Genomic DNA, 55308 nt, shown 5'->3' on the forward strand with positions numbered 1-55308 from the left:
TTATGACAAGGAACACCGGGAGATCGCGCACTTCATCGAGCGGCCGCAGCTGGCGAACGAGCAGCTGCACCTCGCGCAGCAGGCGCTGGGCGATATTTCGCCGGCGGGGATTGCGAAGCAGCTCGGCCATGAGCCGTCGGAGGAGGAGCTGAAGGCGGCGCGGGCCGCGGCCCGGGAGCGGTATCTCGCCTGGCAGAAGGGCGAAACCTGGGCGAACTGGCGGGTCGCGACCGTCGACGAATGCATCGCGCTGCTGCGTTCGAAGCTGGCCGGCTGAGATCGGGCTCGACCGGGGGCCTCGCCGTCACTTGATCGGCGGGGCTCCCCGGCGTGGAATGCGTCGGTGACCGGGACGGGGCGGGAGATGCGCACGGGCGGGGGACGCGGGCTGCTGGCCATCGTGCTGCTCGTGCTGCTGCTCGCCGGCTACGTGGCGGCGATGCGGGCAACGCTCGGCGTATCTGAGGTGCACTCGGACCGGGATGCGGCGGAGCGGGACACGGTGTACCTCGTGCTCCACGGGGGCCTGCTGGCGATCGGGGCGATTGCCGGGTTCGCGGCGGGGAAATGGATCAACGGGCTCGGGCTCGCGTTCGCGGTGCTGTTCGTGGTGGTGCTGGCGGTGGCGATGGTGGGCATCCAGGTCGCCTCGTTCGAGCTGGCATGCGCGGGCGGGCAGAACGGGCTGATTCGCCACTGGCACTGCTGACGGCGCGAATCCGGGGATTCGCGGCTGCAGGCGCGGGGATTCGCTGCCGACAAGCGAGAAAAAACCTCTTGCCCCGTGTGGTCACGGGAGGTAGGGTTTCGCGCATGCGCCAGGCCTACCGCCCGGTAGACGGCGGGGGTGCAGGGCGCAGAAGGGGGAGGCGATGAGCCAGGCAGCCTACTCCATCGACCCGTTCGCCGAGGATGCGTCGCTCATCCCGGCGGCGACGCCGATCTGGCGCGAGGCGATGTTCCCGCTAGAGTGGCTGGCGCTGCGGGCGTCGCCGGTGTACTGGGGCTTCGGGGTGCCGCACGGGGATGGCGAGCCGGTGGTAGTGGTCCCGGGGTTCCTCGCGAGCGACGTCTCGCTGGTGGAGCTGTACTGGTGGCTGGCGCGAATCGGCTACCGGCCGTACTTCTCGAACATCGGGCGGAACGTCGACTGCCCGGACCACATCACCGGCCGGCTGCTGGAGACGGTCCGCCGCGCGCGGAAGGAGACGGGGCAGCGGGTGCGGCTCGTGGGGCACAGCCTCGGCGGGATGCTGAGCCGGAACCTCGCGCTGGAGCACCCGGACGAGGTGGCGATGGTCATCACGCTCGGGTCGCCGTTCCGGGATGCCGTGCGGGCGCACCCGGTGCTCATCTCGGCGGCGGCGACGCTTCGGGAGCACGGCGGGACGGGCCTCGCGAAGAACGTGCGGCCGGCCTGTTTCAGCGGGCACTGTATGTGCACGTTCGTGAAGAACATGCTCGCGCCGGAGGACTGGGAGGTGCCGCGCTACGCGGTCTACTCCCGCCGGGACGGCGTCGTGGAGTGGGAGAGCTGCATCGAGGAGGACCCGGCGCTGAACGACGAGGTGCACTCGAGCCACCTGGGGATGGTGGTGCACGCCGGGACGTACCGGGTCATCGCGCGGCGGCTGCGGATGGCCTGAGGCCGGGAGGCTTCTGGTATGACGCCAACGGCCCGGGCGATGCCCGGGCCGTTCTCTCGAGTCGCGGCGCAGAGGGTCAGGCGGTGGCCGCCTTCTCCTTCTTCGGCTTCGCGGCGGGGGCCTGGAAGGCCTCGAGGCTCTTCTTCATGACCTCGGCGAAGGGGTTGGCGCCGGCCCACTGGCGGGCGACCTCGACGGCGGCGGCAGCGGTTTCGCGGTTCGCCTCGGCGAGCTTCTGGATGAGTTCGCGGGCGTCGGCGCCGGAGGCGAGGGCTTCCTGGTAGGCGACCTGGGTGAAGGCGAGGGCGCGGCCCTGGGCGGCCGTCGTGGCTTCGAGGAGGGCGGCGTAGAGCTGGCCGAGGTCGCCCGGTTCGGCGGCGAGCTTCTTGCCGAGCTGGAGGGCATCGCGCTGGCCGGCGACGACGTCGGCGGCGAGCTGGCGGGTGACCTTGATGCCGCGCTCGTTGGCCTTTTCGATGGCGTCGACGAGGAGGTCGTAGCCTTCGATGAGGGCGTCGTAGTACTTCTGGACGGTTTCGGAGGTGGCGGTCATGCGGTGGTCCTTTCGTGGGCTGCGGCCCGTTGCTATCTGCAAGGTACAGATAGCTGCGATGCTTGTCAACGACCTGCCGGTATGTGCATACTGCACGTAGCGATGGGAAAGAAGAAGTCACCGACACCGAACGATGCAACGAACGGGGCCGCCGCGGCCGCCGGGGCCAACGGCCGCAACGGCCACGAGGAGGAGCGGGAGGCTCCGCCGCAGCCGCGGCTCCACGGGGAGATGCTTTCGACGACGCTGCTCGCGTTCTTGCGGGGCTGGAACGCGTACGGCTACGAGCTGACGCAGCGGCTGGCGCAGGCCGGGCTGCCGCAATCGGACAGCGGGACGGTCTACCGGACGCTGCGGCAGCTGGAGCGCGCAGGGCTCGTGTCGTCGTTCTGGGACACGTCGGAGAGCGGGCCGGCGCGCCGGATGTACAGTCTGACGGCCGCAGGGGAGGCGTTCCTCAGCGGCTGGATCGACATCCTCGAGCGGTATCAGCGGGTCCTGCGGCAGGCGGCAGAGGGCTTCCGGGCCTTCGCCGGCGGGCCGCAGGACGACGACGGCGACGACAGCCAGGCGCGGGGCTGAGCGCACTTCGAACCACCCGGGGAGGGCAGCAGATGGCCGAGAAGCAGACGATGGACCCGCTGGCGATGTGGCGGGAGTGGGTGGCGCAATCGGAGCGCCAGTGGAACGCCTTCCTGAACCAGGCGATGGCGACGGATGAGTTCAGCAAGGCGATGGGCCGGTTCATGGACTTCTACCTGAACCTGCAGAAGGGCATGAACGAGACGATGGGCCGCTACCTGCAGCTGGTGAACATGCCGAGCCGGCAGGAGGTGCTGGCCCTGGGCGAGCGGCTGAGCGCGATCGAGGAGCGCCTCGGCCGGATCGAGGGGATGCTGGCGAAGCAGGCGCCCGCACCCGCGGCGTCGGCAGCGGCGGAGAACGGCGCGGCAGCCGTGAAGCGTCCGGCCCGGACGAAGAAGCCGCCGACCGCGGAGAAATGACGCCCGGGTGTCTGCGCCGCGTGACGCAGATTTAATTGACGTTTCGCAAAGTTGTCATGGTTCGGCGCAGGCGCGGGGAGTACACTTCGGCGCACGCTGCTGCATGCCCGTGAGGAGGGTGGTTCGATGACTGCTCCGGCAGGCGACGCTTCGCTCGAAGCCCGGGTGCGCATGGAGGTCGAGCGGGCGATCCAGCGGAGCATCAAGGGGCTCGAGTACATCTCGACCGGCGACCCGGCGGTGGGGCTGACACCGAAGGACGTCATCCACGGCCGGGGGACGCTGAAGCTGTACCACTACCGGCCGCAATCGGACGAGGTCTACCGGGTGCCGGTGATGCTCGTGATGTCGCTGGTCAGCAAGCCGTACATCCTGGACCTCGCGCCGGGGCAGAGCCTCGTCGAATTCCTCGTGAAGCGGGGGTTCGACGTGTACATGATCGACTGGGGGGTGCCGCGGCCGGAGGATGCCCGGCTTCGGCTCGAGGATTACGTGCTCGACTTCATCCCGGACTGTGTGGAGCGGGTGCTGGAGGATTCGGGCGAGCGGGAGATTTCACTGGTCGGCTACTGCATGGGCGGCCAGCTTTCGACGATGTACGCGGCGCTCCACACCGGCGGGCCGCTGAAGAACCTCGCCTGCTTCACGACACCGGTCGATTCGGACGGGATGGTGCTCTTCAAGCGGTGGCTCGACCCGCGGTACTTCGACGTCGACCGGGTAGTCGACACGCTGGGGAACGTGCCGCCGGAGCTGATCTACGCGTCGTTCGACATGCTGAAGCCGGCGCAGCGGGTGGCGAAGAACATCCAGCTCTGGGACAACCTGTGGAACGATGATTTCGTGCGGTCGTACCGGCTGTTCGAGCGGTGGGCGGCGGACCAGATCCCGTTCCCGGGGGAGTGCTTCCGGCAATTCACGAAGCAGTTCATGTGGGAAAACCGGATGGTGCGGAACGAGCTGGAGGTCGGCGGACGGCGGGTGGACCTCGGCGCGATCAGGGTGCCGTTCCTGCACGTGGTGGCGGAGCACGACCACATCGTGCCGTACGATTCGGCGCGGCCGCTGGTGCCGCTCATCGGGAGCGAGGACAAGCGGGAAGTGATGCTGAAGGGCGGGCACGTGAGCCTTGTGGCCGGGGGCAACGCCATCTATCGTCTGTGGCCACAGCTCGAATCCTGGCTCGCGGAGCGTTCGGTATGACGGTCGAAACGGTTCGAACCTACCCGGTCCACCATGACATCGGGGGGCAGCGGGTGACGCTCCGGCCGATGGAGCCCGGCGACCGCGAGGCGGTGCTCGCCTTCGCGCGGAAGCTGCCGGAACACGACCTGCTCTTCCTGCGGCGGGACATCACCCAGCCGGAGGCGGTGGACGACTGGATTGCCGAGATCGCGCGGGGCGAGATCCTGACCATCCTGGCGGAAGCCGACGGCGAGGTGGCGGGGTACGCGACGATTCACCGGAATTCGCTGCGGTGGACGGCGCACGTGGCCGAACTGCGGGTGACGGTCGCGGAGGCGTGGCGCGGCAAGGGCCTGGGGCGGCTGCTGACGCAGGAGGCGTTCGCGAATGCGCTCGGCCTCGGCATCGAGAAGATGATCGCGCAGATGACGCTCGACCAGAAGGGCGCGATCGCGACGTTCGAAGGGCTGGGCTTCCGGCCGGAGGCGCTGCTGCGGGACCAGGTGAAGGACCGCGACGGGAACAAGCACGACCTGCTCGTGCTGAGCCACGACGTCGCGCGGTTCGAAGCGGTGCGCTCGGCGTACGGGGTGGCGGAGGCGCTGGGCGGCCGATGACCGGCCCGGGCGGCTTACACCGGGCGCTCCCGGCGGCCGGGTAGGCTGGGGAGGTGGACGCCGACAGCCAGGCCGGGCAGAAGCTGGCGCCCTGGGAGGGCGAGCTGCTGGCGCTCGCGCAGGGGGAGGGCTTCACGCCGGCCCACAGGGACAGGGCCGCGCCAGCAGCCGGGCCGGGGGATTTCGCCTGCTGCGACGCGATCACGAAAGCGCACAGCCGGACGTTCTACGCGGCGACCCGGCTGCTGCCCGCGGCGAAGCGGAGGGCGGTCCGCGCCCTCTACGCCTTTTGCCGGGTGGCGGACGATATCGTCGACGAGCCGGGCGAGGAGCGGGAGGCGCGGCTGCGCGCCTGGGGCGCAGCGGGCACGGGCGAGGGCGGCGCTGACGGCGACCCGGTGCTCCGGGCGTGGGCGGCCACGCGCGAGGCGTACGCCATTCCGCCGCACCTGCCCGCACAGCTGGTCGAGGCCCTCGCGGACGACCTGCGGCATCGCGGGTTCGATGACTTCCCGGCGCTGGCGCGGTACTGCTATGGGGTCGCGTCGACGGTCGGGCTGATGTCGATGCGGATCATCGGGAGCCGGGGCGACCCGGCGCTCTACGCCATCCGGCTCGGCGTGGCGATGCAGCTGACCAACGTGCTGCGCGACGTCGCGGAGGACTGGCAGAACGGGCGGGTCTACCTGCCGCGGGACGAGATGGCGCGGTTCGGAGTGACCGAACGACACCTCGAGGAGGGGCGCGTCGACGAGCAGTGGCGGTCGTTCATGCAGTTCCAGCTCGCGCGGGCGCGGGCGCTGTACGCAGGCGCGCGGCCGGGGGTAGGCCTGCTGAACCGGGACGGCCGGCTGGCCGTCACGGCGGCGCTGGAGCTGTACTCGCGCATCCTCGACGACATCGAGCGGCGGGGCTACGACGTCTTCCGCGGGCGGGCGACCGTGCCCGGCTGGCGCCGCGCGGCGCTCCTGCCGCTGGCGGCATGGCGGGCGTTCCGGGCTCCCGCGGCTGCCGGGGAGGGCGTGTGAGCCGGACCGTCGTCATCGGGAGCGGCTTCGGCGGGCTCGCGGCGGCGGTGCGGATGGCCGCCCGCGGCCACCGGGTGACGCTGGTGGAGAAGCAGCCGCGCGCGGGCGGCCGCGCCGCGCCGGTCGAGGCCGGCGGCTTCCGGTTCGACGGCGGGCCGACCGTCATCACGGCCCCATTCCTGTTCGAAGAGCTGTTCGCGCTCGCAGGGCGAAGATTCGAGGACTACGCCCGGCTCATCCCGGTGGACCCGTTCTACCGGATTTTCGATGCGAAGGGGCGCTGGTTCGAATACAACGGCGACTTCGACGATGTGGCAGCGCAGATTGCGCGGTGGAACCCGCGGGACATCGAGGGGTACCGGGGGTTCCTCGAGGCGAGCCGCGCGATTTTCCAGAAGGGCTTCGTCGAGCTCGCGGATGCGCCGTTCCTCCACGCGGCGGACATGCTGCACGTGGCGCCCGACCTCATTCGGCTGAAGTCGTACCGCTCGGTGTACGGGTTCGTGTCGCAGTACATCGAAGACCCGTTCCTGCGGCGCTGCTTCACGTTCCACCCGCTGCTCATCGGGGGGAACCCGTTCGTAGCGTCGTCGATCTACGCGATGATCCACCACCTCGAGCGGGAGTGGGGGGTGTGGTACGCGGAGGGCGGGACCGGCGCGCTGGTCGATGCGCTGGTGCGGCTGTTCGAGGAGCTGGGGGGCGAGGTGCGGCTCGGCGCCGAGGTGACACGCATCCGGGTGCGCGGCCGGCGGGCGACGGGGGTCGAACTGAAGAGCGGCGAGGTGCTCGAGGCGGACCGCGTCATCTGCAACGGGGACGTGCCGCAGGCGTACCTCTCGCTCATCGACCCGGAGCACCGCGGCTGGCGGAATTCGGACCTGCGCTACCGGAAGCTGACGGCCTACAGCATGTCGCTGTTCGTGGTGTATTTCGGGACCGACCGGCAGTACCGGGATACGCCGCTCGTGCATCACAACATCATCCTGAGCGAGCGGTACAAGGGGCTCATCCGGGACATCTTCCGGGCGAAGGGGCTGCCGCGGGATTTTTCGCTCTACGTGCACGTGCCGACGCTGACGGACCCGAGCGGCGCGCCGCCGGGACACGAGGCGTTCTACGCGCTCTCGCCGGTCCCGCATCTCGGCTCGCCGACAGACTGGGAGCGGATGGCGCCGCGCTACCGGGAGCTTATCCTCGAGTTCCTCGAACGAGAGTACCTGCCGGGGCTGCGCAGCCACATCGTGGTCGAGCGGACGGTCGACCCGCGGCACTTCCGCGACAACCTGAACACCTACCTCGGCACGGGCTTCAGCGTGCAGCCGACGCTGTGGCAGTCGGCGTGGTTCCGGCCGCACAACCGGTCGGAGGACATCGACAACCTCTACTTCGTCGGCGCAGGCACGCACCCGGGGGCGGGGGTGCCGGGTGTGCTCTCGTCGGCGAAGGTGGTCGAGCGGATCATCGCGGAGGAAGAGGACGGGTGACCGCGGACTGGCGGTTCGGCTACCTCTGCGAGAACCGGACGCTCGGCGCGACGACGCTCCGGACGCTCCGGCTGGCGAACCTGACCGCCGAACGGGCGCGGGAGAAGGCGGAGGCGAACCTCGACGACCTCGAGCGGATGGTGCGGTTCAATGCCGCGCACGGCATCGGCATGCTGCGCATCGGCCAGCAGGTCATCCCGTTCGCTTCGCACCCGGCGTTCCCGTACGACTGGGCGGCGGTCCACGGGGAGCGGCTGGCGGCGGTCGGCGCGCTGGCTCGGGCCGCGGGCATCCGGCTCTCGATGCACCCCGGGCAGTTCGTGCAGCCGGGGAGCAGCCGGCCGGAGGTGGTCGAACGATCGCTGGCGGAGCTCCGGTATTCGGCGCGGATCCTCGAGCTGACGGGCGCAGAGGACGGCATCATCGTGCTGCACGGCGGGCCGGCGGGGTCGCTCGAACGGCTGACGGCGGCGCTGGCGGACGAGGAGGCGGTGCTCCGGTATCTCGCGCTCGAAAACGACGAGCGGACGTGGAGCGTCCGCGACTTGCTGCCGGCGGCGCGCCGGCTCGGCGTCCCGGTGGTGGTCGACACGCTGCACCACGGCTGGAACCCGGGCGGGATGACGCTGCGCGAGGCGCTGACCGCGGCGGCAGCGACCTGGCGGACGCGGCAGAAGGTGCACCTTTCCAGCCAGGCGCCGGGAGCGCGGCCCGGGGCGCATGCGGAGATGGTCGATGCGCGGGACTTCGAACGGTTGCGCGAGGCCGGGGCCGGGCTCACGCTGGACGTGATGGTCGAGGCGAAGGCGAAGGAGCTGGCGGTCTTCGCGCTGCTGGGGGCCCGCGCAGGATGAGCGGGGCGAAGGCGCCGCCCCGGACGGACGGGCTGGCCCCGAAGGACGGTCTGCGGGCGCTCCGGACGCTGCGGCACGGCACGGCGGGCCTGTACGAGGCGCTCGAGATCGCGCGGGCGGGGCTCGGGAACGTGTTCGAGCTCGGCTTCGGGCGGTTCCGGCCGGTGGTGGTGGCCTCGCCGCAGGGGCTGCGCGAGGCTCTCGTCGAGCGGCGGGAGGAGTTCAGCTGGCGGCCGGAGGGCGACCCCGCGGCGCGGCTGTTTCGGCGGAGCATCCTCGTGACGGACGGCGAGGAGCACGACCGGGCGCGGCAGGCGATGGCGCCGGCGTTCGAACCGGCCCGGCTGCGGGCTGCCGCGCCGGCGGTGCTGGCGGTGACCGACGAGGAGCTGGACGGATGGCCGGCGGAAGGCCGGATTGATGCGGTCGAAGCGATGCGGCGGGTCGCATGGCGGAGCTTCGAGCGGGTGTTCTTCGGGTATGACCTGCGGGGCGGGGAGCTGGAGCGGACACTGCCGGGGCTGCTGGCCGCGCTGCGGTACATCGGGCCGGGGCTGTGGGTGCTGCGGGGGCGCGCTGGCGGCGTCCCGCGGGGAGTGCGGCCGCTGGAGGAACACGTGCGGGGCGTCATCGCCGGGCGGAGGCGACAGCCGGCCGAGCCGCCGACGATGCTGGACCTGCTGCTGGAGGGGTTCGACGAGGAGCAGGTGCGGGACCACGCGCTGACGATGCTGATCGCGGGGCACGACACGAGCACGGCGCAGCTCTCGTGGGCGCTGCACCTGCTGGCGCGGAGCCCCGAGTGGCTTTCGCGCGCCACCCGCGAAGCACGGCAGGCCCCGGACGGCGAGGAACTGGCCGGGCTGCGGAGCGACGACCTCCCCGTCATCGACGCGGTGCTGAAGGAGACGCTGCGGCTGTGGCCGCCGATCCACGTCGGCGGGCGGCGGGCGCTGCGGGAGACGGAGCTGGACGGGTACGCCATCCCGGAGGGGCAGCGGGTGATGCTGTCGTATTTCCTCGCGCAGCGCGACCCGGCGGCGTGGGCCGCGCCGGAGCGCTTCGACCCGGGCCGGTGGCTCGACGGGGGCGGCGCGCCGGGGCCGTATACCTACCTCCCGTTCGGGCGCGGGCCGCGCAACTGCATCGGTGCAGCGTTCGCGAACCTGGAGGCGCGGCTGGTGCTGACGCGCTTGCTGCAGCGGTTCGACCTCGCGGTGACGCGGCGGCCGCTGCGGGGCGCGATGGGTGCGACGCTGGAGCCGCGCGGCGGCCTGCTGAGGGTGCGGCGGCGATGACCTACGGCGCGTTCCTCGGGCTGTACCTGCTGCCGCCGATCGTGACGCTGCTGGCGGCGGTCTTCCGGTGGCGGCCGGTGCCGCCGCTGCGGGAGCTGGCCGCGGGCATCGGCGTGCTGGCCGTCATCGCGGTGGTTTACACCACGCCATGGGACAACTACCTCGTCGCCTCCGGGACGTGGACCTACCCTGAGGAGCGGACGTGGGGCATCCGGCTCGGGTGGGTGCCGCTCGAGGAGTACACGTTCTTCGTGCTGCAGACGGTGATGACCGGCCTGTGGGTCGGGCTGCTGCTGCGCGGCGGCGGGCCGAAGGCGAGCGGGGCGAACGGACGGACGGCGCGGACCGCTGGGGTCGTCGTCCTGCTCGGCGGGGCGGCGGCCGGGGCGGCGATGCTCGCCGGGCCCGAGTCGCTGCGCTACCTCGTACTCATCCTCGCGTGGGCGCTGCCGCCGCTCGCGCTGCAGGCCGGGTTCGGCGCGGACATCCTGCTTCGGCGGTGGCGGACGGTGCTGCCCGGCTTCGCGGTGCCGACGGCGTACCTGGCGCTCGCCGACACGATCGCGATCGGGGCAGGGACCTGGCACATCACGGAGCGGACGTCGACCGGGGTGTTCCTGCCCGGCGGACTGCCGATCGAGGAGTTCGTGTTCTTTCTCGTCACCAACCTGCTGCTGACGTTCGGGCTGACGCTGTTCCTCGTGCCGGAAGGGCGGGAGCGGGCGCAGGCGATGCTGGCGGCGCTGCGGCCGGCGCGCGCTGTGGGGCGGGGCGCATGAGGGGCGGCTGGGCGCTGGCCGGGTATGCGCTCGGGATGCTGCCGTTCGCAGCCTGGGCCGCCGGGCTTCGCGGGGCGGACATCCGCCGGGTCGGCGACGGCAATCCGGGCGCGGCGAACGCGTGGAAAGGCGCCGGGAAGGCGGCCGGCACGGCGGCAGCCGTCGCGGACTGGGCGAAGGCGGCGCTGCCGGTCGCGCTGGCGCTGCGGCGGGGCGAACGGGGGGCCGGGCTCGTTGCCGCGGCGGCGGCGCCGGTGCTCGGGCACCGGACGAGCCCGCTGCTCGCGGGACGCGGCGGGAAGGGGCTCGCTCCGACGTTCGGCGCATGGACGGCGCTCGGCGGGCCGTGGTCGGCGGTGGCGTTCGGCGGCGCGCTCGGGGCGGCGTACGGGCTGCTGCGGCTGCGTGAAGGGTGGGCCGTGGTCGCCGGGGCGCCGACGCTGCTCGTCGCGCTCTGGAACCGGCCGCAGCGGCGGAGGGAGATCGCCGCGGCGTGGGTGCTCACGACGGCCTCGCTGGCGTGGGCCTACCGGCGGCAGTTCGGCTGGCCGCCGTTCCGGGCGCGATGACCCTGCAGCGAATGGCGCGCGCCGCTGCGCGGGCGTTCCGGGACGACCGGGGGGTGCTCGTCTATCTCGCCGCCGTGGTGGCGAACACCTGCTGGAACCTGTCCCGGGTCATCGACCTCCGGCCCGGGGACCGGCCGGTGCGGTGGCTGCCGCGCATCGCGGTGCTGGTGCCTGCGCGCAACGAGGCGGCGAACATCGAAGCGTGCGCCGCCTCGCTGCTGGCGCAGGACTGGCCGGACCTGCGCGTCATCGTGCTCGACGATGGGTCGACGGACGGGACCGGGGAGATTCTTCGGAAACTGCAGCGGGAGGATGGGCGGCTGGAGGTGCTGAGCGGCGAACCTCCGCCGCCCGGGTGGATGGGGAAGCCGTGGGCGTGTGCGCAGCTGGCGGCGGCCGCCGGCGACGCCGACCTGCTCCTGTTCGCCGACGCCGATACGAGGCACGCGCCGGGCATGGCGGCAGCGGTCGCGGCAGCGATGGAGCGCGGCGGACTCGCGATGCTCTCGGCGGTGCCGGGGCAGGACCTGGGCAGCGCGGCGGAGCGGTGGCTCGTGCCGCTCATCCCGTGGGCGCTGACGACGCACCTTTCGCCGGCCGCGGCGCAGACCTTCGGGTTCGCGCCGGCCGCGGGCGCAGTAGGGCAGGTGCTGGCGTTCCGGGCCGAGGCGTACCGAAAGCTGAGCGGCCACGCGGCCGTGCGGGCCGAGGCCGCGGAGGACATGGCGTTCGCGCGGCTGGCGACGCGGACCGGGCTTCGCTGGCGGGTCGCGGCCGGCTGGCGCGTGAGCCGCTGCCGGATGTACCGGGGCAGCGGCGAGGCCTTCGCGGGGCTCGAAAAGAACCTCTACCCGGCGATGGGCGGGCGCGCGCTGCCGTTCGTGTTCGCGTGGGCGTGGCTCGTGCGGGCGTTCGCGTGGCCGGCTGCCGCCGGGGCGGCGGCGCTGCTCCGGGGGCGGCCGCGGCGGGCGGCGGCGCCGGCCCTGGAGCTGGCGCTGGGAGCGCTCACGTGGCACCTCGTGGCGCGACGGTTCGGGCTGCCGTGGCGGCTGGCCTTCGAAGGCCCGCTCGCGGCGGCGGCGGGCGCGTGGGCCGCGGCCCGGTCGCTGCGGGCCTGGCGGGCGGGCACGGCGGCGTGGAAGGGTCGGCGGCTGGTCAGCTGACGCGCTCGGCGAGGACGACGGTCCGGAGCGGGTAGTTGCCCTCGTCCGGGGGGCCGCTGCACGTCATGAGGACGACGCTTTCGCGGCCTTCGAGCCCGGCAAGGAGGGCGCCCATATCGATCGCCGCGAGCGGGTAGTCGACCACGGAGACGACGCGGTAGGTGTGCATCGACCCGTCGGTGAGCGCGACGGCGACGGATTCGCCCGGCTGGAGGGCTGCGAGGCGGAAGAAGACGCCGGGCCGGCCGCCGTACTCGTAGTGGGCGGCGAAGAAGGTGGAGCGGCCCGAGCCCGGCAGCGAGGTGTAGGCGGGGTTCCAGCCGACGGAGGTGGTGTCCTGGGGGACATCGAGGCGGCCGTAGGCGTCGAGGCCGAGGCGGATGACCGGCGCGTCCTGGACGCCGATGGAAGGGATGGAGATGCCGGCGACGTCGACCGGGCCGGGCGGAGGCGGGGGGACGGGCTCGCCCGCATCGCGGCCGTACCGCTCGATGGCGCGGTCCCAGGCGGCGATGAAGCGGTCGTCGACGCGGGCAGGGAGGCCGGTGAGGGGGTCGCGGCCGATGTAGCGGAGGGCTGCGGCCATCGGCGGCGGGTCGGCGGGGGCCTCCGCTGCGGCGGGCAGGGCGATGCCGGCGACCAGCGCCACGGCCCCGGCGAGAACGATGCGGCGGCACCCTGTGCGCACGCCGCCAGTGTAGCGGCCCGGAGTGGTTCCCGGCATGGAACCGAAATTGGCCCTGCCGGGGTAACCTTTTGGGCGGTACATTCATTCTACGGTTTCGAAGGGCCGAAGTGGCCGTGGAGGTCGACGATGGTACGCATGAGCACGCATCAGCTCCCGTCCCGTGACGGGTTCGCGAAGGAATTCCCGGGGTAGGGGTCGACCTTTCGTAGACGACGGCGTAGCGCCGTACCGCGAAAGGTACGGCGCTTTTCTTTTCCACGTCACTGATTCGCCACACGAGTGACAGCCGAAGCGAACCGTCGGCTGGTCCATCGTTGACGTCACTTTTCCAGGGTTTTTTCCAGGGAGGTATCGACATGATGCACCTGTTGCACGGGCATTCGGTGCAGGAAACCGCGTGGATCACGGGCAAGCCGCTCGGCGCCGAAGTCGAGCGGCGGCCGGGATTCGTCCACCGGGTGGCACTGGCTGCGCTGCGGCGGGAACGCCGCCGGGAGGCAGCCATCGCGGCTGAGGCTGCGGAGGCGCTGGCCGCAGCGCAGGCGGCAAAGCGGGCCGCACCGGGGCGCGCAGCTGCCGCACGCGAGGAGCCCGCGGTGCGCGGTCAGGGCCGCTAAACGCCGGGGCTCCCCGAATTCGGGGAGCCCCGGTTGCTTTCTTGCGGTCGACGGCGGCGTCAGGCCTGGATGGCCTGTTCGAGGCGGCCGTTGATGTGCTTGCGGATGAAGGTCGCCTTCTGGAGGTCGGCGAGGTAGCTATCGACCTGGAGCTTGCGGAGGTCGCGGAGTTTGCGCTTGCCTTCTTCGATGTTGGCGACGCCGCCGCCGAGGAGGATGGCGAGGGGCTCGCTCACCGCGGGATCGGCCCAGTCCTTGCCCATGCGGGACTCGGCTTTGTTGAGGTAGAGGTTCTGCTCGTCGCGGCGGTCGGGCAGCTTGAAGAGCATGTGCTTCATGCGCTCGATGTGGTAGTCCATCATGCGCTTGCGGTCGCGGGCGACGAAGCGGTAGAGGTCGCGCTCGAGCTCGTTCTGGGCGAACTCATCGCCATGGGAGAAGAGCGTGTAGAGCATCGAGTCCTGGACGAAGAGGATGGCCGCGAGTTCGGGGAAGGAGCGGGCTTCCTTCGCGACGCGGGAGTAGTCGGTCGGGGCCTGGAGGCCGAGGCCGCCGCCATTCGAGAGGGCGCGCTTGCGGAAGGCCTCGCTGTGGCGGGCGAGGTCGTAGATGATGGTGGAGAGGAAGAGCTTGAGTTCGAGGAAGCCGTAAGAGATTTCCGGGAGCCAGCCGGACCAGAGCGCACCCGTGAAGTAGGCGCGCTCGGACTGTTCGGTCATGAACTGGCAGACGGCGCGCTCGAGGTCGTGGGGGAGCGGTTCGAGGCTGTTCCAGTTGAGGTCGGTGGCGGAGACCCAGCGGTCGCGGATGGCTTCTTCGTAGAGGGGGACGCAGCAGTCGGCCCAGACGAGGGCTTTTTCGAAGATGGTGTACCCCATGTCTTCGACGATGGGGTTGGGGTAGGAGCCGCGGGCGATTTCCGAGCGGTTGGTCCAGACATCCGGGACGTCGCCGTAGGTGCCGATCATGAGGTCGGCGATGGTGAGGCCCATGGCGGGGTCGCTGGGGCGGGCGCGGATGCCCCATTCGGTGGGGACCTCCATCCAGGAGAGGTCGCGGGGGATGGCGGTCTGGCCGCCCTGGAGGAATTCTTTGGCGCGCTGGCCATCGACGCCGGCGCGGAGGGCCTGCCAGATGACCTGGAGGGAGTGGCCCTTGGCGAGGGCGAGTTCGATGAGGCCGTCTTCCCAGCCGAGTTCGCGGGCTTTATCGCGGGCTTCCTGGGGGATTTCGACCTGGGTGGCCTGGGCGGCGCGGGCGAGGGCCTCTCCGGTGGACATGGGGCAGGACTCCGGGCATGGGGTCTGGGGGCCGCGCGGGCGGCCCGGCGGAACGCGGACGGCCGGCCGGCGTCAGGCCGGGTCGAGGAACTGGGCCATGAGCGGCCCGAGCCGCTCGCGGCGGTCGCCGAGGCCGGCCACGGTGAGGCGGTGGACGTACTCGTTGATCTGGCGCTTGCGGAGGAGGAGGAACTTCTGGAGGCCTTCGTCGAACTTGTCGACGCCGCCGCCGAGGAGGATGCAGAGGGCTTCGAAGACCGGCGGGAAGGTGACGTCGCCGGAGCCGCCGCCGGCCGCATCGCCTTCGGCCTTGTCCAGGTAGTGGTGGATCTCCTCGCGGCGCTCGGGCTCGGTATCGAGGACGTACTTCAGGTGCATGACGCCGAAGGCGAGGTGGCGCGACTCGTCCTGGGCGCTCATGCGGAAGATGCGCTTGTCGGCTTCGGTCTGCCCGATGAGTTCGCCCATGCGGAACATGGACTGGACGAATCCCTCGGCCTGGACGTGCATGAGGACGGACATCTCGGTGAAGTCGCGGGCTTCGATGAGGGTGCGGAGGCCGAGGCCGGCGCCCTGGGCGAGGAGGCCGCCGCCGTTGGCGAGGGCGCGCTTGCGGAAGACGTCGGTGTGGCGGGCCTCGTCCATGATCTGGGTCATGAGGAAGAGGCCGGCTTCGAAGTCCTGGGCGGAGACGAAGGGCATCCACTGGCCGGGGACGTCGCCGGCGATGAATTCGACCTCCGTGAGCATGGTGGCGAGCTGGCACATGGCGCGCTCGAGCTCATCGGGCAGGGGTTCGAGCGTGTCCCAGGGGATGTCGCGGGCGGAGCTCCACTGGCGCTGGGTGGCCTCCTCGTACAGCATGAGGCAGTTTTCGGACCAGACGTCGGCCTTGGACTGGTAGTTCGGGCCGAAGCGCTGGGCGCCGGGGCGCGGGATGGCGCCGCGCATGCGGTAGGTCATGTCGCCGGCACCGCGGGCGGAGTCGGCGTAGCGGCCGAGGTTGATTTCTTTGAGGGTGAGGCCCTTCTTCCCTGGCTCGGCGGAGGCGGCATCCTCGTAAAGGTCGAGCCAGGACAGGTCGAGGCTGGATTCGGTCGCGGGGTTGGCTGCCATGGGGGAACTCCTGGGGCCGGCGTCTATGTCCGCGATAGCCTACATCTTGGCGAAGGGCTTTGGAAGCCAGTTGGCTACCGCGGGGTAAATTTGGGCGGAGCGAAGCTTCGAAACCTGTCGGGCGGCAGGCGGCCGTCACCTCTTTTCTACGGGACTGGCGCGGCCGATACCTGTGGTAGACACCGGGAGGACACGAGCATGACACGGATGGAGAAGGCCTGTCCCTTTACGGCGGCGACGCGCGCGAGCCATTGCGAGCGCTGCTGGACGGCGCACGGCGGGGTGCCGCCCTGCGTCGCAGCGTACCTCGGCGGGAGTCCCGCGGGAGAAGGCGTGGTTCGGCTGGACCTGCTGGAGCGGCGGCCGAGCCGGAAGGCGGCCTGAGGGGCGGCTACGCGGGCGGGGCCGGGAGGCCGGCGCGGGCGCGGAGGATGCGCTCTGCTTCGCCGGCCCAGGCGAGGAACGCTTCGACGAACCCGATGCCCGCGCGGAGGGTGAGGTAGGGCCCGAGGAAGCCGGGCGGGACGGCCGCCGGGTCGGCGCCTTCGAACGCGGCTTCGATGGCGCGGTAGGCGGCAAGCCGCTCTTCCTGCTGGCGGCGGTGAGCGGCGAGCGCCGCGAGGGCGGCGGCCGGTTCGACGAGGCCGTAGCTCCAGACTTTGACGAGGAATTCGTCCTTGGTGAGCGTGAGCGGGGAAGGCGTGACGACCCAGGCGGTCAGCTCCTCGAGGCCGCGAGGAGTGAGGGCGTAAACGCGCTTATCGGGTTTGCCCGTTTGCTGGACGGCGCGGCCGGCGACGAGGCCTTCGGATTCGAGGCGGGCGAGTTCGGGATAGATTTGCTGGGCGCGGGCGTGCCAGAAGTAGCCGACCGACTGTTCGAACCGGCGGGTGATTTCGTAGCCGGAGAGGTCGCCGCCGGTGAGCAGCCCCAGGATGGCGAATCGGAGGGACATGACGCGCAGTTTGGGCGCTGTAGCAGCGATGCGCCAGCGGAATTTCCCGGGAGGGCGGCGCGTGCCATGATCGTGGCGCCATGCCGAAACAGGTCAAGAACGTAGCAAGTGACGACTATTTGACGGCGATCTACCGGATGAGCCACGACGAGGGGCAGGACGTCATCGCGGTGCGGCTCGCGGACCGGCTGGAAATTACGCCGCCGTCGGTAGCGGGGATGCTGAAGCGGCTGACGCGCGACGGGCTCGTGCACATCGATGCGAAGAAGGTCATCCACCTGACGCCGGAGGGGTTCCGGCGGGCGGAGCAGATGGTGCGGCGGCACCGGCTGGCGGAGTGCCTGCTGACGGACGTCCTGAAGGTGGACTGGTGGCGGGCGTACGAGGAGGCGCACCTGCTGGAGCACGGCATCTCGGACATCACGGAGCGGAACCTGTACGAGATGCTGGGGCGGCCGCAGAAGAGCCCCTTCGGCTACCCGATCCCGGGGCCGGGCGCGCCGCGGAAGCTCTCGATGGTGACGCTGGGCGACCTGAAGGAGGGGCAACAGGCCGAGATCGACCGGGTGTACGAAGAAGACGAGCAGCTGCTCCAGTTCTTCGATGAAGAGGGCATCCGGCCGGGCGTGAAGGTCGTGGTGGAGGAGGTCGCGCCCTACCGGGGGACGATCACGGTCCGGGTGGGCGAACGGCGGGTCGTCCTGGGGACGCCGGTGGCGAACAAGATCTGGGTGGTGCCGCCCGGCCGGGGCGCCGCGGCCGAAACACGCAGTTAACGCTTCATCCCGGGGTGGTTTGCGCCGACAACCTCTACGTGGAACCGTTGCATTTGCGCGAAACGCGGGGGCCGATGCGGGTCCTCGTGGTGGAGGACGACCCCGCGCTCGGGCGGCTCATCCAGCTAGTTCTGGCGCAGCACTTCTCGGAAGTGCGGCTGGCGAAGTCGGGCGCTGAGGCGGTGGCCGAGCTGACGGCTGGGCACTTCGACGCCGTCGCGTCGGATATCAGCCTGCCGGACATGTCGGGGCTGGACGTGATCGCGCAGGCCCGGAAGCTGGCGCCGGCGGCCGGGATCGTCGCGATCACCGGGTTCGTGGATGTCGACACGGCGGTGCGGTCGATGAAGGCCGGGGCGGACGACTTCCTCGGGAAGCCGTTCGATGCCGAGATCCTGTGGCACGTGCTGAACAAGGCGGCAGACAACCGGGCGCGGCACATCGCTGCGGAGCAGGCAGCCGTGTACCGGCAGCTCGCGTACACCGATGCGCTGACAGGGTGCCCGAACCGGCGGTTCATCGACGAGTTCCTCGCCGATGCGGTGTTCCAGGCGAGGAAGCTCGAGCGGCCGCTCTCGGTGGCGTACCTCGACATCGACAACTTCAAGCTGCTGAACGACTTCGTCGGGCACGAGGAGGGCGACCGCGTGCTGCAGCGGGTCGTGCGGGCGCTCTCGGCGCACATCGAGCCGCCGGCGCAGTTCGGCCGGTTCGGCGGCGACGAGTTCGTCGTGGTGCTGCCGGGGCTCGGCGAGGAGCGGGCGCGGCGGCTGATGGAGAAGGTGCGGCGCGCAATCGGGCAGATCGAGGTGGTCAACGGGGCGCGGGTCACGCTGCCGACGCGGATTTCGGTCGGCGTGGCCGCGCTGCGGGAGGGGCAATCGCCGCGCGACCTCGTGGCGGAGGCGGAGGACGCGATGTACCTCGACAAGGCGGTGACGCCCGGGATGGTGACCGCCGCCATGGAGCGGGCGCTCACGCGGGACGAGGCGCTGCTGAAGGCCGGGAACGTGAAGGCGCTGCGGAACCTCGTAAAGGCGATCGACCGGCGGGATTCGTACACGCGGTTCCACAGCGACCATGCGACGCAGCTGGCGATCCGGCTGGGCAGCGACCTCGGGCTGGGCGAGGAGATGATGCAGGCGCTGGCCATCGGGGGGCCGATCCACGACCTCGGGAAGATCGTGGTGCCGGACGAAATCCTGCGGAAGCCGGGGCCGCTCACCATCGAGGAGCGGCGGGCGATGGAGGAGCATCCCGTGATGGGGGCGGCGATCACGGCGGCGGTGACGGACCTCGATTCGGTGGTGAACCTCGTGCGGCACCACCACGAGCGGTTCGACGGCGAGGGCTACCCGGGGCGGCTGAAGGGGCCGGAGGTGCCGCTCGCGACCCGGCTGTTCAGCATCGCGGACGCGTACTCGGCGATGACGACGGACCGGCCGTACCGGAAGGGGCTGACGCTGGAGATGGCGGCCGAGGAGATCCTGCGCGGGCGGGGCACGCAGTTCGACCCCGAGCTGGCCGAGGCGTTCGTGCGGATGATCGAGCGGAACGCCGGGGACGCCGCGCAGGGGCAGGCGGCGTGATGCGCGCGGCGCAGGCGGGGGCCTGGCTGATGCTCGGCTGGTGCGTGTTCGAGCTGGGCGCACGGGCGGCGCTGGGGATGCTGGCCGGGGGATGGACGGCCGCCGGTGCCGGCGCGGCAGCGGGCGCGGTCATCGCGGCGGCCCGGCGGCGGAGCTGAAGGCGGCGGCCCGACGGGCTACACTCCCCGCGTGCCGGCGGATGGCCGGCGCGAGGGGGTTCGGACGATGGCGCGACTTCCGTTCATGTCCCGGGACGACCTGCCCGAGGAGCTGCGGTACGTGTGGGACCGGAACGCCGTGGGGCGGGAGGTGCCGAACATCTTCCGGGTGATGGCGAACAACCCGGAGACGTGGCGGGCGTACCTGCGGCTGGGCAACGGGCTCTGGAACCACTGCGGGCTGGACGTCGCAACGCGGGAGCTCGTCATCCTGCGGACGGCGATCCTGCACCACAGCCAGTACGAATGGCACCAGCACGTGCGGATCGGGCGTCAGGCCGGACTGAGCGACGAGAAGATCGTGGCGCTCCACCACTGGAAGACGAGCCCGCTGTTCAACGAGACCGAGCGGGCCATCCTCGAGTACGTGGATGCGGTGAATGCCTCGGGGCATCCCGCGCAGGAGGTGCACGACCGCCTGGCGGCCCTCGTGCCGGCCGGGACGGTCGTCGGGGTCAACCTGCTGACGGGCTTCTACGGGATGACGGCGCGCTTCCTCGCGGCGATGGAGGTCGAGCTGGAAGAGCCGTTCGTGGGCTGGCAGCTGCACGGCTAACCGAATGTTTGCGAAACGGGGAGCACGCTGGAGGCGCGGCTGACTGCGCCGCGGAGGTAGCGCGATGACCATGGTCGACATCGAGACGTCGGTTGGGCCGGAGCGGCCCGGGGGCCAGGGGCTCGACCTTCTCCAGGAGGAATCCGGGAACCTCGCCATCCACAAGCTGCTGACCACGGAGGACGGCCGCGCGTGGACGGACTTCGTGGCGACGGCGCGGCAGGGGCGCGACGGGACCTGGTGGTACGAGGCGTGGGCCCTGCGGGGGATGGTCCGCTGGGTGCGGCGGTATGCCCCGGGCGGCGGGTACGAGTATGAGGTCGTGGAGGTCATCGGCGAGAACCCGCTGGCGCGGCAGGACTACCGGGCGCTGGCGACGTACGAAGAGGAGATGGCGGCGGCCGGCAACCCGGCGGACGTGCAGCAGGCGTACATCGAGCCGGAGCGTCTGACCTACCCGTACGCGTACGAGCGGATTTCGCAGCTGTTCGACAGCCCGAACGCGCCTGACCTCATCGTGAACCCGAAGAGCTACGCCTACGGGCGCCAGCCGGGCCAGCACGGGGCGCTCGACGTCGTGCAGTCGCGGTCGCCGCTGGTGTTTTCGGGGCCGGGCGTGAAGCGCGGAGTGATGATCGATGCGCCGGCGAAGCAGGTGGATATCGCGCCGACGATCGCGCACCTGATGGGCTTCCCGCTCATCGACGGGAAGGACATCACGGGACGGACCTCGAGCGAACGCGGCGCCGGGCCGGATGTCTACCTGAAGCGGCAGGACGGGCGGGTGCTCCACGAAGTGCTGGACGAGAGCACGGGCCGGCCGGAGCGGGTCTACCTCATCCTGCTCGACGGGCAGTCGCACACGGAGCTGCGGTACCGGCTGGAGCAGGAGCCGGGGGCGATCCCGAACCTGCGGCGGCTCATCGAGCGGGGGTGCATGCTGCAGTACGGGAGCATCACGAACTTCCCGAGCATCACGTGGCCGAGCCATAACGCCATCGGCACCGGCACGTGGAGCGGCCACCACGACATCGTGAACCCGACGTACTACCTGCGTGCCGAACGGCGGCAGGTTTCGCCGCAGGGCGAGCAATTCGAGACGGGCAAATACCTGAACGACGACGTCGAGACGCTGTACGAGGCGTTCAAGCGGGTCTACGGGCCGGGCGCGTTCACGGCGTCGATCAACGAGCCGTGCACCCGGGGGGCCGACCATGCCTCACTGGAGCGGCGGCTGGTGGGCGACCGCGGCCGGCTCATCGCGCTGACGAAGGAGACGGAGCACGAGATCAGCCCGCGGTGGTTCGAGGAGCTGGAAGAGGAAGGGCACAAGCTGCAGGGGCAGATCGACAACCGGGCGCTGGCGCAGGCGCGGCTGCTGTTCCTCGACGAGAGCCACCCGGCGCCGGTGTTCGTGTTCCACGAGTTCGCCCAGCCGGACAGCTCGGCGCACGACTACGGGCCGCACCACGAGGGCGCGCGGGCGGCGCTCGACGAGACGGACCGGCGCATCGGCCACATCCTGCGGACGCTCGAGGAACGGGGGCTGTTCGAGACGACGCTGTTCATCGTCACGACGGACCACGGGATGGCAACGCAGAACATCGAGCTGCGGGCGAATCCCTCGCGCATCCCGCAGCGGGACGGGATGGCGGCGGTGACCGCGGAGCCGTGCATCTACCTGCGCGACCTGCGGGTGGAGGTCGAGGTGACGCATGACGGCCGGTCCGCGCGGTTCGCGGTGATGGACAACGACGCCGACGAGCACGGCAAGTACCTGCCAGTCGCCGGGGCGGAGGTCGTCGTGACGGACCGGAAGGACGGCCTCGTGGCGCGGGTGCGGACGGACGAGAACGGGCTGGCGGCGTGCGCGGTGCCGGCCGAGCTGGAGCCGCGGGAGCTGCTCGCGGCGGTCCACGCTGAGGGGTTCAACCCGCGGCACGTCCGGCTGGACGGTTCGAACGTGTGCATCGACCTGCGCGAGGTGCTCTACGGGGCCGGGTGAGGGGCGGGTGGCGGAGATCGAGGCGGCGTGACTGGCCGCTTGCCTCACCTTCACGTGCACGGTAGATAAGACAGTTGCGTTCGCAGCCGGGACCGCGCGGCGGCCCGGACTCTTCGTATCCGGAAAGGCACAGGGTTGCACGACTATTCCAAGGTTCTCCCGCAGGCAACGCCGGAGACCCAGCCCTACTGGGATGGGTTGAAGGAAGGCAAGCTGATGCTCCAGCGCAACAAACAGACGGGCCGGGCGTACTTCCCGCCGCGGCCGTTCGACCCGCGCGACCCGTTCGCGGAGGTGGAGTGGTTCGAGGCGAGCGGCAAGGGCCGGCTCCTCAGCTACGTCATCAGCCACCGGCCGCCGCCGGGCTTCGAAGCGCCGTTCGCGATCGCCGTGGTGGAAACGGACGAGGGCATCAAGATGATGACGAACATCATCGACTGCCCGCAGACGCCGGAGGCGCTGCAGCTGGACATGCGGCTGGAGCTGGCGCCGACGAAGGTGAACGACGAAATCACGCTGCCGACGTGGCGGCCGGCGAAGGAGGCGTAGGATGCCGAAGCCAGGGAGTGTCGCGATCGTCGGGGCGGCGGAGCTCGTGTCGCCGGAGGGGCGGTTCCCGGAGCTGTCGCAGCTGGGGCTGCATGCGAAGGCGGCCATCATGGCGATGAAGGAAGCAGGGCTGAAGCCCTCGGACATCGACGGGGTGGCCTGCGCGGGCGCGAGCCCGACCGAGGTGGCGTTCTACCTCGGCATCACGCCGACGTACGTCGACGGGACGGCGGTGGGCGGCTGCTCGTTCATGATCCACGTCCGGCATGCGGTGGCCGCGATCGAATCGGGGCTGGCGAAGACGGTGCTCATCACGCACGGCGAGAGCGGGCGGTCGGGCATCGGGCGGGGCGGTTTCGGCTTCGCGCGGCAGTCGCTGAATGCCCAGTTCGAAGGCTGGACCGGCCCCATGGGCCCGCCGACGATGTTCACCGTCCCGGTGCTCCGGTACATGAAGACGTACGGGGTGACGGAGGAGCACCTCGCGATGGTGGCCGTGGTGCAGCGCGAGTACGCGGCCCGGAACCCGAACGCGATGATGAAGGACCCGATCACCATCGAGGACGTGCTGAACTCGCGGATGATCGCCTACCCGTTCCGGCTGCTGATGTGCTGCCTCGTGACGGACGGCGGCGGCGCGCTCATCCTGACCTCGGCGGACCGGGCGAAAGATTTCCCGACGAAGCCGGTGTACGTACTCGGCACGGGCGAGAGCGTGGAGACGCCGATGGTGAGCCAGATGGAGGACTTCACCAGCTCGCGGGCGTTCCGGGTGGCGGGGCCGCGGGCCTTCCAGGAGGCCGGCATCACGCACGACGACGTCGACCACCTGATGATTTATGACGCATTCGCCCACCTGCCGCTCTACGGGCTGGAGGACCTCGGGTTCGTCGGGCGCGGCGAGGCGGCGCAGTTCATCTGGGAGGGAAACACCCGGGCGAACGGCAAGCTGCCGCTGAACACGAACGGCGGCGGCCTGAGCTACACGCATTCGGGGATGTACGGGATGTACGCCCTGCAAGAGAGCGTGCGGCAGTGCCGTGGGACGGCGCCGGCGCAGATCCCGGGGGTGAAGGTGAGCGTGGCGCACGGGGTCGGCGGGATGTTCGCCGCCTCGGGCACGGTGGTGCTTTCGAACGAGCGGCCGTAAGGTTCGCTGACGACGACCTGATGCGATGCGAGGCGGGCCGGGCTGGCCCGCCTCCTTCGCGCACGAAGGAGGAGCAGGATGCCGCTCGTCATCGGGCTGGCGGGGACGATCGCCGCCGGGAAATCGACCGTGGCGCAGCTGCTGGTGGAGCGCGGCGCGCAGCACTGCGACGCCGATAAGCTCGTCCACCGGCTGTACGACCCGGGGACGCCGGGCTTCGCGCGGGTGGTGGAGGCGTTCGGCGTGGAGATCGTCGGGCCGGACGGCTATATCGACCGGAAGGTGCTCGGCGCGAAGGTGTTCGGCAAGCCGGCCGAAATGAACAAGCTCACCCGAGCAATTGGGTCGATCACGGAAGCGGTGAAGGGCGTCATCGACGGCTGGCGGGCGGAGCTGGGCGACGATGCGGTCTGCGTGATGGAGGCGGTGAACCTGATGGAGCCGGGGTACGCGCGCTGGTGCGACCAGACGTGGCTCATCGGGGTGGACGACGACATCGCGCGGCGGCGGCTGATCGAGACGCGCGGGATGTCGGAAGAGGAGGCGAACCAGCGGCTGGCGAGCATGGTGCCGCTGGCCGTGCGGGCGCCGGGCGCGGACTGGGTGTATCGGAACAACGGGACGCTGGAGGAGCTGCGGGACGCCGTCTACGGCGAGCTGGACCGGCTGCTGGCGAAGCGGGCGGCGGGCGAACCGCTGGAGTCGAAGTTCCCGGCGTGGTGGGCCGCGTTCCTCGAGCAGAACCGGGAGCGGCTGAAGCAGACGGGAGTGACCATCCCGGAGCGGGCGGACGCGCCGTGATCGCGGGCGCGATAGCGGGCGAGGGAGCGCTCCGGTAGCATCTCGGCGCACACCATTCGCACCGAGGAGAGAAGCACATGGCTGACGAAGGCTTCGAGTTCCCGGTCGACCGCACGCAGGTGATGCTGTTCGCGCGGTCGCTCCTGGACATCCGGCCGGAGTACTGGGACCCGAACGACCCGGCGACGAAGGCGGTCGGCGGGATCACGGTGCCGCCGACGTTCGTGCAGTGCAGCGCGCACTGGCAGCCGGACTATCCGCTGGACCTGACGCGCCCGCGGAAGGAGCCGCGCCAGCCGCGGCCGGAGGGCCAGGGCGGCGGCGGGCTGGGCCGCGGCCTGCACGCGGAGCAGCACTACGAGTACCACCACCCGATTTATGTCGGGGACACGCTGACGGTGACGACGCGGCCGGGCCGGCGCTGGGAGAAGGAGGGCCGCCGCGGCGGCAAGCTCCAGTTCTCCGAGACGATCACGGAGTACCGAAACCAGGACGGCGTGCTCTGCGTGACGGCGATCAGCGTCGGCGTGCAGACCGAAAAGGCTGTGGAGCAGTAGGAGGCGCGGCATGGCACTGCAGGTTGGCGACACGCGCGAGCAGGTGGTGATCGAGAAGGTCAACCGGACGCACATCGTGAAGTACGCGGGCGCGAGCGGCGACTTCAACCCGATCCACCACGATGAAATCTTCGCGAAGGAAGTGGCGGGCTACCCGTCGGTGTTCGCCCACGGGATGCTCTCGATGGGGCTGACCGGGCGGGCGCTCACGGACTGGCTCGGCGTCACGGCGCTGAAGCGGTACGGCGTGCGGTTCACGCGGCAGGTGTGGCCGGGCGATACGCTGACGGCGAAGTTCGAAGTCACGAAGGTCGAAGACGGCCTCGCGACCATCAAAGTGGTGACCGTGAACCAGAACGGCGAGACGGTCATCGAGGGCGAGGCGATCGCGAAGGCGGACGCCGTCTAGCGGTCGCGCGGTTCCCGGACGGAACGCACGAGGGCCGGCGCTGATGGCGCCGGCCCTCGCTTCGTTGCTGGCGCGCGGGCGGTCAGTCGCCGAGGCGGGGCGCCGGCGTCGCCGGGTGGACGCCGGGGCCGAGGACGCGGCCGTCGCGCTCGCTGCGGAGGCGCTCGACCACGGTATCGAGCGGGACGGAGCCGTGGTCGCCCTCGCCGCGGACGCGGAGGGAGACAGCGCGGGCCTCGGCTTCGCGGTCGCCGACGATGAGCATGTAGGGCACCTTCATCAGCTGGGCGTCGCGGATCTTGGCGTTCATCCGCTCGTTCCGGTCGTCCACCTCGACGCGGAGGCGGTGGGCGCGGAGGGCGGCGGCGACGTCCCGGGCGTAGGCGTGGTGGCGGTCGGCGATGGGGATGACGACGGCCTGGGTGGGCGCGAGCCAGAGCGGGAAGTTGCCTTCGTACTCCTCGATGAGGAGGGCGACCATCCGCTCCATCGTGGAGATGATGCCGCGGTGGACGATGATGGGCTGGTGGCGGGAGCCGTCCTCGCCGATGTATTCGAGGCCGAACTGTCGGGGGAAGTGGAAGTCGACCTGAATGGTGGCAAGGGTCTCCTCTTTGCCCTGGGCGGTCATGAACTGGACGTCGATCTTCGGGCCGTAGAAGGCGGCTTCGCCTTTCGCGGGGAAGTAGTCGAGGCCGAGGCGGTCGAGGACGCGGCGGAGGAGGGCCTCGCCCTTTTCCCACATCTCGGGGTTGTCGACGTACTTCTCCTTGTCGTCGGGGTCGCCGAGCGAGAGGCGATAGCGGTAGTTCTGGAGACCGAGGACGCCGTAGGCGTGCTCCATGAGCTGGAGGACGCCTTCGACCTCGGCTTCGACCATCTCCGGGCCGGTGCAGAAGATGTGGGCATCGTTGAGGGTCATGATGCGGACGCGGCTCATGCCGGTGACCTGTCCGCTTTTCTCCCAGCGGTGCATGTTTCCGAACTCGGCGATGCGGATGGGGAACTCGCGGTAGGAGTGGAGTTCGGAGGCGAAGACCATGATGTGGGAGGGGCAGTTCATGGGGCGGAGGACGTACTCCTCGCCTTCGCGCTCCATGATGGGGTACATCGCGTCGTGGAAGTGGTCCCAGTGGCCGGATTTTACGTAGAGCTGGCGCTTGGAGACGTTGGGTGTGACGACATGGCGGTAGCCGCGGTCGAGTTCGAGGTCTTCCATCCAGCGCTGGAGTTCGCGGCGGATGGTGGCGCCGTTGGGGAGCCAGACGACGTGGCCGGGGCCGGTCTCGTCGAAGAGTTCGAAGATTTTGAGCTCTTTGCCGATGCGGCGGTGGTCGCGGCGGCGGGCTTCTTCGAGCTGGCGTTCGTAGGCGGCGAGCTCTTCCTCGGTTTCGAAGAGGGCGCCGTACACGCGCTGGAGCTGGGGGTTCTTTTCGGAGCCGCGCCAGTAGGCGCCGGCGACGGAGGTGAGCTTGAAGGCGCCGATTTCGCCGGTGTGGTTGACGTGCCCGCCTTTGCAGAGGTCGGTGAAGGCGCCGTGGGTGCACTGGGTGATGGCGCCGTCCTCGAGGTCGCGGAGGAGGTCGAGCTTGAACGGCTGGTGCTTCCAGCGCTCGAGGGCCTCTTCGCGGGAGATGCTGGCCATCTGGAAGGGGAGCTTGCGGGCGACGCTCTCGCGCATACGGTTTTCGAGCCAGGCCAGGTCCTCGGGGGTGAGGGAGCGGGGGAGGCGGAAGTCGTAGTAGAAGCCGGTATCGATGGGCGGGCCGATGCCGAGTTCGGCATCGGGGAAGAGTTCGAGCATGGCCTCGGCGAGGACGTGGGCCGCGGAGTGGCGCATGCGGGCGAGGCGCTCCTCTTTGGGGAGGGCGGCGAGGTCGACGTGGGATTCGATGGGGGTAGCCACGGGCTGGGTGAACCTCCGGCGGGGTGTGGCGCGCCGCGTTGCCGGGACGAGCGGCGCGCTCGTGGTTCCACCCGGCTTCTCCGCGCGGAGGCACGGACTCGTTGGGGGCCGATAACGGGGCCTTCCGCGCGGCCTTATCGCCCGGTGCGGGCGCTTCGGCGCGGGCTCGCGGGTGGTGTTCGCCCGCCTGGCGCCGCGCTTTCAGCCGGTGGCGCGGCTCTCTGGTGATGGCGGCGGGCTACTCGTCCCGGTCGACGCCTGTGGCTGGCGGCTGGCCAGCCGCCTTCTGGTTGTCGACGAAAAGTATAGCACCGGGCGGCGCGGGGGCTTGCGGTTGGCCGTTCACTTGCTACAATGGAAAAGGCGTAATCTGCCCTGCGCAAGACCATGGTTCCCGAGAGGGAGAGAGGAAGCGACGAACTGAGCATGTCGGACGATGTCCTGGCCGATTCGACGATGACGAGCGACGACTCGGTGCTCGATGGCGTGCTGAGCCGCCTGTCCTCGTATGAGGAGGGGGAGGCCGCAGACGAGGACCTTGTCGGGCTCGGCCCGGAAGCCGAGGAGGAGAGCCCGCTCGACGAAGAGGAGGACGAGGAGGCGAGCATCGCGCTCCTGACCGAGGAGTCGGAAGGGATCGACGACCCGGTCCGGATGTACCTGCGCGAAATCGGGAAGGTCTATCTGCTCACGGCCGATGACGAGAAGCACCTGGCCCGGCAGATGGAGCACGGCCTGCACATCGAGGAGATCGAGAAGGAGTACGTCCAGAACTACGGGCACCCGCCTTCCGCGGGCCGGATCGCGGTGCGGCTGCTGGAGCAGTGGGCCGCGCTGCTGCCGGTGTACAAGGAGGCGAAGCGGTTCGTCGACGAGTTCGACAAGTTCGTGAAGCCGGGCCCGGACGGCGAGATGACGGTGGTGCGGAAGTGGCGCGACCCGAACGGGCGGAAGCTGAAGAACCTGAGCTATAGCGAGGTCATCGGCGACCCGCAGTTCCGCGGGCTCGTCGACGGGGAGATCGACCCGGACTTCAAACAGCACATCGTCAACAAGCTGAAGATTTCGGACGAGGACGCGCATCAGCGGATCGTGAAGCTGTCGATCGTGACGGCGGTGCTGACGCCGGAGCTCGTCCGGGAGATGGGCGAAGAGGCGGGCGGCGAAGAGCACCTCGTGCCGCCGGCGGATGACCTCATCGAGAAACTGGCGCCGCTGGAGGAGAAGCTCCGGTACCACTTCGACACCATCAAGCGGAACGGGCAGAAGGCGCAGCGGCGGCTGACCGAGGCGAACCTGCGGCTCGTGGTCTCGGTGGCGAAGAAGTACATCGGCCGGGGGATGTCGCTGCTGGACCTGATCCAGGAAGGGAACATCGGCCTCATCCGGGCGGTGGAGAAGTTCGACTACCGGAAGGGCTTCAAGTTCTCGACCTACGCGACGTGGTGGATCCGGCAGGCGATCACGCGGGCGATTGCGGACCAGGCGCGGACGATCCGCATCCCGGTCCACATGGTGGAGACGATCAACAAGCTGGTGCGGGTGAGCCGGCGGCTCGTGCAGGAGTACGGCCGGGAGCCGACGAGCGAGGAGATCGCGCGCGGGATGAGCGAATCGGGGAAGGGCGATGCCGCGCTCTTCACGCCGGAGCGGATCCGCGAAATCCAGAAGGTCTCGCAGGAGCCGGTGTCGCTGGAGACGCCGATCGGCGAGGAGGAAGACAGCCACCTCGGCGACTTCCTCGAGGACCCGAGCGCGCTGGCGCCGGCGGAGGCCGCGAGCCAGCAGCTGCTCCGCGAGCAGGTCGAAGACGTGCTCGCGAGCCTGACGGCGCGGGAGCGCCGGGTGCTGCAGCTGCGGTTCGGGCTGGAGGACGGCCGGAGCCGGACGCTCGAGGAGGTCGGCCGGGAGTTCGGCGTAACGCGTGAACGGATCCGGCAGATCGAGGCGAAGGCGCTGCGGAAGCTGCGCCATCCGAGCCGCTCGAAGAAGCTGCGCGACTACCTCGACTGAGCCGCGGAAGCGCGGAAAGAAGCACCGAACGGCGCCGGCCCCCGGGTTCCCCGGGGGCCGGCGTTTTCGCTAGCAGCCGGTTCGACCGTTCACCGCGAAGGGCGGAGAATCGGCGGCATGGCCGACCCGCGCGTGGTTTCGACGGAGCTGGTGTACCGGGGACGGCTGTTCGACGTCGAGCTGGCGACGCTGGAGATGGACGGCGGGGTCGTCGCGCGGCGCGAGACGATCCGCCACCCGGGGGCGGTGTGCATGGTGCCGGTGCTGGCGGACGGGTCGCTGCTGCTGGTCACCCAGTACCGGCACGCGGCCGGGCGGCGGCTGCTGGAGCTGCCGGCGGGGACGCTCGAGCCGGGCGAGGCGCCGGAGGCGGCGGTGGCGCGGGAGCTGCAGGAGGAGGTGGGGCACATCCCGGGGCGGGTGGTGCCGATGGGCGGGTTCTACGTGGCGCCGGGGTACACGAGCGAGTACATCCATCTGTTCGCCTGCCTCGAGCTGGCGGAATCGCGGCTGGCGGGGGATCAGGATGAGGACATCGAGGTCGAGCGGCGGACGCTCGCCGAGGCGCTGGCGGCGGTGGAGCGGGGCGAGATTTGCGACGCGAAGTCGGTGATCGGCGTGCTGCGCTGGGCGCGAATGGTCGAATCATCGAATCGGTAGGTGCGTGAAGGTTCTATAGCAGGCATGTATGAGCGCTGATTGAACGCGCCGGGGGCCGGTCGTAGGATTCGCGGGGAACTGCGGCAGGCGGCCGGTGCGGAGGCTCGCCGGGTCCGGTCCTGTCCGCCCGGGAGACCAGCCTGAGCCGGGCGGGCGACGTCCAAGGAGGGGGGCATGCTCTCAGGGACACGGGCGCGCGGCGTGCAGCCGTTGCGGCAGCGGCGCGTGAGGCCGCGAATCTGGATCCTGGACTTCTACGGCTCGGCGATTGGCAAGAAGGCGGTGATGGCGATCACCGGCATCGTGCTGCTCGGCTTCGTGCTGGTGCACATGCTGGGGAATCTGCACCTCTACGAAGGCGCCGAAAAGATGAACTGGTACGGAGAGTACCTGCGGGAGATCGGCGAGCCGATCCTGCCGCGCACGGGGCTCCTCTGGGTCGTCCGGAGCGTGCTCATCCTGGCGTTCGCGCTGCACATCCACGCGGCCTATTCGCTGACGGTGATGAACCGGCAATCGCGGAAGACGAAGTACCAGGGCGGGCGGGATTACATCGCGGCGAACTACGCGGCCCGGACGATGCGGTGGAGCGGGGTCATCGTCGGCCTGTTCGTCATCTATCACCTGATGGACCTCACCTGGGGCATGGGCGGGGCGGACTTCACGAAGGGCGAGCCGTACCAGAATGTGGTGGCGAGCCTTTCGCGATGGCCGATCGCGGGCGTCTACATCGTGGCGAACCTGCTGCTGGGGATGCACATCTACCACGGGGCGTGGAGCCTGTTCCAGTCGCTCGGCTGGTCGCACCCGCGGTTCAACCACTGGCGGCGGGCGTTCGCGGTGGCGTTCGCGGCCATCATCGTCATCGGCAACGTGTCGTTCCCGATTGCCGTGCTGACGGGCATCGTGGAGTAGGGGGAAGGCCATGCTGGATGCGAAGATCCCCGCGGGGCACATCTCGGAGAAGTGGAGCAACGCGAAGTTCGAGACGAAGCTCGTTGCGCCGCAGAACCGGCGGAAGTTCGAAATCATCGTGGTCGGGACGGGGCTGGCCGGCTCCTCGGCGGCGGCGACGCTCGGGGAGATGGGCTACAACGTCAAGGTGTTCTGCTTCCAGGACAGCCCGCGGCGGGCCCACTCGATCGCGGCGCAGGGCGGCATCAACGCGGCGAAGAACTACAAGAACGACGGCGACTCCGTCTTCCGGCTGTTCTACGACACGATCAAGGGCGGCGACTACCGGGCGCGGGAGGCGAACGTCTACCGGCTCGCCGAGATCAGCGTGCAGATCATCGACCAGTGCGTCGCGCAGGGCGTGCCGTTCGCGCGCGAGTATGGCGGCCTGCTCGATAACCGGTCGTTCGGCGGCGCCCAGGTGGCGCGGACGTTCTACGCCCGCGGCCAGACGGGCCAGCAGCTGCTGCTCGGGGCGTACCAGGCGCTTTCGCGGCAGATCGAAGCGGGCACGGTGAAGATGTACCCGCGGACGGAGATGCTCGACCTGGTCGTCGAAAACGGCCGGGCGGTCGGCATCATCACGCGGGACCTCGTGACGGGCGAAATCCAGCGGCACGCGGGCCATGCGGTGGTGCTGGCCACGGGCGGCTACGGGAACGTGTTCTACCTTTCGACGAACGCGAAGGGGAGCAACGTGACGGCGGCGTGGCGGGCACACAAGAAGGGCGCCTACTTTGCCAACCCGTGCTTCACCCAGATCCACCCGACGTGCATCCCGGTGAGCGGCGACTACCAGTCGAAGCTGACGCTGATGAGCGAGTCGCTGCGCAACGACGGCCGGATCTGGGTGCCGAAGAACCCGAACGACACGCGGCCTCCGAACCAGATCCCCGAGGAGGAGCGGGACTACTACCTCGAGCGGATGTACCCCTCGTTCGCGAACCTCGTGCCGCGCGACGTGGCCTCGCGGGCGGCGAAGCGCATGGTGGACGCGGGCTACGGGGTCGGGCCGCTGAAGAACGGGGTGTACCTCGACTTCAAGACGGCGATCGAGCGGCTCGGGCGGTCGGTCATCGAGCAGCGGTACGGCAACCTGTTCGACATGTACGAGAACATCGCCGGCGAGAACCCGTACGAAGTGCCGATGCGCATCTACCCGGCGGTGCACTACACGATGGGCGGCCTGTGGGTCGACTACAACCTGATGTCGAACCTGCCGGGGCTGTTCGTGCTGGGTGAGGCGAACTTCAGCGACCACGGCGCGAACCGGCTCGGCGCTTCGGCGCTCATGCAGGGGCTGGCGGACGGCTATTTCATCCTGCCGACGACGATCGCCGGGGACCTGGCGCCGCAGCTGAACACGCCGGTGCCGTCGACGGATTCGCCGGCGTTCCGCGAGGCGGAAGAGGCGGTGCGGGAGCAGATCAACCGGTTCCTCACCATCAAGGGCAGCCGCTCGGTGGATTCGTTCCACCGCGAGCTGGGCAAGCTGATGTGGGATTACTGCGGGATGGCGCGGAACGCCGACGGGCTGAAGCACGCGCGGCAGCGGATCGCGGAGCTCCGCGAGGAGTTCTGGAAGGACGTGAAGGTGCTGGGCGAGGGCGAGAGCCTGAACCAGTCGCTGGAGAAGGCCGGCCGGGTGGCGGACTTCTTCGAGCTGGCGGAGCTGATGTGCCAGGACGCGCTGCACCGGGAGGAATCGTGCGGCGGGCACTTCCGGGAGGAGTACCAGACGCCGGACGGCGAGGCCCAGCGCGATGACGAGCACTTCGCGTACGTGGCAGCGTGGGAGTACTGCGGCCCGGGCAAGGACGCGAAGCTGCACAAGGAAGACCTGGTGTTCGAATACGTGCACCCGACGCAGAGGAGCTACAAATGAGCACGCTGAACCTGACCCTGAAGGTGTGGCGGCAGGCCGGGCCGAACGACCCGGGGCGTTTCGAGGTGTACGAGGCGAAGGGCATCAACGAGGACATGTCGTTCCTCGAGATGCTGGACGTGGTGAACGAGCGGCTCATCGCAGAGAACAAGGAGCCGATCGCCTTCGACCACGACTGCCGCGAAGGCATCTGCGGCTCCTGCGGGATGGTCATCAACGGGGTGCCGCACGGCCCCAAGAAGCTGACGACGACCTGCCAGCTGCACATGCGGAACTTCAAGGACGGCGACACGATCGTGGTGGAGCCCTGGCGGGCGACGGCGTTCCCGGTGATCAAGGACCTGGTGGTCGACCGGTCGGCGTTCGACAAGATCATCCAGGCGGGCGGCTACATCACGGCGCCGACGGGAGCGGCGCGGGATGCGAACAGCATCCTCATCCCGAAGCAGATCGCCGACCAGGCGTTCGACGCGGCGGCGTGCATCGGGTGCGGCGCCTGCGTGGCGGCGTGCCCGAACGGTGCGGCGCAGCTCTTCACGGCGGCGAAAATTTCGCACCTGAACCTGCTGCCGCAGGGCCAGCCGGAGCGCTGGAGCCGGACGGTGGCGATGGTCGACACGATGGAGGAGTACTTCGGCAGCTGCACGAACTACGCGGAGTGCGAGGCGGTCTGCCCGAAAGGGATCAGCATCGAGTTCATCGCGAAGATGAACCGGGACTACCTGAAGGCGAAGTTCAAGGACCGCAGGGCGGTGGTGAAGGTCGACATGACGGAGGCGGCCGGCTGACGTTCGGCCGCAGCATCCCCTAGGGCGGCCGGCGCCGGCGGGTCAGGGAAGCGCCCGATATCGAGGCTGGCAGGGGCTCCCGAGACTGGTGGAGACACCGACTCGGGAGCCTTCGTATGTCCGGAACCGGGAGCCGCGGGCTGCTTTCGCGGGTATCCGTCGCCAACCTGCTGCTGGCGGCGTGCTTCGGCACCGTCGCCCTCATCGCGGTGATGGGCGGGATGGGCTATGTGTTCCTGTCCGACGCGGGCGAGAGCGGGAAGGCGAAGCTGCTCGGGGGCCTCGCCGCGGCTGCGGGGTTCGGCGCGACGGCGGCCGGGCTGTGGCTCTGGCGGCAGATCCGCGCCGGGTCGGAGCCGGTGGTGCGGGCGGCGCGAGACCTCGCGCTGGGCATCCTGCCAGCGGAGCCGCCCTCCGGCGGAGTCGGGGAGTTCGCCGAGCTGGCGGATTCGTTCGGCGAGGCGATCACCCACCTGCGGCGGCTGAGCGAGGTCGCGCAGAAGATCGCCGCGGGCGACCTCACGACACCGGTGCCGAAGGTTTCGGAACAGGACGTGCTCGGCTGTGCCATGCAGGGCATGGTGGACAACCTGCGCGACGTGGTCGGCAAGGTGCTCACCGGGACGCGGGAGGTCGTGTCGGCGGCGGAGGAGGTGGACCGGTCCTCTGAGCTGATGCGGAGCGCAGCGCAGGAGATCGCGAACGCGACGGGCGAGGTGAGCTCGGCGTCGGTGCACCTGGCCGAGCTGGCCGCGACCTCTGACCGGGACGCGGCGGAGCTCTCGGGCGCGCTCGAGGCGATGGTCGAGAGCGCGCAGGAGAGCGCCGAGGCGGCGCGAGCGTCGCGGGAGGAGGCGGAGCGGATCGGCCAGCGGATCGCCGAGGTGACGGTGCACGCCTCGCGGGTGGCGGATGAGGCGGCCCGCAGCCAGGAGGTCGCGACGGAAGGGTACGAGGCGGTGCAGCTGGCGATCCGGGCGATCGACGGGCTGGCGGCCTCGGTCGAAGCGACGGCGCGCACGGTCGACGAACTGGGGACGTTCGGCGAGCAGATCGGCGACATCGTGCGCACGATCGACGAAATCGCGGGGCAGACGAACCTGCTCGCGCTGAACGCGGCGATCGAAGCGGCGCGGGCGGGCGAGCAGGGCCGGGGGTTCGCTGTGGTGGCCGACAGCGTGCGGGCGCTGGCCGAGCGCTCCTCGGCAGCGACGAAGGAGATCGCGGCGCTGGTCGGGCGGGTGCAGGAGGGCACCCAGCAGGCGGTCGCGGCGATGACGGCGGGGGTCGCGCAGGCGGAGGAGGGCCGGACGGTCTCGGCGCGAGCGGGCGATTCGCTGCGGGCGATCATCGAGGCGGTGCGGGGCTCGACCGCGCAGATGCAGGGCATCGCGGCGGAGATCGGCAGCCTGAAGGCCGGCGCCGAGCGCATCGTAGCGGCCGTGACGACGATCGCCGCGGGCGCGGAGCAGTCGGCGGAGCGGGCAGCCGAGACGGCGCGGGCAGCGGCGTCGCTGCGGAGCGCGGTGCTGCAGGTCGCGGCGACGAGCGAGGAGAACTCGGCGGCGGCCGAGCAGGTGGCGGCTTCGACCGAAGAGCTGACGGCCCACGCCGGGCAGCTGGACCAGACGGCGAAGCGGATGCAGGCGCTGGCGCAGGACCTGAAGGCGACCTCGGAGAAGTTCGCCTGGGAGCGGCGGAAGACCGACGTGCCGGTCGCGGTGGACCGGCGGAGGCGGCCGGCTGCCTGAAGGCCGGCAGGGTCCCGCCCGGGCCGTGTGACGGGGCCGGCAGCGCTCCGGTAACGTAGACGGCGTGGGACGGCGCCGAACGAGGAAGGCCGAACGGCGGCTCCAGCAGCGGGGCCGGGCCTGGTGGGAGGACACGGGGCCGGGCCGGGGTGCGGATTTCCCGCCGGCGGCCCCGCTGCCGGCGTTCGACCCGGGCGACGCGTGGGCGGACGACCCGTGGGACGACGGCGATCTGCTGGCGGCGTTCAGCGGCGGGCGCGGCACGGCGGCAACCCGAACCTGCGGGGACTGCCGGGAGTTCGTGGAGGACGGCGAGCTGGGGCGGGGGACGTGCCTGCACCCGGGGAGCGGAGTGCTGCACCCGTGGACGGACACGGCGGGGTGCGATTTCTGGAGCCGCGGCGGGCGGCGGTGAGCATCGCGCTGATGACGCGCCTACAAGATCTTGTGGTTCCCGGCGGATCGCACCCCAGATCTAGTTGACAGGGCCGCGCCGGGTGCTGCAGTATTCGCCCTGCGCCGCGCGGGCCCACAGGAACTGCGAAGGCGCCTACACACCTCAGGAGTTTATGTCGCGGTGCGGTGTCCCTACTGCCACTACCGGGATTCGCGGGTGACGGACAGCCGGTCGACGGACGACGGCATCCGGCGGCGGCGGCAGTGCATCCGCTGCGGCGAGCGGTTCACCACGGTGGAGCTCGTGCAGCTGGCGACCGTGCAGGTGGTGAAGCGGGACGGCCGGCGGGAGGAGTTTTCGCGCGAGAAGCTGCTGCGGGGTCTCCGGGCCGCGTGCGCGAAGCGGAACATCTCCGTCGGGCAGCTCGAGGGCATCGTGGCGGAGATCGAGGCGAAGGTGCTGGCGGATGGACGGGCAGAGGTGCCATCGCAGGTCGTGGGAGAACTTGCGATGGATGCGCTGCGGAAGCTCGACCACATCGCCTATATCCGGTTCGCCTCGGTCTACCGCTCGTTCGCGGACATCGAATCGCTGAAGGAGGCGGTGGAGCAGCTCGAACAGGGCCGGGTGCCGACGTTCGAGGAGCGCACGCTGCAGCTTTCGCTGCCGGAACCGGAGCCGACCGACCTGCGCGCGGCGCGGGTCCAGCGCGAGGCGCCCGGGGCGCTGGCGGAATCGGCACGGTAGCGCCGTGAAGATCTGGGAAGTCCACGCGAGCCTGGGGCACGCGCCCATCCGGACGACGCCGGACGGCGACGCCGACGTCGGCGGGCTGCTCCTTTCGGAGAAGGCGTACCTGCTCGTGATGCGGGTGATGCGCCCGCAGGAGCTCGCGCGGCTGGTCGAAGCCGAAGGCCCGGCCAGCGCGGCCGAGCGGCTGATCGCGCTGCTCGCCGGCGAGGGTGTGGATGGGACGGGGCGGACACTGGTGATGGGCCGCACGCGGCTCGGCGAGCCGATTTTGCGGAGAAGCGACGAGCCGGCGCCGGCGGAGGCCGGTCGCTGGCAGCCCTAGACAGAAAGAACAAACGTTCGTAATCTACGGCCCCACCCCGACGGGGCCGCCAACAAGGGAGGAAGGCCATGGTCACCACGACGCACGATTTGCCCGGGCTTGGGGGCGACTTTCGCCCCGCGGAGCTTTCGCACAACGCGAAGGTGGTGATCGAACGCCGGATTGCGAAGCGGAACGAGCAGGGCGACGCGGTCGAGACGCCGGATGAGGTGTTCCGCCGGGTGGCGCGGAACCTGGCGGAAGCCGAGCTGCGGTTCGGCGGCACCGAACAGGACCGGGCCGCAGCCGAGGAGTCGTTCTACCGGCTGATGGCCTCGCTGGACTTCCTGCCGAACTCGCCGACGCTGGTGAACGCGGGCCGTGAGCTGCAGCAGCTCTCGGCGTGCTTCGTCCTGCCGGTGCCGGATTCGATCGAAGGGATCTTCGAGGCGATCAAGCAGACGGCGATCATCCACAAGTCGGGCGGCGGCACCGGCTTCGCGTTTTCGCGCCTGCGGCCGGCGAACGCGAAGGTGAAGACGACGATGGGCGTGGCGAGCGGGCCGGTGTCGTTCATGAAGGTGTTCGATGCGGCGACGGAGGCGATCAAGCAGGGCGGCACCCGCCGCGGCGCGAACATGGGCATCCTCCGCGTCGACCACCCGGACATCGATGAGTTCATCGAGATGAAGGCGGACATGACGACGCTGACGAACTTCAACATCAGCGTGGCCGTGACCGAGGCCTTCATGGAGGCGCTGGAGCGCGGGACGACGTACGACATCATCGACCCGCAGACGGGCGAGCCGATGGGCAAGCGCGACGCCCGCGAAGTGTGGGAGAAGATGGTGCGGAACGCCTGGAAGAACGGCGACCCGGGCGTGGTGTTCATCGACCGGATCAACGCGGGGCGGGCGAATCCCGTGCCGAAGCGCGGCCCGATCGAATCGACGAACCCGTGCGGCGAACAGCCGCTCTACCCGCACGATTCGTGCAACCTCGGCTCCATCAACCTGAAGAACTTCACGGTGGGCGAGCCGGGTTCGAAGCGGGTGGACTTCGACCGGCTGCGGACGACGGTCTGGCGGTGCGTCCACATGCTGGACAACGTCATCGAGATGAACGCCTACCCGATCCCGGAGATTGCGGAGACGTCGCACGCCATCCGGCGGATCGGCCTCGGGGTGATGGGCTGGGCGGACATGCTGATCGACCTGCGCATCCCGTACAACTCGGAGGCGGCGCTGCAGCTGGCGCGGGACGTCATGTCGTTCATCCAAAGGGAGGCGGACGCGGCGAGCGAGCAGCTGGCCCGGGTGCGCGGGAACTTCCCGGACTGGGCCGATTCGATCTACGGGCCGAAGGGGCCCGAGGGGCCGCGGCCGATGCGGAACGCGACGCGGACGACGATCGCGCCGACGGGCACGCTGAGCATCATCGCGAACTGCTCGGGCGGCATCGAGCCGGTGTTCGCGCTGGCGTTCATCCGCTCGCACTACCTGGACAAGAACGACCCGACGAAGCGGACCGAGCTGACCGAGGTGAACGAGCAGTTCGAAGCGGTGGCGCGGGCGGAGGGCTTCTACAGCGACGAGCTGATGCGGTTCCTCGCGGAAGGCGGCCACCTCGCCGAGCGGCCGGAAGTGCCGCAGTGGGTGAAGGACGTCTTCGTCACCGCGCACGAAATCGCGCCGGAGTGGCACGTCCGGATGCAGGCGGCCTTCCAGCAGTTCACCGACAACGCGGTCTCGAAGACGATCAACTTCCCGAACTCGGCGACGATCGACGACGTGCGGATTTCGTACGAGCTGGCATACCGGACGGGCTGCAAGGGCATCACCATCTACCGGGACGGCTCGCGCGAGTTCCAGGTGCTGAAGCACGCGGAGAAGTCGGACGCGGAAAAGGCGGTCGAGGCGGCGCAGGCGATCGTGGCGCAGGCCGCCGGGCCGGTGCGGCGGCGGCTGCCGGACGAGCGGCAGGCGATCACGCACAAGTTCCGGGTCGGCGAGCAGGAAGGCTACATGACGGTCGGCCTGTTCGAAGACGGGACGCCGGGCGAGGTGTTCATCAACGTTTCGAAGCAGGGGTCGACCGTTTCGGGGCTGATGGACACCGTGGCGATGCTGACGAGCTACGCGCTGCAGTACGGCGTGCCGCTCTCGGAGCTGGCCTCGAAGCTGAAGAACACGCGATTCGAGCCGAGCGGCCCGACGAGCAACAAGGAGATCCCGATCGCGACGAGCATCGTGGACTACGTGTTCCGGTGGCTGGAGCTGAAGTTCGGCGGTTCGAAGGCGGCGGCGCAGCCGGCGCTCATCCCGCCGGACCTCGTGGTGGAGAGCACGGGCCCGAGCGTGGCGGCGAAGCTGCACAGCGACGCGGTCGCGAGCGGGGTCGGCTGCCCGGAGTGCGGCGCGGTGCTGTACTACGCGGAGGGCTGCCTCGTCTGCCACAACTGCTTCTACAACAAGTGCGGCTGAGCTGACCGGCCGGACGCCGCAGCACAGGAGGGGCGCGGGGATTCTCCCGCGCCCCTCCTGCCGTTCGACAGCGGGGCGGAGGGCCGCCACAATCGAGCCATGGGGTTCTATTACGGGCCGAGCTCGCCGCAGGATGACCCGCCGCCGGGCTCGTGGAAAGAGACGTTCGTCATCATCTGGGTCGTGTTCAAGACGCTGGCCCTGCCGCTCGGCCTGCTGTTCGGCGCTATCCTGGGGTTCGTCATCGTGCTCTGGGCGTTCCTGACCTCGGCGCTGCTGGGGCTCGCGCTGCTCGGGCTGATCGTGGCGGCCGTCGTCGCGCGCGGGGTTTGGGAAGCGCGGCACCCGCCGGACCTGCCGTGACGGCTGCGATGACGTCGATCGCCGACCGGGTCGCCGGGGTGCGGCAGCGCATCGCGCGGGCGTGCGAGCGCGCGGGGCGGGACCCGGGCGGGGTCCGGCTGATTGCGGTGAGCAAGACGTTCGGGCCGGAGGCGGTCGCCGAGGCACTGGCCGCAGGGGTGACGGACTTCGGCGAAAACCGGGTGCAGGAAGCGCTGCCAAAGATTGCGGCGGTCGCGGGTGTCGCCGCCGAGCGCGGGCTGCCGGCGCCGCGCTGGCACATGGTGGGGCACCTGCAATCGAACAAGGCCCGGGCGGCCGCGGGGGCCTTTGCTATACTCCACGGCATCGATTCGACCCGCCTCCTGGACGTGCTGGAGCGTACCGCCGGGGACCGCATCATCCCCGTGCTGCTCGAAGTGAACGTCGCCGGCGAAGCGACGAAGTACGGCTTCGCGCCGGACGATGTGGCGGCCGCCTTGGCGTATGCGCGGGGACTCAGCCGGGTGCGGGTCGAAGGGCTGATGACGGTTGCGCCGCCGGTCCGCGACCCCGAGGAGGCGCGGCCGGTGTTTCGCCAACTGGCAGGCCTGGCACGCGAGTGCGGCCTGCGCGAGCTGTCGATGGGCATGACCGGCGACTTCGAGGTCGCCATCGAAGAAGGAGCGACGATGGTGCGCATCGGCCGGGCGATTTTCGGAGAACGGGCATGAAGGCAGCGATCGTCGGCGGCGGCGTGATGGGCGAGGCGCTCCTCGCCGGGGCGCTGGACCGCGGCATCTTCGAACCGGCGGATGTGACCGTCGTCGAAAAGGTCGAGGCGCGCCGGACGCAGCTCCGCGCGGCTTACGGCATCGAGGCGACGGGCGATTTCGGGCCGATGGGCGATGCGGGGCTCGTGGTCCTCGCGGTGAAGCCGCAGGAGCTGGCGACGGTCAAAGGCAGGGTGCGGCCGGGCGCGCTCATCCTCTCGATCATGGCGGGGGTGCGGATCGCCACGATCCAGGCGGCGTTCGACCACCCGTTCGTCGTGCGGGCGATGCCGAACACGCCGGCGGCGATCCGGGCCGGGATGACGGCCTGGACGGCTGCGCCGGCGGTGACGGTCGAACAGCGGAGCGTGGCGCGCCAGCTGCTGGGCGCCATCGGCCGCGAGGTGTACGTGGACGACGAGCGGAAGGTCGACATGGCAACGGCGGTGAGCGGGAGCGGGCCGGCGTACGTGTTCCTGTTCATCGAGGCGCTCATCGAAGGGGCGGTCACGGTCGGGCTGCCGCGTGCGCAGGCCGAGGAGCTGGTGGTGCAGACGGTGCTGGGCGCGGCGCAGTACGCGCAGGAGAGCGGGAAGAGCGCCGCCGAGCTGCGGGCGATGGTGACCTCGCCGGCGGGTACGACCTCGGCGGGGCTGCTCGAGCTGGAGAAGGGCGCGCTGCGCGCATCGGTCATCGAAGCGGTGCGGGCCGCGTTCGCGCGAGCGGTCGAACTCGGGGGGCCGGCGTGAACCCCGCGATCGCGCAGCTGTTCACGCTGTTTCTCTGGCTGCTCATCCTCGCGATCTTCCTGCGCTCGCTGATGAGCTGGTTCCCGATCAGCCAGGACAACGAGGTCGCGCGGCTGCTCTACCGCATCACGGAGCCGCTGCTGGAGCCGGTGCGGCGGGTGCTCCCGCGGACGGGGTTCATCGACTTCTCCGGGATGGTGGTGATCATCCTGCTGTACGTGATGATTTCGGTGGTGCAGCGCGCCGCGGCGCAATGATGACGGGGGCTTCACCGGCCGATCTGGTAAGCTGGAAGCAGCGACGCCGGGGGGTCGAGCCATCAATCCGTACGTTGCCCAGCTGACGTTTACCTGGCTGAACATCCTGACCTGGGCGATCATCGCGCGGGCGCTGCTGAGCTGGCTGCCGGTCGACCAGGCGAGCCCGCTGTACCAGCTGCTGTTCCGCGTGACGGAGCCGATCATCGACCCGTTCCGGCGGGTGATGCCGCGGGCCGGGATGATCGACCTCTCGCCCATGATGGCGATCCTGGCGCTGCTGGTGATGCAGCAGCTGGTCGCGATGCTGGTGGCCCCGGCCTGAACGGCGCCGGGGCGGGCCGGGGGCGTGCGCGGCACTCGATCCGAGCGGGCGGCGGTGTGACACTTTCCCTGTGAGCAGCGCAATCGCGGCGCGGGAGATTCGGCGGAGCTACGGCGACCGCGCCGCGCTGGACGGCTTCACGCTGGAGGTCCCTGCAGGGTCGATTTTCGGGGTCCTCGGGCCGAACGGGAGCGGCAAGAGCACGTTCCTCGCGCTCGTCGCGGGGGCCGAACGGCCGCCGAGCGGGACGCTGACGATCCTCGGCGAAGCGCCGCACCCGCGGCTTCGGGCGCGCATCGGCACGGTCTTCCAGGAGAACGCTTCGGACCCCCTGATGAGCCCGCGCGAGTACCTGCTGTTCGCAGCGACGCTGTTCGGCGTCGAGGGCCGGGCGGCGCGGCGGCGCGCGGACGAGCTGCTCGAGCGGTTCGGCCTCGCGGGGCGCGCGAACGACCCGATCAGCACCCTCTCCGGCGGCACGCGGCGGCGGCTCGAAGCGGCGCGCGCGCTGCTCCACCGCCCGGAGCTCCTGCTGCTCGACGAACCGACGACCGGGGTCGACCCGGAGGAGCGGCGGCTGCTCTGGGAGACGGTGCGGGCCGAGCGGGGCGGCGCGACGGTGCTGCTGGCGACGAACGACCTTCACGAGGCGGACGCCGTCTGCGACCTCGTGGCGTTCGTGCAGGCCGGACGGGTGGTCGCGGCGGGGGCGCCGGCGGAGCTGAAGCGGGACCTGCGCCGCCAGGCGGTGCGCGTCGAGCTGAACGGGGCCGACCCCGACGCCGCGAAGCGCATCGCCGCCGAGGCAGGCCTCGACCGCGTGACCGTGCTCGATGGCGAGGTGCTGGTGATGACGGACGATGCGACGGCGCTGGTGCCACGGCTCTTCGCCGCCGCGGGGAACGCGATCCGGGGGCTGCGCATCGAAGAGGCTTCGCTGGAGGACGCGTATTTCCAGTTCATCCAGCGGCGCGCGGAGGCGGCGCGGTGAGCGGGGTGCGTGCCGCGGCGGCGATCGCGCTGCGCGACCTGAAGAGCGTAGCCCGGGCGCGTTCGCAGCTGTACTCCTCGGTGCTGACGCCTCTGCTGTTCCTCATCTTCCTCGGCAACGGGGTCTCGCACGGGCTGGAGCCGGCGGCGCTGCCGGCGGGGAACTTCACGGCGTACCTCGTGGCGGGGACGGTGGTGATGACGTCGGTGTTCTCATCCACGTTTTCGTCGGCGTCGTACTACCGGGACCGGGATAGCGGCTTCCTGCGGCTGCTGCTCTCGAGCCCGCATTCGCCGCGGACGGTGATGCTGGGGAAGTCACTGGCGGCGATGACGATCGGGGCGCTGCAGGCGGCGCTGGTGCTGGCGGTCGCCGCGCCGTTCGTGGATTTCGGCTGGCAGTACGGCATCGGGGGCGGCATCGCGCTGGCGCTGCTGACGGTGGTGCTGCTGAACCTGATGCTGACGGGGCTGGCGCAGGCGCTGGCGACGCGGGTGCATTCGATGCAGGGCTTCCACCTGGTGATGAACCTGGCGCTCTTCCCGCTGCTGTTCTTCTCGGGCGCCTTCTTCCCGGTGGACGGGCTGCCGGCGTGGATGAAGGTGCTGGCGTACGTGAATCCGCTGACCTACGCGGTCGACGGGCTGCAGCTGGCGACCTACGCGACGGGCAGCGGCGGCTTCATCGGCTACGGGATCGATTTCGCGGTGCTGGGTGTGCTCGGCGCTGCCGTGTACGGGCTCGGACTCAGCCGGGTGCCGAAGCTGACCTATTCGGGCCAGTAGCAAGGGCGGCGACGAACGCAAGACGGGGACGATGCAGTGCATCGTCCCCGAAGCGGGTTCGAACCGTGCGCCCGGGTGTCAGGACGCGAGGGCGGCGCGGGCCTGGTCGGCGAGCTTCGCGAAGGCGTCGGGCCGGGTGACGGCGAGGTCGGCCAGCATCTTCCGGTCGAGGTCGACGCCGGCCTTCTTGAGGCCGCTGATGAGGCGGCTGTAGGTGAGGCCGTTGAGGCGGGCGGCGGCGTTGATGCGCACGATCCAGAGTTCGCGGAAGTCGCCTTTGCGGTCGCGGCGGTCTTCGTAGCTGTAGCGCAGCGCGTGGAGCATGCTCTCGTTGGCGCGGCGGAACAGCCGGTGGCGCTGGCCGGCGTGGCCTTTGGTAAGGGCGAGGACTTTCTTATGTCGTCGATGGGCGGTGACGCCCCGCTTGACGCGGCTCATGGGTCAATCTCCGGGTGGTGCGGCTCAGCCCTGGCCGGCGAGGAGCCGGCGGACGAGCTTGGTGTGGGAGCTGGCGACCTCGACGGTGCGGCTGTAGAGGACGTTGACGGGGCCGCGCTTCTTCCGGCGGAAGTTGTTGCGGCTGCCGTACATCCGCATGATCTTGCCGCCGCCGGTTACGCGGAAGCGGGAGGCGGCGCCTTTGTGGGTCTTGAGCTTGGGCATCGGTTACTCCTCGTCGGCGTCGTCGCCGTCATCGTCGTCGATATCGTGGCCGTCGTCGCCGACGACCGGGGCAGCTGCGGCGGCCGCTGCGATGGCCGCCTCCTCCTCATCGGAGGGTTTGCCGCTGGCGGCGGGCTGCTGGGCGGCGGCCTTGGCCAGGGCAGCGATCTTTTTCTTGTCGGGCGCGAGGATGACGGTCATGTGGCGGCCTTCGAGCGTGGCCTCTTTTTCGACGGTCGCGATGTTTTCGAGGCTCTTCACGACGCGGTCGATGAGGGCTTTGCCGATCTGCGGGTGGGTGATTTCCCGCCCGCGGAACATGACCGTGACTTTGACCTTGTCCCCCTCCTTGAGGAGCTTCGCGGCGGTCCGGGTCTTGAAGTCGATGTCGTGGTCATCGATTTTCGGCTTCATGCGGACTTCGCGAAGCTGGACGTTTTGCTGGTGTTTGCGTGCCTCGCGCTCTTTCTTCGATTGTTCGTATTTGAAGCGGCCGAAGTCCATGAGCCGGGCGACGGGCGGGCTGGCCTGGGCGGCAACCTCGACGAGGTCGACGTCGCGCTGGCGGGCCATCGCGAGCGCCTCCGAGGTCTTGACGATGCCGATCTGGCGGCCCTCTTCGTCGATCAGGCGGACTTCCGGAACGCGGATGCGCTCGTTGATCCGTGGCTCCGGCGGTGCCGGCCGTGGTGGAACCTTAGGTCGTCTCCTCAAACTGCTCCCCGCAAGAGATTGAAACAGCTTCACATGCTAGCAAGGAAGGCGTGTTCTGTATATCCGGTAACGATGGCACGGCCTAGGATGGGGCGGGTATGAGCCAGCGCGTGACGACGGCGGTGATCCTGGCGGCAGGCCTCGGGACGCGGATGCTGCCGGCGACGAAGGCGGTGCCGAAGGAGATGCTGCCGGTGGTGGACCGGCCGCTCATCGACTACTGCGTGGACGAGGCGGTGGCCGCCGGCATTTCGCGCATCGTGTTCGTCATCGCCGAGGGGAAGGAGTCGATCCTCGAGCACTTCCGGGCCGGGGCGCGGGTCGAGACGGCGCTGCGGGAAACCGGCAACCAGGCGCTGGCCGATTCGCTGGCAGCGATCGCGGCGAAGGCCGAGTTCCACGCGGTCTACCAGCCGAAGCAGCTGGGCATCGCGCACGCAGTCGCCTGCGCGCGGGCGTACATCGAGGGGGAGCCGTTCGCGCTGCTGTTCCCGGACGACGTGATCCTGGGGGAGCGCTCGTGCACGGCGCAGCTGGTCGAGGCGTACGAGCAGACGGGCGGCACGGCGATCGCCGTCGAGCAGGTGGCGGACACGGACGTGCCGCAGTACGGGATCGTCGACCCGATCGATGACGCGAACCCGGCGCGGCTCCGGCGGGTGGTGGAGAAGCCGCGGCTGGAGGAGGCGCCTTCGCGGCTCGGCATCGTGGGTCGGTACGTGCTCGGGGCGAGCATCCTGCGGCACATCGACGAGACGCCGCCCGGGAAGAACGGCGAGCGGCAGATTACGGACGCAATCGCGCGGCAGATCGCGGCGGGTGAGCCGGTCTCGGCGCTGCGGTTCGAGGGCCGGCGGTACGATACGGGCCGGCCGCTCGGGTACATCGTGGCGAACGTGGCTGCGGCGATGCGGCGGCCGGAGCTGGCAGGCGGGCTCCGCGAGCGGCTCGCGCCGCTGCTGGAGGGGGAGTGCTGATGCGCATCCTGAGCATTTCGTTTCCGCTGCCGAACGTGGCGATCGACAACTACAACCCGGTCACGGCGCCGAACTACAACGACTACGACGCGGTGATCATCGACCCGGCGGGCATCGACCGGGTCGTGCGGGAGCTGGTGGACGAGGGGAAGGAGTACGAGGCGTTCGACGGGCGGCCGGTGCTGAACGTGCCCGGCTCGGCGACGGTCGCCGGGCTGGCCGACCAGCTGCGGCGGCGGCAGGAGGAGACGCGAAGGCTGCTGGAGGCCGGCGGCCTCGTCGTGGTGCTGGGGCGGCCGGACGCGTTCCAGGGCGGCGTAGTCGGGTTCGAAGGGTGCGACCGGTACCACTGGCTGCCGGCGCCGCCGGGGATGAGCTGGTCGGCGCCGTGGCTGCGGGCGGGCGAAGGGCGGACGGTGCGGGTTGCCGACGACCATCACCCGATGAGCGCGGTGCTGCGGGAGTTCCGTTCGGAGACGGCGTGGCGGGCGTGGTTCGACGACCGGCAGGCGGAGTTCCGGCGGCACGGACGGCCGATCGCGCTCGGCGGCTCGGGGGTGCCGATCGCGGCGGAGTTCGAGGTGCTCGGCGGCCGGGTGGTGTTCATCCCGGTGGTGATGGAGTCGTACGGGGCGCAGCGCTCCCAGCTCGCGCAGGCGCTGGTCGATGCCTGCCGGCAGCTGCGCGGGGCCGCAGGGCACGAGGAGGCGCCGTACTGGGTGCGGGGCGTCGCCGTCCCGGGGCTCGAACAGGTCGAGGCGGAGCTCGAGGAGGCGCAGGCAGCCGAGGCCGAGGCGCGGAGCCGGCTCGACGCCGTGCGCGAGCGGCACGACGCGCTCGCGCGGTACCGGGGCCTGCTCTGGCGGGACGGCGCGGGCTTCCGGGAGGCGGTCACGGCCGCGCTGCAGACGCTGGGCTTCGCCGTCGTTTCGGGGCCGGGCGAGCCGCTCGTTGCGCGGTCGGACGACACCACGGCGTTCATCGAAACCGAGAGTGCATCCGGGCAGGTGGCGGAATGGCCGTACGTCCGCCTGCAGCGGCGCATCGAAGCCGAGGTGCTGGCGGGCCGGCCGGCGCCGAAGGGCGTCGTCATCGTCAACGGGTACCGGGAGCGCGACCCGGACCAGCGGGAGCAGGAGCTGAGCGAACCGCTGGTGCGCGCGTGCGAGAACTACCGGTACGCGCTGGTGACGGGCCGGGCGCTGTTCGAGCTGGTGCGGCGGGCGCTCGGCGGGGCGGACGAGGCGGCGCTGCTGGGCATCCGGCGGCGGCTGCTGCAGGGCGCGGGGCTGCTGGCGGCAGAGCGGCTGCTCGGGCTCGAGGGCGAAGAGGCGCCAGAGACGGGCCCGATTTTCTAAACTTCGGTGTCACGGCATTCCCCTGCGGGAGGTGAACGCATGAAGGCGATCATCGACTGCGACCCGGGCCACGACGACGCGGTCGCGATCATCCTCGCGGCGCGGCACTTCGAGCTGCTCGGCGTCACGACGGTCGGCGGCAACGCCCCGCTCTGGCGGGTGACGGAGAACGCGCTCAAGGTGCTGGAGCTCATCGGGCGGCCGGACATCCCGGTGGCGGCCGGGGCGGCGGGGCCGCTGCTCGGCGACCTGCCGCGGGCCGGGGAACGGGTGCACGGGGCGACCGGGCTGGATGGCGCGGAGCTGCCGCGGCCGGGCCGGTCGGTGATTCCGCGGAACGGGGTGGAGTTCCTCGTCGAGACGGTGATGGGAAACCCGGGCACGGCGGTCATCGCCACGGGGCCGCTCACGAACATCGCGCTGGCGATGCGGATGGAGCCCCGCTTCGCGCGGAGCATGGCGCGGCTGAGCATCATGGGCGGTTCGACGACGTGGGGCAACGTGACGCCGGCGGCGGAGTTCAACGCCTGGGCCGACCCGGAGGCCGCGCGCATCGTGTTCTCCTCCGGCGCGAAGCTGACGATGTGCGGGCTCGACCTCACACGGCAGGCGGCCGTCGACGCCGCGACGATCGCGCGGTTCCGCAGCACGGGGACGCGGACGGCGGGCGTGATCGCGGACCTGCTGGAGTACTACCGCGCGGCGACGGAGCGGCTCACCGGGGCGCCGGCGGTGCCGCTCCACGACCCGTGCGCGGTGGCCGCGCTGGCAGCGCCGGAGCTCTTCGCGTTCGCATTCGCCCGGGTGGAGGTGGAGACGCGGGGCGACCTGACGCGCGGGATGACGGTGATGGACCGCCGCACGCTGACCGATGGGGAGCCGACGCCGGAGACGAACTGCCGGGTGGCGACGACGGTGGATGCGGGGCGGCTGTTCGACCTGGTCGCGGAGGCGCTGGCGGCCTGCCCGTGAGGCGGTTCAGCGTGCGCCGGAGGCCTCGGGGAAGGTGACGCAGGTCGTGGTGCTTTCGATGCCGTCGATGGCGCGGATGTGGCGGGAGATGACGGCGGGCACGTCGGTGAGCGAGGGGACTTCGACCACCGCGACGATGTCGTAGGGCCCCATGACCTGGTAGACCTCGGAGATGCCTTCGACGGCGCGGAGTTTTTCGTAGACTTCGACGGTCTTGGCCGGGTCGACGACGATGAGGACGAAGGCCTTGATCACGGAGCGCTCCGGGGGTTCGGCGCGATGCGCCGGGATGGCTGGAGGTTAACAGAGCAGGATTTCGAACGGGTTACAGGTGCCGGCGTCACTCGCGGAGGCGGAGGACGGCCATGAAGGCTTCCTGCGGGATTTCGACGCTGCCGACGCGCTTCATCTTCTTCTTGCCCTCTGCCTGTTTTTCGAGGAGCTTGCGCTTGCGGGTGACGTCGCCGCCGTAGCACTTGGCGAGGACATTCTTGCGCATCGCGCGGATGGTTTCGCGAGCGATGATTTTGCCGCCGACGGCGGCCTGGAGCGGCACCTCGAAGAGCTGGCGGGGGATGAGGTCTTTGAGTTTCGTGACGAGGGCGCGGCCGACCTTGTCGGCGTTCGACGCGTGGGTGATGATCGAGAGGGCATCGACGGGCTGGCCGTTGACGAGGATATCGACCTTGACGAGGCGGGCGGGCCGGTACTCTTTGACCTGGTAGTCGAGGCTGGCGTAGCCGGAGGTCGAGCCTTTCAGCTGGTCGTAGAAGTCGACGAGGATCTCGGCCATCGGGACGTCGTATTCGAGGAGGACGCGGGCTTCGCCGGGGGCGAGGTCGTTCTCGGCTTCGAGGAACTCCATGCGGAGGAACTGGCCGCGGCGGCTGGTGACGAGCTCCATCACCTGACCGATGTAGCGGCTGGGGGTGATGACGTCGATCTTCGCCCACGGTTCGGAGATGACGGCGATCTTCGAGGGGTCGGGGAGGTCGGCCGGGTTATCGACGAGGATTTCTTCGCCGGAGGTGGTCTGGACCCGGTACTCGACGGAGGGCGCGGTGGTGAGGAGTTCGAGGCCGTATTCGCGCTCGAGGCGCTCGACGACGATTTCGAGGTGGAGGAGGCCGAGGAAGCCGCAGCGGAAGCCGAAGCCGAGGGCTGCGGAGGATTCGGGTTCGTAGACGAGGGAGGCGTCGTTGAGGACGAGCTTGGCGAGGGCGTCGCGGAGCTCCTGGTACTGGTCCGAGTCGGTGGGGTAGATGCCGGCGAAGACCATCGGCTTGGCGCGGCGGTAGCCGGGGAGCGGCTCGGGGGCCGGGGCATCGGCCCAGGTGATGGTGTCGCCGACGCGGCACTCGGCGACGTCCTTGAGGCCGGTGGCGACGTAGCCGACTTCGCCGGCCGAGAGGCCTTCGAGCGGCTTCATGCCGGGGCTGAAGATGCCGAACTCGAGGGGCTCGAAGACGGCGCCGGTGGACATCAGCTTCAGATTGCGGCGGCCGCGCATCTCGCCATCGACGACGCGGACGTGGGCGACGACGCCTTTGTAGGCGTCGTACTTCGAATCGAAGATGAGCGCCTTGAGCGGGGCATCCGGGTTGCCGGAGGGCGGCGGGATGCGCTGGACGATGGCTTCGAGGATCTGGTCGACGCCGGTGCCCTCTTTGGCAGAGGCGAGGATGACCTCATCGCGGGAGAAGCCGATGACGCGTTCGAGCTCGGCGGCGACGCGCTCGGGCTCGGCGTGGGGGAGGTCGATCTTGTTCAGGACCGGGATGAGGGTGAGGTCCTGGTTCATGGCCAGGTAGACGTTGGCGAGCGTCTGGGCTTCGATGCCCTGCGAGGCGTCGACGACGAGAAGGGCGCCTTCGCAGGCGGCGAGGGAGCGGGAGACTTCGTAGGCGAAGTCGACGTGGCCGGGGGTATCGATGAGGTTGAGTTCGTACTCGATGCCGTCGCTGGCGCGGTAGAGCATGCGGGCTGCGGCGGCCTTGATGGTGATGCCCTTTTCGCGCTCGAGGTCCATGGAATCGAGGACCTGTTCTGCCATTTCACGCGCGGAGATGGTGCCGGTGCGCTCGAGGAGGCGGTCGGCGAGGGTCGACTTGCCGTGGTCGATGTGCGCGATGATGCAGAAGTTGCGGATGCGGGGCTGGTCCACGATTCGAGTGTACGCGAGGCGGGGCGTAGGGGCCGTGGCGCGGGCGCGGGTAAGGCAGGTTGGTGCTAGCCTTGGCTGGCGAATTCCAGTTCAGCAGGGAGCTCCATGCCTCGGAAGAAGGTCACGATTGTCGGCGCCGGGATGACCGGCGGTGCCATGGCCCAGCGCCTGATCGAGCGCGATATCTGCGATGTGGTGCTGCAGGACGACCCGCAGTTTGCGGGGACGATGCATCACGGGAAGGCGCTGGATGAATCGCAGGCGGCGCCGTGGGAAGGCTTTTCGACGCGCATCACGGCGACGGACGGCTGGGAGGAGACGGCGAACAGCGACGTCGTGGTGGTGACCGCCGGGGCGCCGCGGAAGCCGGGCATGAGCCGGGAGGAGCTGCTGAACGGCAACGCCGAGATCGTGCGGTCGAAGGTCGCGGCAGCGGCGAAGGCCTCGCCGAACGCCGTCATCATCATCTTCTCGAACCCGATGGACGCGATGTGCCACGTGGCGATGCAGGCGAGCGGCTTCCCGCGGGAGCGGGTCATCGGGCAGGGCGGCGCGCTGGATAGCGCGCGCTACCGGTACTTCATCGCGGCCGAGCTCGGCGTCTCGGTGAACGACGTGCACGGGTACGTGATCGGCGGGCACACGGACACGACGATGGTGCCGGTGGTTTCGCAGACGCGTGTCGGGGGTGTGCCGCTGACGGACCTGCTGCCGGCGGAGAAGGTGCAGGCGATCGTGGCGCGGGCGATGCGCGGCGGCGCGGAGATCGGCGAGCTGTACAAGACGGGCTCGGCGTACTTCGCGCCTTCGGCCGCGACGATCGCGATGGTCGAGGCCATCCTGCTGGACCAGCGGCGGCTCATCCCCTGCTCGGTCTACCACCAGGGCGAGTACGGCATCCGGGACGTCTTCAGCGGGACGGTCTGCCAGCTGGGCGAAGGCGGCATCCAGCGGACGTTCGAGCTGCCGCTGACCGACGAGGAGCGGGCGAAGGTCGTGGCGGCGGCGGAGGCGACCAAGGAGCTGCTGAAGCTGCTGAACTGACGCGTTCGGCGGCTGCCGTGTAGGCTGAGGAACGTGTCGCTCGCGGGGCCACGGTCACAACGGACGCTGGTGCTGGCGCTGTTGTGCGTGGCCTCGTTTGCTGTCGTCTTCAACAACCTCATCATCACGCCGATTCTGCCGGAGATTTCGGAGGACTTCGGCGTGCGGGTCGCGGTCGCCGGGTTGCTGGTGACGGCGTATGCGGTGACGGGCGGGGTGGCGGCGGTGTTCTCGGGCCCGTTCATCGACCGGCTGGGACGGAAGCCGGTGGTGGTGGCCGGGATGGCGACCCTCACGCTTGCGACGGCGCTTTCGGCCGCGGCGCCGGGGTTCGTGCCGCTGCTGCTCGCGCGGGCGCTGGCCGGGCTCGGCGTGGCCTGCCTGACGCCGGCGGTGTTCGCCGCGGTCGGCGACTACTTCTCGTACGAAGAGCGCGGCCGGGCGATGTCGTGGGTCATCTCGGCGAACACGAGCGCGAGCATCTTCGGTGTGCCGGCGGGGGCCGTGCTGAGCGGCGTGTTCTCGTGGCGGTGGACGTTCGTGGCGCTGGCGGCGCTGCTGGTGCTGTTCACGTGGCTGCTCTTCCGGAAGCTCCCCGCGGACCCGCCGCGGCGGGCGGGCGGCGAGGCTGGCAGCGGGATGGCGGCGATTCCGCGGGTGCTGCGCGACCTGCCGACGAGCGCGGCGCTGTTCTCGAACTACCTCTCGACGAGCTACTGGTTCGTGTTCGCGACCTACATGGGCGCCTATTTCCACGATGAATTCGGGCTGGCGAAGTGGGCGCTCGGCGGGCTGACGATGGTGATGGGACTGGGCGTGCTCGTAGGGAGCAACGCCGGCGGCCGGCTCTCGGACCGGGTGGGCAAGCGGCCGGTCATCCTGTGGACGTCGCTGACCTGCGCGGTGTTCATTTCGCTGACGACGACGGCCGCGGCGGCGATGGCCGTCGGCCTCAGCTTCCTCTTCCTGTTCGCCGTTTCGGGCGGGGCGCGGTTCGCGAGCTCGCAGGCGATCATGACGGAGATGTCGCCGGGCGACCGGGGGACGGTGATGGCGCTGAACGCGGCGGGGCAGCAGTTCGGCATCGTCACGGGGTCGCTGGTCGGCGGGCTGGCGCTGGAGGCGGGCGGCTACGCGGCGCTGGGCCCGACAGCAGGGGCGATCGCGCTGGTTTCGATGGCGATGTACGGGCTGTTCGTGCAGGAGCGGGGGCGGGCCGGCGGGGCGCGCGAGCTGGCGGCGGAGTGAGCCTTGTGTTTGTAATCACAATCCCCCGTTGGTAGGATCGGGGGCGCCGGCGAAGGACTCGGGCCCGGCGCTACCTGGGGGACCTCCACATGGCATACGGCAAGGGCATCGCGAAGGGGATGAGCCTGACGCTGCGCAGCATGTTCAGGCCGCCGGCGACGATCCAGTACCCGGAGGAAGTCCGCCAGGTACCGGTCTACGCGCGGACGAACCTGCTGTGGTTCGAAGAGCGGTGCACCGGGTGTTCGACCTGTGCGCAGGCGTGCCCGGACGGCTGCATCCTCGTGGCGACGAGCCAGGATGCGGAAGGGCGCCGGAACATCGACCGGTACGAGATCGATTTCCGGATCTGCATGTACTGCGGGCTGTGCACGGAGGCCTGCCCGTATGAGGCGATCCAGCCGGGCGGGCCGCTGGATGACGCGGTGTACAACTTCGAGGAGATGTACCGCGACAAGCACGCGCTGACCCGGGTGGCGCAGGAGTTCCTGAAGCGGAACAACAACACGTATCCGAACGGCATGAAGGCACCCGACCCGGACGCCGATTTCCACCGCCTGTAGGGAGCCCATGGTCCAGATAACTGTCGACGGCAAGGTCATCGAGGCGCCGGCCGGCGCGCCGCTCCTCGAGGTGCTCAAGAACAACGGGTTCTACGTTTCGAGCCTGTGCTACATCGATGGCCTGAAGCCGTACGCGGGCTGCCGGTCGTGCCTCGTCGATATCGAAGGGCCGCCGGGGCTCCAGCTTTCGTGCACCGCAGTCGTGACCGAGAACATGGTGGTGCGGACGAACACGCCGGAGGTGCTCGAAGGGCGCCGGTCGGTGCTCTCCATCATCCTCGCGAACCACAGCGACCGCTGCCTGACCTGCCACCGGCGGGAGCACTGCCACCCGGGCGACATCTGCCTGCGCGACGACGTGGTGACGCACCGCTGCCTGACCTGTTCGAAGAACTACCGGTGCGAGCTGCAGGCGACCTGCGAGATGGTGGGCAGCGCGGGTTACGAGCCGTGGGTTGGCGAGCAGCGCACCTGGTACCAGACGCCGCAGCCGCCGGCCGACCGGGGCAACCCGTTCATGGAGTTCGACCCGCAGATGTGCATCATCTGCACGCGGTGCGTGCGGGCGTGCGACGAGAAGCGGCACACGGGCGCGATCACGCTGAGCGGGCGCGGCTGGGACGCGATGATCGCGTTCGGCGCCGGCGGTCCGATTCACGAGAGCAACTGCGATTTCTCCGGTGCCTGCATCGACGTCTGCCCGACGGCGACGCTGATGGAGCACCCGAACAAGTGGGTCGCAAAGCCGGAAAAGTGGACCTCGACGACGTGCGATTCGTGCGCCGTGGGGTGCAGCATCCGGCTGGGCTCGAAGGAGGGCCGGGGCGTCATCGTGCGGCCGGGCGACGGCAACGCCTTCAGCGGCGACCAGGTCTGCGTCCGCGGGCGGTACCACTACGATGCGCTGAAGCCGCGGGAGCGGCTGTCGAAGCACCTGCTGCGAAAAGGGAACATCCAGGCGCCGGCCACGCTGGCGGAGGCCGCGGCTGAGGCCGCGAAGCTGCTGCGCGAGGCGAAGGCCCGCGGCCGGGTGTGCGTGCTCGTCGGCGGAACGGTGACGAACGAAGAGGCGCTGGTCATCCAGCAGCTGGCGTCGAAGGCGTTCGGCGCGACCGCGGACCAGGCGCTCGGGCCGGTGGTCCGGGCGGTGAAGGGCGCGCTGGAGGCGCGGTTCGGCACGTGGCGGATGGCGGCCAACCTCGAGCGGCTGCCGAAGGCGAAGGCGATCGTCACGGTCGCCGACGACATCGAAGAGAGCCACAACGTGGTGAGCGTCCGCATCAAGGACGCGGTGGTGTGGGAGAAGGCGAAGCTGGTGGTGATCGGGCCGCTACGGAGCGAGCTGGTCGATTTCGCGGCGGTGTGGATTCGCACGAAGGCCGGGGAGGAGGGCCTGGCGGCCCAGCAGCTGGCCGAGGCGCTGCAGGGCGGCGCGCCGGCGAGCGAGGAGATCGCGCGGGCGGCGGCGCTCCTGCGCGAGGCGCCGCGCGAGCAGACGATGGTGGTCTGCGCGCCGAACCCGGTGAGCCCGGCCGTCGCGGCGGCGATGACCGGCGGCGCGGCAAACCTGGCGATTGCGCTGCTCGGCGAAAGCGCGAGCGAAGGGCTGGCCGTGCTGCCGCCGGAGGCGAACACGTGGGGCCTGCTCGACCAGGGCATCGGCGCAGAGGGCAGCGCGAACCCGCTGGAGGGGCTCGCCGGGCTGCTCGTCATCCGCGATGACCCGACGATGCGGCTGCCGGGCGCCGTCGCGGCGCTCGATGGCATCGGCACGGTCGTCGTCATCGACGGCGTGCTGAACGCGACGGCGAAGCGGGCGCAGGCGGTCCTGGCCGAGGGGCGGGCGTATGCCTCGACGGGGACGTACACCGCGGCGGATTTCCGCGCGCAGCGGCTCGCGGCGGCAGTTCGGCCGGAAGGCGATGCGGTGCCGCTCTGGGAGGCGCTGCAGGTGCTGGCAAAGGAGCTCGGCGTCGACGTCCCGGCGACGCCGGACGCAGCGCTGGGCGCGATCGCGAAGGCGAACCCGGCCTACGAACCGGCGTGGGACCTCATCATCGGTGA

61 protein-coding genes and 1 pseudogene (2 of these 62 running past the window's edge) are annotated in these 55308 nt (G+C 70.2%); 51 read left to right on the forward strand and 11 right to left on the reverse strand.

Going from position 1 to position 55308, the window contains the following annotated elements; translation table 11 throughout:
- The 3 genes from N2041_RS00240 to N2041_RS00250 all read left to right on the forward strand — a co-directional run.
- A protein-coding gene (locus tag N2041_RS00240) for a thioredoxin family protein (protein ID WP_297674679.1) crosses the window boundary here: on the forward strand, positions 1 to 277 show its 3' portion. It extends 365 nt beyond the left edge of the window; the window shows 277 of its 642 coding nt (coding positions 366–642); the start codon falls outside the window, past its left edge; the stop codon is at positions 275 to 277.
- Between the two features lie 66 nt (positions 278 to 343).
- The gene (locus N2041_RS00245) at positions 344 to 709 is read left to right on the forward strand and encodes a hypothetical protein (protein WP_297674681.1); all 366 of its coding nucleotides are present in this window, start codon (positions 344 to 346) and stop codon (positions 707 to 709) included.
- A 163-nt stretch (positions 710 to 872) separates the two neighbouring features.
- A complete protein-coding gene (locus N2041_RS00250) occupies positions 873 to 1646 on the forward strand; it encodes an alpha/beta fold hydrolase (RefSeq protein WP_297674683.1) in 774 nt (257 codons plus the stop codon).
- A gap of 76 nt (positions 1647 to 1722) precedes the next feature.
- Here the strand turns inward: N2041_RS00250 and N2041_RS00255 are convergent, their stop codons facing one another.
- Positions 1723 to 2199: a hypothetical protein gene (locus N2041_RS00255; RefSeq protein ID WP_297674685.1), complete on the reverse strand. Its 477-nt coding sequence runs from the start codon at positions 2197 to 2199 to the stop codon at positions 1723 to 1725.
- A gap of 102 nt (positions 2200 to 2301) precedes the next feature.
- On the opposite strand from N2041_RS00255, the gene N2041_RS00260 reads away from it, so the two are divergent.
- The 11 genes from N2041_RS00260 to N2041_RS00310 all read left to right on the forward strand — a co-directional run bounded on the left by N2041_RS00260 (position 2302) and on the right by N2041_RS00310 (position 12183).
- Entirely contained in the window at positions 2302 to 2781 is a 480-nt protein-coding gene (locus tag N2041_RS00260) for a helix-turn-helix transcriptional regulator (protein ID WP_297674687.1), read from the forward strand.
- Positions 2782 to 2813: 32 nt separating this feature from the next.
- Entirely contained in the window at positions 2814 to 3203 is a 390-nt protein-coding gene (locus N2041_RS00265) for a poly(R)-hydroxyalkanoic acid synthase subunit PhaE (protein WP_297674689.1), read from the forward strand.
- Positions 3204 to 3329: 126 nt separating this feature from the next.
- Positions 3330 to 4406, forward strand: a complete 1077-nt coding sequence (locus N2041_RS00270; protein ID WP_297674691.1) for an alpha/beta fold hydrolase — start codon at positions 3330 to 3332, stop codon at positions 4404 to 4406.
- The gene (locus N2041_RS00275) at positions 4403 to 5005 is read left to right on the forward strand and encodes a GNAT family N-acetyltransferase (RefSeq protein WP_297674693.1); all 603 of its coding nucleotides are present in this window, start codon (positions 4403 to 4405) and stop codon (positions 5003 to 5005) included. Before N2041_RS00270 ends, N2041_RS00275 begins: the two co-directional genes overlap by 4 nt.
- Positions 5006 to 5058: 53 nt before the next feature.
- On the forward strand, positions 5059 to 6033 hold the full coding sequence (locus N2041_RS00280; RefSeq protein WP_297674695.1) for a phytoene/squalene synthase family protein: 975 nt from the start codon (positions 5059 to 5061) through the stop codon (positions 6031 to 6033).
- Positions 5988 to 7520: a phytoene desaturase gene (locus tag N2041_RS00285; RefSeq protein ID WP_367187661.1), complete on the forward strand. Its 1533-nt coding sequence runs from the start codon at positions 5988 to 5990 to the stop codon at positions 7518 to 7520. Before N2041_RS00280 ends, N2041_RS00285 begins: the two co-directional genes overlap by 46 nt.
- The gene (uvsE, locus tag N2041_RS00290; RefSeq protein ID WP_297674699.1) at positions 7517 to 8374 is read left to right on the forward strand and encodes a UV DNA damage repair endonuclease UvsE; all 858 of its coding nucleotides are present in this window, start codon (positions 7517 to 7519) and stop codon (positions 8372 to 8374) included. The genes N2041_RS00285 and uvsE overlap by 4 nt, the downstream gene beginning before the upstream one ends.
- The gene (locus N2041_RS00295; protein WP_297674702.1) at positions 8371 to 9672 is read left to right on the forward strand and encodes a cytochrome P450; all 1302 of its coding nucleotides are present in this window, start codon (positions 8371 to 8373) and stop codon (positions 9670 to 9672) included. The genes uvsE and N2041_RS00295 overlap by 4 nt, the downstream gene beginning before the upstream one ends.
- Positions 9669 to 10451: a lycopene cyclase domain-containing protein gene (locus N2041_RS00300; protein ID WP_297674704.1), complete on the forward strand. Its 783-nt coding sequence runs from the start codon at positions 9669 to 9671 to the stop codon at positions 10449 to 10451. The genes N2041_RS00295 and N2041_RS00300 overlap by 4 nt, the downstream gene beginning before the upstream one ends.
- Complete coding sequence (locus N2041_RS00305; protein ID WP_297674706.1) at positions 10448 to 11020, forward strand: glycerol-3-phosphate acyltransferase; 573 nt, start codon at positions 10448 to 10450, stop codon at positions 11018 to 11020. Before N2041_RS00300 ends, N2041_RS00305 begins: the two co-directional genes overlap by 4 nt.
- Positions 11021 to 11031: 11 nt before the next feature.
- Positions 11032 to 12183, forward strand: a complete 1152-nt coding sequence (locus tag N2041_RS00310) for a glycosyltransferase family 2 protein (protein ID WP_297674708.1) — start codon at positions 11032 to 11034, stop codon at positions 12181 to 12183.
- Here the strand turns inward: N2041_RS00310 and N2041_RS00315 are convergent.
- On the reverse strand, positions 12176 to 12871 hold the full coding sequence (locus N2041_RS00315) for a class F sortase (RefSeq protein ID WP_297674710.1): 696 nt from the start codon (positions 12869 to 12871) through the stop codon (positions 12176 to 12178). The two genes, N2041_RS00310 and N2041_RS00315, sit on opposite strands and share 8 nt — an antisense overlap.
- 356 nt (positions 12872 to 13227) lie before the next feature.
- Between N2041_RS00315 and N2041_RS00320 the strand changes: the two genes are divergently transcribed.
- A complete protein-coding gene (locus tag N2041_RS00320; protein ID WP_297674712.1) occupies positions 13228 to 13488 on the forward strand; it encodes a hypothetical protein in 261 nt (86 codons plus the stop codon).
- 59 nt (positions 13489 to 13547) lie between these two features.
- On the opposite strand, the gene N2041_RS00325 is transcribed toward N2041_RS00320, so the two are convergent.
- Together N2041_RS00325 and N2041_RS00330 are read right to left on the reverse strand one after the other, a co-directional pair.
- Positions 13548 to 14768 carry a hypothetical protein gene (locus tag N2041_RS00325; RefSeq protein WP_297674713.1) on the reverse strand — a complete coding sequence of 407 codons (1221 nt, stop codon included), beginning with the start codon at positions 14766 to 14768 and terminating at the stop codon, positions 13548 to 13550.
- Between the two features lie 72 nt (positions 14769 to 14840).
- The gene (locus N2041_RS00330; protein WP_297674715.1) at positions 14841 to 15884 is read right to left on the reverse strand and encodes a hypothetical protein; all 1044 of its coding nucleotides are present in this window, start codon (positions 15882 to 15884) and stop codon (positions 14841 to 14843) included.
- 198 nt (positions 15885 to 16082) lie between these two features.
- On the opposite strand from N2041_RS00330, the gene N2041_RS00335 reads away from it, so the two are divergent.
- Entirely contained in the window at positions 16083 to 16268 is a 186-nt protein-coding gene (locus N2041_RS00335; protein ID WP_297674717.1) for a hypothetical protein, read from the forward strand.
- Between the two features lie 7 nt (positions 16269 to 16275).
- Here N2041_RS00335 and N2041_RS00340 read toward each other — a convergent pair whose 3' ends face one another.
- Positions 16276 to 16839 carry a PadR family transcriptional regulator gene (locus N2041_RS00340; RefSeq protein WP_297674719.1) on the reverse strand — a complete coding sequence of 188 codons (564 nt, stop codon included), beginning with the start codon at positions 16837 to 16839 and terminating at the stop codon, positions 16276 to 16278.
- A gap of 80 nt (positions 16840 to 16919) precedes the next feature.
- Between N2041_RS00340 and N2041_RS00345 the strand changes: the two genes are divergently transcribed.
- From N2041_RS00345 to N2041_RS00390, 10 genes are all read left to right on the forward strand, one after another.
- The gene (locus tag N2041_RS00345) at positions 16920 to 17615 is read left to right on the forward strand and encodes a metal-dependent transcriptional regulator (protein ID WP_297674721.1); all 696 of its coding nucleotides are present in this window, start codon (positions 16920 to 16922) and stop codon (positions 17613 to 17615) included.
- 53 nt (positions 17616 to 17668) lie between these two features.
- A complete protein-coding gene (locus N2041_RS00350; RefSeq protein ID WP_297674723.1) occupies positions 17669 to 19204 on the forward strand; it encodes a diguanylate cyclase in 1536 nt (511 codons plus the stop codon).
- Positions 19204 to 19362: a hypothetical protein gene (locus N2041_RS00355; protein WP_297674725.1), complete on the forward strand. Its 159-nt coding sequence runs from the start codon at positions 19204 to 19206 to the stop codon at positions 19360 to 19362. Before N2041_RS00350 ends, N2041_RS00355 begins: the two co-directional genes overlap by 1 nt.
- 31 nt (positions 19363 to 19393) lie before the next feature.
- Positions 19394 to 19978, forward strand: a complete 585-nt coding sequence (locus tag N2041_RS00360) for a carboxymuconolactone decarboxylase family protein (RefSeq protein ID WP_297674728.1) — start codon at positions 19394 to 19396, stop codon at positions 19976 to 19978.
- A 64-nt stretch (positions 19979 to 20042) separates the two neighbouring features.
- The gene (locus tag N2041_RS00365; protein ID WP_297674730.1) at positions 20043 to 21983 is read left to right on the forward strand and encodes an alkaline phosphatase family protein; all 1941 of its coding nucleotides are present in this window, start codon (positions 20043 to 20045) and stop codon (positions 21981 to 21983) included.
- 135 nt (positions 21984 to 22118) lie between these two features.
- A complete protein-coding gene (locus N2041_RS00370) occupies positions 22119 to 22532 on the forward strand; it encodes a Zn-ribbon domain-containing OB-fold protein (protein WP_367187662.1) in 414 nt (137 codons plus the stop codon).
- A gap of 1 nt (position 22533) precedes the next feature.
- Positions 22534 to 23682: a hypothetical protein gene (locus N2041_RS00375; RefSeq protein ID WP_297674732.1), complete on the forward strand. Its 1149-nt coding sequence runs from the start codon at positions 22534 to 22536 to the stop codon at positions 23680 to 23682.
- A 78-nt stretch (positions 23683 to 23760) separates the two neighbouring features.
- Positions 23761 to 24483 (forward strand): dephospho-CoA kinase, encoded by a 723-nt coding sequence (gene coaE / locus N2041_RS00380; protein WP_297674734.1) that lies wholly within the window; start codon positions 23761 to 23763, stop codon positions 24481 to 24483.
- A gap of 77 nt (positions 24484 to 24560) precedes the next feature.
- Entirely contained in the window at positions 24561 to 25040 is a 480-nt protein-coding gene (locus N2041_RS00385) for a MaoC family dehydratase N-terminal domain-containing protein (protein WP_297674736.1), read from the forward strand.
- A gap of 10 nt (positions 25041 to 25050) precedes the next feature.
- The gene (locus tag N2041_RS00390) at positions 25051 to 25449 is read left to right on the forward strand and encodes a MaoC/PaaZ C-terminal domain-containing protein (RefSeq protein WP_297674738.1); all 399 of its coding nucleotides are present in this window, start codon (positions 25051 to 25053) and stop codon (positions 25447 to 25449) included.
- Positions 25450 to 25531: 82 nt separating this feature from the next.
- Here the strand turns inward: N2041_RS00390 and thrS are convergent, their stop codons facing one another.
- Positions 25532 to 27355 carry a threonine--tRNA ligase gene (gene thrS / locus N2041_RS00395; RefSeq protein ID WP_297674740.1) on the reverse strand — a complete coding sequence of 608 codons (1824 nt, stop codon included), beginning with the start codon at positions 27353 to 27355 and terminating at the stop codon, positions 25532 to 25534.
- Between the two features lie 654 nt (positions 27356 to 28009).
- Here thrS and N2041_RS14890 point away from each other — a divergent pair.
- From N2041_RS14890 to N2041_RS00480, 18 genes and pseudogenes are all read left to right on the forward strand, one after another.
- Positions 28010 to 28081 (forward strand): annotated as a pseudogene (locus tag N2041_RS14890) (sigma-70 factor domain-containing protein); the annotation flags it as partial.
- Between the two features lie 186 nt (positions 28082 to 28267).
- Positions 28268 to 29368 carry an RNA polymerase sigma factor RpoD gene (gene rpoD / locus N2041_RS00400; RefSeq protein ID WP_367187666.1) on the forward strand — a complete coding sequence of 367 codons (1101 nt, stop codon included), beginning with the start codon at positions 28268 to 28270 and terminating at the stop codon, positions 29366 to 29368.
- 117 nt (positions 29369 to 29485) lie between these two features.
- Positions 29486 to 30028, forward strand: a complete 543-nt coding sequence (locus N2041_RS00405) for an NUDIX hydrolase (RefSeq protein WP_297674744.1) — start codon at positions 29486 to 29488, stop codon at positions 30026 to 30028.
- Positions 30029 to 30253: 225 nt separating this feature from the next.
- Complete coding sequence (locus N2041_RS00410) at positions 30254 to 30943, forward strand: succinate dehydrogenase cytochrome b subunit (protein ID WP_297674745.1); 690 nt, start codon at positions 30254 to 30256, stop codon at positions 30941 to 30943.
- A gap of 10 nt (positions 30944 to 30953) precedes the next feature.
- A complete protein-coding gene (locus N2041_RS00415) occupies positions 30954 to 32867 on the forward strand; it encodes a fumarate reductase/succinate dehydrogenase flavoprotein subunit (RefSeq protein WP_297674746.1) in 1914 nt (637 codons plus the stop codon).
- A gap of 5 nt (positions 32868 to 32872) precedes the next feature.
- Entirely contained in the window at positions 32873 to 33655 is a 783-nt protein-coding gene (locus N2041_RS00420; protein WP_367187667.1) for a succinate dehydrogenase/fumarate reductase iron-sulfur subunit, read from the forward strand.
- 116 nt (positions 33656 to 33771) lie between these two features.
- Positions 33772 to 35406: a methyl-accepting chemotaxis protein gene (locus N2041_RS00425; RefSeq protein WP_297674750.1), complete on the forward strand. Its 1635-nt coding sequence runs from the start codon at positions 33772 to 33774 to the stop codon at positions 35404 to 35406.
- A 64-nt stretch (positions 35407 to 35470) separates the two neighbouring features.
- Complete coding sequence (locus N2041_RS00430; protein WP_297674752.1) at positions 35471 to 35821, forward strand: hypothetical protein; 351 nt, start codon at positions 35471 to 35473, stop codon at positions 35819 to 35821.
- A 162-nt stretch (positions 35822 to 35983) separates the two neighbouring features.
- Entirely contained in the window at positions 35984 to 36550 is a 567-nt protein-coding gene (nrdR, locus tag N2041_RS00435) for a transcriptional regulator NrdR (protein WP_297674755.1), read from the forward strand.
- A 4-nt stretch (positions 36551 to 36554) separates the two neighbouring features.
- Positions 36555 to 36878 (forward strand): hypothetical protein, encoded by a 324-nt coding sequence (locus tag N2041_RS00440; RefSeq protein WP_297674757.1) that lies wholly within the window; start codon positions 36555 to 36557, stop codon positions 36876 to 36878.
- Positions 36879 to 36946: 68 nt separating this feature from the next.
- Complete coding sequence (locus N2041_RS00445; RefSeq protein WP_297674759.1) at positions 36947 to 39340, forward strand: vitamin B12-dependent ribonucleotide reductase; 2394 nt, start codon at positions 36947 to 36949, stop codon at positions 39338 to 39340.
- Positions 39341 to 39439: 99 nt separating this feature from the next.
- Positions 39440 to 39703 carry a hypothetical protein gene (locus tag N2041_RS00450; protein ID WP_297674761.1) on the forward strand — a complete coding sequence of 88 codons (264 nt, stop codon included), beginning with the start codon at positions 39440 to 39442 and terminating at the stop codon, positions 39701 to 39703.
- On the forward strand, positions 39700 to 40395 hold the full coding sequence (locus N2041_RS00455; RefSeq protein WP_297674764.1) for a YggS family pyridoxal phosphate-dependent enzyme: 696 nt from the start codon (positions 39700 to 39702) through the stop codon (positions 40393 to 40395). Before N2041_RS00450 ends, N2041_RS00455 begins: the two co-directional genes overlap by 4 nt.
- The gene (gene proC, locus N2041_RS00460; RefSeq protein WP_297674766.1) at positions 40392 to 41183 is read left to right on the forward strand and encodes a pyrroline-5-carboxylate reductase; all 792 of its coding nucleotides are present in this window, start codon (positions 40392 to 40394) and stop codon (positions 41181 to 41183) included. Before N2041_RS00455 ends, proC begins: the two co-directional genes overlap by 4 nt.
- Positions 41180 to 41440: a YggT family protein gene (locus tag N2041_RS00465; protein WP_297674768.1), complete on the forward strand. Its 261-nt coding sequence runs from the start codon at positions 41180 to 41182 to the stop codon at positions 41438 to 41440. Before proC ends, N2041_RS00465 begins: the two co-directional genes overlap by 4 nt.
- Positions 41441 to 41543: 103 nt before the next feature.
- A complete protein-coding gene (locus N2041_RS00470) occupies positions 41544 to 41765 on the forward strand; it encodes a YggT family protein (RefSeq protein ID WP_367187668.1) in 222 nt (73 codons plus the stop codon).
- Between the two features lie 70 nt (positions 41766 to 41835).
- Complete coding sequence (locus N2041_RS00475) at positions 41836 to 42756, forward strand: ABC transporter ATP-binding protein (protein ID WP_297674770.1); 921 nt, start codon at positions 41836 to 41838, stop codon at positions 42754 to 42756.
- Positions 42753 to 43541, forward strand: coding sequence for an ABC transporter permease (locus tag N2041_RS00480; RefSeq protein ID WP_297674772.1), 789 nt, complete (start codon positions 42753 to 42755; stop codon positions 43539 to 43541). Before N2041_RS00475 ends, N2041_RS00480 begins: the two co-directional genes overlap by 4 nt.
- A gap of 78 nt (positions 43542 to 43619) precedes the next feature.
- Here N2041_RS00480 and rplT read toward each other — a convergent pair whose 3' ends face one another.
- Genes rplT through infC form a run of 3 tightly spaced genes read right to left on the reverse strand, consistent with a single transcriptional unit; the run spans position 43620 to position 44951 of the window.
- Complete coding sequence (rplT, locus tag N2041_RS00485) at positions 43620 to 43979, reverse strand: 50S ribosomal protein L20 (protein WP_297674774.1); 360 nt, start codon at positions 43977 to 43979, stop codon at positions 43620 to 43622.
- Between the two features lie 24 nt (positions 43980 to 44003).
- Positions 44004 to 44204, reverse strand: a complete 201-nt coding sequence (locus N2041_RS00490; protein WP_297674776.1) for a 50S ribosomal protein L35 — start codon at positions 44202 to 44204, stop codon at positions 44004 to 44006.
- 3 nt (positions 44205 to 44207) lie between these two features.
- Positions 44208 to 44951, reverse strand: coding sequence for a translation initiation factor IF-3 (infC, locus tag N2041_RS00495; protein ID WP_297674778.1), 744 nt, complete (start codon positions 44949 to 44951; stop codon positions 44208 to 44210).
- 65 nt (positions 44952 to 45016) lie between these two features.
- Here infC and N2041_RS00500 point away from each other — a divergent pair, with 65 nt between their 5' ends.
- Genes N2041_RS00500 through N2041_RS00510 form a run of 3 tightly spaced genes read left to right on the forward strand, consistent with a single transcriptional unit; the run spans position 45017 to position 48225 of the window.
- Positions 45017 to 45895, forward strand: a complete 879-nt coding sequence (locus N2041_RS00500) for a UTP--glucose-1-phosphate uridylyltransferase (protein ID WP_297674780.1) — start codon at positions 45017 to 45019, stop codon at positions 45893 to 45895.
- Positions 45895 to 47253 carry a hypothetical protein gene (locus N2041_RS00505; protein ID WP_297674782.1) on the forward strand — a complete coding sequence of 453 codons (1359 nt, stop codon included), beginning with the start codon at positions 45895 to 45897 and terminating at the stop codon, positions 47251 to 47253. The genes N2041_RS00500 and N2041_RS00505 overlap by 1 nt, the downstream gene beginning before the upstream one ends.
- A 39-nt stretch (positions 47254 to 47292) precedes the next feature.
- Positions 47293 to 48225 (forward strand): nucleoside hydrolase, encoded by a 933-nt coding sequence (locus tag N2041_RS00510; protein ID WP_297674784.1) that lies wholly within the window; start codon positions 47293 to 47295, stop codon positions 48223 to 48225.
- Between the two features lie 6 nt (positions 48226 to 48231).
- Here the strand turns inward: N2041_RS00510 and N2041_RS00515 are convergent, their stop codons facing one another.
- Complete coding sequence (locus tag N2041_RS00515) at positions 48232 to 48480, reverse strand: Lrp/AsnC ligand binding domain-containing protein (RefSeq protein WP_297674786.1); 249 nt, start codon at positions 48478 to 48480, stop codon at positions 48232 to 48234.
- An 85-nt stretch (positions 48481 to 48565) separates the two neighbouring features.
- Positions 48566 to 50392 (reverse strand): translation elongation factor 4, encoded by a 1827-nt coding sequence (gene lepA, locus N2041_RS00520; RefSeq protein WP_367187669.1) that lies wholly within the window; start codon positions 50390 to 50392, stop codon positions 48566 to 48568.
- A gap of 102 nt (positions 50393 to 50494) precedes the next feature.
- On the opposite strand from lepA, the gene mdh reads away from it, so the two are divergent.
- The 4 genes from mdh to N2041_RS00540 form a co-directional block, all read left to right on the forward strand.
- Complete coding sequence (gene mdh / locus N2041_RS00525) at positions 50495 to 51433, forward strand: malate dehydrogenase (RefSeq protein WP_297674790.1); 939 nt, start codon at positions 50495 to 50497, stop codon at positions 51431 to 51433.
- Between the two features lie 87 nt (positions 51434 to 51520).
- The gene (locus N2041_RS00530; protein ID WP_297674792.1) at positions 51521 to 52681 is read left to right on the forward strand and encodes an MFS transporter; all 1161 of its coding nucleotides are present in this window, start codon (positions 51521 to 51523) and stop codon (positions 52679 to 52681) included.
- Positions 52682 to 52770: 89 nt separating this feature from the next.
- Positions 52771 to 53244 (forward strand): NADH-quinone oxidoreductase subunit I, encoded by a 474-nt coding sequence (locus tag N2041_RS00535; RefSeq protein WP_297674795.1) that lies wholly within the window; start codon positions 52771 to 52773, stop codon positions 53242 to 53244.
- A 7-nt stretch (positions 53245 to 53251) separates the two neighbouring features.
- Positions 53252 to 55308 carry the 5' portion of a molybdopterin-dependent oxidoreductase gene (locus tag N2041_RS00540; RefSeq protein ID WP_297674797.1) on the forward strand. Its footprint extends 403 nt past the window's final position, so the window shows 2057 of its 2460 coding nt (coding positions 1–2057); it begins with the start codon at positions 53252 to 53254; its stop codon lies beyond the right edge, outside the window.

Source organism: Tepidiforma sp., assembly GCF_026419595.1.
GTDB lineage: Bacteria > Chloroflexota > Dehalococcoidia > Tepidiformales > Tepidiformaceae > Tepidiforma.

Excerpts from the sequence above, each read along its gene's own strand:
- N2041_RS00295 (WP_297674702.1), top strand. The coding sequence starts at position 8,371 with ATGAGCGGGGCGAAGGCGCCGCCCCGGACGGACGGGCTGGCCCCGAAG.
- coaE (WP_297674734.1), top strand. The coding sequence starts at position 23,761 with ATGCCGCTCGTCATCGGGCTGGCGGGGACGATCGCCGCCGGGAAATCG.
- N2041_RS00355 (WP_297674725.1), top strand. The coding sequence starts at position 19,204 with ATGCGCGCGGCGCAGGCGGGGGCCTGGCTGATGCTCGGCTGGTGCGTG.
- N2041_RS00425 (WP_297674750.1), top strand. The coding sequence starts at position 33,772 with ATGTCCGGAACCGGGAGCCGCGGGCTGCTTTCGCGGGTATCCGTCGCC.
- N2041_RS00285 (WP_367187661.1), top strand. The coding sequence starts at position 5,988 with ATGGCGGGCGTTCCGGGCTCCCGCGGCTGCCGGGGAGGGCGTGTGAGC.
- N2041_RS00445 (WP_297674759.1), top strand. The coding sequence starts at position 36,947 with ATGGTCACCACGACGCACGATTTGCCCGGGCTTGGGGGCGACTTTCGC.
- proC (WP_297674766.1), top strand. The coding sequence starts at position 40,392 with ATGAAGGCAGCGATCGTCGGCGGCGGCGTGATGGGCGAGGCGCTCCTC.
- N2041_RS00385 (WP_297674736.1), top strand. The coding sequence starts at position 24,561 with ATGGCTGACGAAGGCTTCGAGTTCCCGGTCGACCGCACGCAGGTGATG.
- N2041_RS00505 (WP_297674782.1), top strand. The coding sequence starts at position 45,895 with ATGCGCATCCTGAGCATTTCGTTTCCGCTGCCGAACGTGGCGATCGAC.
- N2041_RS00300 (WP_297674704.1), top strand. The coding sequence starts at position 9,669 with ATGACCTACGGCGCGTTCCTCGGGCTGTACCTGCTGCCGCCGATCGTG.
- N2041_RS00265 (WP_297674689.1), top strand. The coding sequence starts at position 2,814 with ATGGCCGAGAAGCAGACGATGGACCCGCTGGCGATGTGGCGGGAGTGG.
- N2041_RS00250 (WP_297674683.1), top strand. The coding sequence starts at position 873 with ATGAGCCAGGCAGCCTACTCCATCGACCCGTTCGCCGAGGATGCGTCG.
- N2041_RS00405 (WP_297674744.1), top strand. The coding sequence starts at position 29,486 with ATGGCCGACCCGCGCGTGGTTTCGACGGAGCTGGTGTACCGGGGACGG.
- N2041_RS00255 (WP_297674685.1), bottom strand. The coding sequence starts at position 2,199 with ATGACCGCCACCTCCGAAACCGTCCAGAAGTACTACGACGCCCTCATC.
- N2041_RS00330 (WP_297674715.1), bottom strand. The coding sequence starts at position 15,884 with ATGGCAGCCAACCCCGCGACCGAATCCAGCCTCGACCTGTCCTGGCTC.
- N2041_RS00415 (WP_297674746.1), top strand. The coding sequence starts at position 30,954 with ATGCTGGATGCGAAGATCCCCGCGGGGCACATCTCGGAGAAGTGGAGC.
- N2041_RS00510 (WP_297674784.1), top strand. The coding sequence starts at position 47,293 with ATGAAGGCGATCATCGACTGCGACCCGGGCCACGACGACGCGGTCGCG.
- N2041_RS00260 (WP_297674687.1), top strand. The coding sequence starts at position 2,302 with ATGGGAAAGAAGAAGTCACCGACACCGAACGATGCAACGAACGGGGCC.
- N2041_RS00390 (WP_297674738.1), top strand. The coding sequence starts at position 25,051 with ATGGCACTGCAGGTTGGCGACACGCGCGAGCAGGTGGTGATCGAGAAG.
- N2041_RS00325 (WP_297674713.1), bottom strand. The coding sequence starts at position 14,768 with ATGTCCACCGGAGAGGCCCTCGCCCGCGCCGCCCAGGCCACCCAGGTC.
- N2041_RS00345 (WP_297674721.1), top strand. The coding sequence starts at position 16,920 with ATGCCGAAACAGGTCAAGAACGTAGCAAGTGACGACTATTTGACGGCG.
- mdh (WP_297674790.1), top strand. The coding sequence starts at position 50,495 with ATGCCTCGGAAGAAGGTCACGATTGTCGGCGCCGGGATGACCGGCGGT.
- N2041_RS00365 (WP_297674730.1), top strand. The coding sequence starts at position 20,043 with ATGACCATGGTCGACATCGAGACGTCGGTTGGGCCGGAGCGGCCCGGG.
- N2041_RS00450 (WP_297674761.1), top strand. The coding sequence starts at position 39,440 with ATGGGGTTCTATTACGGGCCGAGCTCGCCGCAGGATGACCCGCCGCCG.
- rplT (WP_297674774.1), bottom strand. The coding sequence starts at position 43,979 with ATGAGCCGCGTCAAGCGGGGCGTCACCGCCCATCGACGACATAAGAAA.
- N2041_RS00490 (WP_297674776.1), bottom strand. The coding sequence starts at position 44,204 with ATGCCCAAGCTCAAGACCCACAAAGGCGCCGCCTCCCGCTTCCGCGTA.
- N2041_RS00275 (WP_297674693.1), top strand. The coding sequence starts at position 4,403 with ATGACGGTCGAAACGGTTCGAACCTACCCGGTCCACCATGACATCGGG.
- N2041_RS00305 (WP_297674706.1), top strand. The coding sequence starts at position 10,448 with ATGAGGGGCGGCTGGGCGCTGGCCGGGTATGCGCTCGGGATGCTGCCG.
- N2041_RS00270 (WP_297674691.1), top strand. The coding sequence starts at position 3,330 with ATGACTGCTCCGGCAGGCGACGCTTCGCTCGAAGCCCGGGTGCGCATG.
- N2041_RS00375 (WP_297674732.1), top strand. The coding sequence starts at position 22,534 with ATGCCGAAGCCAGGGAGTGTCGCGATCGTCGGGGCGGCGGAGCTCGTG.
- N2041_RS00500 (WP_297674780.1), top strand. The coding sequence starts at position 45,017 with ATGAGCCAGCGCGTGACGACGGCGGTGATCCTGGCGGCAGGCCTCGGG.
- N2041_RS00535 (WP_297674795.1), top strand. The coding sequence starts at position 52,771 with ATGGCATACGGCAAGGGCATCGCGAAGGGGATGAGCCTGACGCTGCGC.
- N2041_RS00320 (WP_297674712.1), top strand. The coding sequence starts at position 13,228 with ATGATGCACCTGTTGCACGGGCATTCGGTGCAGGAAACCGCGTGGATC.
- N2041_RS00335 (WP_297674717.1), top strand. The coding sequence starts at position 16,083 with ATGACACGGATGGAGAAGGCCTGTCCCTTTACGGCGGCGACGCGCGCG.
- rpoD (WP_367187666.1), top strand. The coding sequence starts at position 28,268 with ATGACGGTGGTGCGGAAGTGGCGCGACCCGAACGGGCGGAAGCTGAAG.
- N2041_RS00340 (WP_297674719.1), bottom strand. The coding sequence starts at position 16,839 with ATGTCCCTCCGATTCGCCATCCTGGGGCTGCTCACCGGCGGCGACCTC.
- N2041_RS00310 (WP_297674708.1), top strand. The coding sequence starts at position 11,032 with ATGGCGCGCGCCGCTGCGCGGGCGTTCCGGGACGACCGGGGGGTGCTC.